At 67.2% G+C, this 47,566-nt stretch carries 45 protein-coding genes and 1 pseudogene (1 of these 46 only partly in view); 20 read left to right on the forward strand and 26 right to left on the reverse strand.

Annotation, left to right across the window (positions count from 1 at the left end; genetic code table 11):
- The 5 genes from U5809_RS18340 to U5809_RS18360 all read right to left on the reverse strand — a co-directional run.
- A protein-coding gene (locus U5809_RS18340) for an efflux RND transporter permease subunit (protein WP_322087590.1) crosses the window boundary here: on the reverse strand, positions 1–2,954 show its 5' portion. 253 nt of this gene lie to the left of the window's left edge; only the first 2,954 of its 3,207 coding nucleotides appear in the window; the start codon lies at positions 2,952–2,954; its stop codon lies off the left edge, out of view.
- Positions 2,951–4,447, reverse strand: coding sequence for an efflux RND transporter periplasmic adaptor subunit (locus tag U5809_RS18345; RefSeq protein ID WP_322087591.1), 1,497 nt, complete (start codon positions 4,445–4,447; stop codon positions 2,951–2,953). Before U5809_RS18345 ends, U5809_RS18340 begins: the two co-directional genes overlap by 4 nt.
- Positions 4,448–4,458: 11 nt before the next feature.
- Positions 4,459–5,751 carry a TolC family protein gene (locus U5809_RS18350; RefSeq protein ID WP_322087592.1) on the reverse strand — a complete coding sequence of 431 codons (1,293 nt, stop codon included), beginning with the start codon at positions 5,749–5,751 and terminating at the stop codon, positions 4,459–4,461.
- 91 nt (positions 5,752–5,842) lie between these two features.
- Positions 5,843–6,241, reverse strand: a complete 399-nt coding sequence (locus tag U5809_RS18355; protein WP_322087593.1) for a hypothetical protein — start codon at positions 6,239–6,241, stop codon at positions 5,843–5,845.
- 75 nt (positions 6,242–6,316) lie between these two features.
- Positions 6,317–6,949 (reverse strand): glutathione S-transferase C-terminal domain-containing protein, encoded by a 633-nt coding sequence (locus U5809_RS18360; RefSeq protein WP_322087594.1) that lies wholly within the window; start codon positions 6,947–6,949, stop codon positions 6,317–6,319.
- 135 nt (positions 6,950–7,084) lie between these two features.
- Here U5809_RS18360 and U5809_RS18365 point away from each other — a divergent pair, with 135 nt between their 5' ends.
- From U5809_RS18365 to U5809_RS18380, 4 genes are all read left to right on the forward strand, one after another.
- Positions 7,085–7,480, forward strand: a complete 396-nt coding sequence (locus U5809_RS18365) for a winged helix-turn-helix transcriptional regulator (protein WP_282507866.1) — start codon at positions 7,085–7,087, stop codon at positions 7,478–7,480.
- A 23-nt stretch (positions 7,481–7,503) separates the two neighbouring features.
- A complete protein-coding gene (locus U5809_RS18370; RefSeq protein ID WP_322087595.1) occupies positions 7,504–7,872 on the forward strand; it encodes a hypothetical protein in 369 nt (122 codons plus the stop codon).
- Positions 7,873–7,914: 42 nt separating this feature from the next.
- Positions 7,915–8,778, forward strand: a complete 864-nt coding sequence (locus U5809_RS18375) for an XAC2610-related protein (protein WP_322087596.1) — start codon at positions 7,915–7,917, stop codon at positions 8,776–8,778.
- A 182-nt stretch (positions 8,779–8,960) separates the two neighbouring features.
- The gene (locus tag U5809_RS18380; RefSeq protein ID WP_322087597.1) at positions 8,961–10,346 is read left to right on the forward strand and encodes an MFS transporter; all 1,386 of its coding nucleotides are present in this window, start codon (positions 8,961–8,963) and stop codon (positions 10,344–10,346) included.
- Positions 10,347–10,403: 57 nt separating this feature from the next.
- Here the strand turns inward: U5809_RS18380 and U5809_RS18385 are convergent, their stop codons facing one another.
- The 4 genes from U5809_RS18385 to U5809_RS18400 form a co-directional block, all read right to left on the reverse strand.
- Positions 10,404–11,480, reverse strand: coding sequence for a C45 family peptidase (locus tag U5809_RS18385; RefSeq protein WP_322087598.1), 1,077 nt, complete (start codon positions 11,478–11,480; stop codon positions 10,404–10,406).
- A gap of 84 nt (positions 11,481–11,564) precedes the next feature.
- On the reverse strand, positions 11,565–13,154 hold the full coding sequence (locus U5809_RS18390; protein ID WP_322087599.1) for a DUF3138 family protein: 1,590 nt from the start codon (positions 13,152–13,154) through the stop codon (positions 11,565–11,567).
- 97 nt (positions 13,155–13,251) lie between these two features.
- On the reverse strand, positions 13,252–14,367 hold the full coding sequence (locus U5809_RS18395; RefSeq protein ID WP_322087600.1) for a polyamine ABC transporter substrate-binding protein: 1,116 nt from the start codon (positions 14,365–14,367) through the stop codon (positions 13,252–13,254).
- Positions 14,368–14,577: 210 nt separating this feature from the next.
- A complete protein-coding gene (locus tag U5809_RS18400; protein ID WP_322087601.1) occupies positions 14,578–16,302 on the reverse strand; it encodes an amidohydrolase in 1,725 nt (574 codons plus the stop codon).
- Positions 16,303–16,540: 238 nt separating this feature from the next.
- On the opposite strand from U5809_RS18400, the gene U5809_RS18405 reads away from it, so the two are divergent.
- Positions 16,541–17,371, forward strand: coding sequence for a helix-turn-helix transcriptional regulator (locus U5809_RS18405; RefSeq protein WP_322087602.1), 831 nt, complete (start codon positions 16,541–16,543; stop codon positions 17,369–17,371).
- Between the two features lie 87 nt (positions 17,372–17,458).
- Here the strand turns inward: U5809_RS18405 and U5809_RS18410 are convergent, their stop codons facing one another.
- The 4 genes from U5809_RS18410 to U5809_RS18425 all read right to left on the reverse strand — a co-directional run bounded on the left by U5809_RS18410 (position 17,459) and on the right by U5809_RS18425 (position 21,681).
- The gene (locus U5809_RS18410) at positions 17,459–18,379 is read right to left on the reverse strand and encodes a LysR family transcriptional regulator (RefSeq protein WP_039320670.1); all 921 of its coding nucleotides are present in this window, start codon (positions 18,377–18,379) and stop codon (positions 17,459–17,461) included.
- 133 nt (positions 18,380–18,512) lie between these two features.
- Positions 18,513–19,703 carry an MFS transporter gene (locus U5809_RS18415; RefSeq protein WP_322087603.1) on the reverse strand — a complete coding sequence of 397 codons (1,191 nt, stop codon included), beginning with the start codon at positions 19,701–19,703 and terminating at the stop codon, positions 18,513–18,515.
- A gap of 87 nt (positions 19,704–19,790) precedes the next feature.
- On the reverse strand, positions 19,791–21,251 hold the full coding sequence (locus U5809_RS18420; protein ID WP_322087604.1) for an FAD-dependent oxidoreductase: 1,461 nt from the start codon (positions 21,249–21,251) through the stop codon (positions 19,791–19,793).
- Between the two features lie 85 nt (positions 21,252–21,336).
- Positions 21,337–21,681, reverse strand: coding sequence for a cupin domain-containing protein (locus U5809_RS18425; protein WP_011356376.1), 345 nt, complete (start codon positions 21,679–21,681; stop codon positions 21,337–21,339).
- A 198-nt stretch (positions 21,682–21,879) separates the two neighbouring features.
- On the opposite strand from U5809_RS18425, the gene U5809_RS18430 reads away from it, so the two are divergent.
- The 3 genes from U5809_RS18430 (at position 21,880) to U5809_RS18440 (ending at position 25,387) form a co-directional block, all read left to right on the forward strand.
- A complete protein-coding gene (locus U5809_RS18430) occupies positions 21,880–22,764 on the forward strand; it encodes a helix-turn-helix transcriptional regulator (RefSeq protein ID WP_322087605.1) in 885 nt (294 codons plus the stop codon).
- Positions 22,765–22,926: 162 nt separating this feature from the next.
- Positions 22,927–23,877, forward strand: coding sequence for an agmatinase (speB, locus tag U5809_RS18435; RefSeq protein ID WP_176051433.1), 951 nt, complete (start codon positions 22,927–22,929; stop codon positions 23,875–23,877).
- 28 nt (positions 23,878–23,905) lie between these two features.
- On the forward strand, positions 23,906–25,387 hold the full coding sequence (locus U5809_RS18440; protein WP_322087606.1) for an aldehyde dehydrogenase family protein: 1,482 nt from the start codon (positions 23,906–23,908) through the stop codon (positions 25,385–25,387).
- 149 nt (positions 25,388–25,536) lie between these two features.
- Here the strand turns inward: U5809_RS18440 and U5809_RS18445 are convergent, their stop codons facing one another.
- A complete protein-coding gene (locus tag U5809_RS18445; protein WP_322087607.1) occupies positions 25,537–26,421 on the reverse strand; it encodes a patatin-like phospholipase family protein in 885 nt (294 codons plus the stop codon).
- A gap of 157 nt (positions 26,422–26,578) precedes the next feature.
- Between U5809_RS18445 and U5809_RS18450 the strand changes: the two genes are divergently transcribed.
- From U5809_RS18450 to U5809_RS18470, 5 genes are all read left to right on the forward strand, one after another.
- Complete coding sequence (locus U5809_RS18450; RefSeq protein WP_322087608.1) at positions 26,579–26,866, forward strand: hypothetical protein; 288 nt, start codon at positions 26,579–26,581, stop codon at positions 26,864–26,866.
- A 74-nt stretch (positions 26,867–26,940) separates the two neighbouring features.
- The gene (motA, locus tag U5809_RS18455) at positions 26,941–27,810 is read left to right on the forward strand and encodes a flagellar motor stator protein MotA (protein WP_282507882.1); all 870 of its coding nucleotides are present in this window, start codon (positions 26,941–26,943) and stop codon (positions 27,808–27,810) included.
- Positions 27,811–27,837: 27 nt separating this feature from the next.
- On the forward strand, positions 27,838–28,809 hold the full coding sequence (gene motB / locus U5809_RS18460) for a flagellar motor protein MotB (RefSeq protein WP_322087609.1): 972 nt from the start codon (positions 27,838–27,840) through the stop codon (positions 28,807–28,809).
- Positions 28,810–28,926: 117 nt separating this feature from the next.
- Positions 28,927–29,466, forward strand: coding sequence for a hypothetical protein (locus U5809_RS18465; RefSeq protein ID WP_322087610.1), 540 nt, complete (start codon positions 28,927–28,929; stop codon positions 29,464–29,466).
- A gap of 120 nt (positions 29,467–29,586) precedes the next feature.
- Complete coding sequence (locus U5809_RS18470) at positions 29,587–30,933, forward strand: DUF2325 domain-containing protein (RefSeq protein ID WP_322087611.1); 1,347 nt, start codon at positions 29,587–29,589, stop codon at positions 30,931–30,933.
- Positions 30,934–30,957: 24 nt separating this feature from the next.
- Here U5809_RS18470 and U5809_RS18475 read toward each other — a convergent pair whose 3' ends face one another.
- From U5809_RS18475 to U5809_RS18490, 4 genes are all read right to left on the reverse strand, one after another.
- Entirely contained in the window at positions 30,958–31,281 is a 324-nt protein-coding gene (locus U5809_RS18475; RefSeq protein ID WP_322087630.1) for a winged helix-turn-helix domain-containing protein, read from the reverse strand.
- 105 nt (positions 31,282–31,386) lie between these two features.
- Positions 31,387–31,878 carry a molybdopterin-dependent oxidoreductase gene (locus U5809_RS18480; protein ID WP_282507886.1) on the reverse strand — a complete coding sequence of 164 codons (492 nt, stop codon included), beginning with the start codon at positions 31,876–31,878 and terminating at the stop codon, positions 31,387–31,389.
- A gap of 139 nt (positions 31,879–32,017) precedes the next feature.
- Positions 32,018–32,785: a DeoR/GlpR family DNA-binding transcription regulator gene (locus U5809_RS18485; protein ID WP_322087612.1), complete on the reverse strand. Its 768-nt coding sequence runs from the start codon at positions 32,783–32,785 to the stop codon at positions 32,018–32,020.
- 43 nt (positions 32,786–32,828) lie between these two features.
- Positions 32,829–33,509, reverse strand: a complete 681-nt coding sequence (locus tag U5809_RS18490) for an MgtC/SapB family protein (protein WP_322087613.1) — start codon at positions 33,507–33,509, stop codon at positions 32,829–32,831.
- 253 nt (positions 33,510–33,762) lie between these two features.
- Between U5809_RS18490 and U5809_RS18495 the strand changes: the two genes are divergently transcribed.
- The 4 genes from U5809_RS18495 to U5809_RS18510 are packed head-to-tail and all read left to right on the forward strand — an operon-like array spanning position 33,763 to position 38,206.
- Entirely contained in the window at positions 33,763–34,707 is a 945-nt protein-coding gene (locus U5809_RS18495; RefSeq protein ID WP_322087614.1) for a choline ABC transporter substrate-binding protein, read from the forward strand.
- 23 nt (positions 34,708–34,730) lie between these two features.
- Complete coding sequence (locus tag U5809_RS18500) at positions 34,731–35,411, forward strand: HAD family hydrolase (RefSeq protein ID WP_176051422.1); 681 nt, start codon at positions 34,731–34,733, stop codon at positions 35,409–35,411.
- A gap of 45 nt (positions 35,412–35,456) precedes the next feature.
- Positions 35,457–35,717 (forward strand): hypothetical protein, encoded by a 261-nt coding sequence (locus U5809_RS18505; RefSeq protein ID WP_322087615.1) that lies wholly within the window; start codon positions 35,457–35,459, stop codon positions 35,715–35,717.
- Positions 35,718–35,758: 41 nt separating this feature from the next.
- A complete protein-coding gene (locus U5809_RS18510) occupies positions 35,759–38,206 on the forward strand; it encodes a phosphocholine-specific phospholipase C (RefSeq protein ID WP_322087616.1) in 2,448 nt (815 codons plus the stop codon).
- A gap of 74 nt (positions 38,207–38,280) precedes the next feature.
- Here the strand turns inward: U5809_RS18510 and U5809_RS18515 are convergent, their stop codons facing one another.
- The gene (locus U5809_RS18515) at positions 38,281–38,940 is read right to left on the reverse strand and encodes a M24 family metallopeptidase (protein WP_322087617.1); all 660 of its coding nucleotides are present in this window, start codon (positions 38,938–38,940) and stop codon (positions 38,281–38,283) included.
- A 222-nt stretch (positions 38,941–39,162) separates the two neighbouring features.
- Complete coding sequence (locus tag U5809_RS18520; protein ID WP_322087618.1) at positions 39,163–40,326, reverse strand: porin; 1,164 nt, start codon at positions 40,324–40,326, stop codon at positions 39,163–39,165.
- Between the two features lie 758 nt (positions 40,327–41,084).
- Here U5809_RS18520 and U5809_RS18525 point away from each other — a divergent pair.
- Positions 41,085–41,675, forward strand: coding sequence for a GNAT family N-acetyltransferase (locus U5809_RS18525; protein WP_282507893.1), 591 nt, complete (start codon positions 41,085–41,087; stop codon positions 41,673–41,675).
- A gap of 30 nt (positions 41,676–41,705) precedes the next feature.
- On the opposite strand, the gene tam is transcribed toward U5809_RS18525, so the two are convergent.
- The gene (gene tam, locus U5809_RS18530; protein WP_322087619.1) at positions 41,706–42,491 is read right to left on the reverse strand and encodes a trans-aconitate 2-methyltransferase; all 786 of its coding nucleotides are present in this window, start codon (positions 42,489–42,491) and stop codon (positions 41,706–41,708) included.
- A gap of 129 nt (positions 42,492–42,620) precedes the next feature.
- Between tam and U5809_RS18535 the strand changes: the two genes are divergently transcribed.
- Positions 42,621–43,517, forward strand: coding sequence for a LysR family transcriptional regulator (locus U5809_RS18535; protein ID WP_322087620.1), 897 nt, complete (start codon positions 42,621–42,623; stop codon positions 43,515–43,517).
- Positions 43,518–43,533: 16 nt separating this feature from the next.
- Here U5809_RS18535 and U5809_RS18540 read toward each other — a convergent pair whose 3' ends face one another.
- Positions 43,534–44,292 (reverse strand): transporter substrate-binding domain-containing protein, encoded by a 759-nt coding sequence (locus U5809_RS18540; RefSeq protein WP_322087621.1) that lies wholly within the window; start codon positions 44,290–44,292, stop codon positions 43,534–43,536.
- A 40-nt stretch (positions 44,293–44,332) separates the two neighbouring features.
- Complete coding sequence (locus U5809_RS18545) at positions 44,333–45,523, reverse strand: amidohydrolase (protein WP_322087622.1); 1,191 nt, start codon at positions 45,521–45,523, stop codon at positions 44,333–44,335.
- A 106-nt stretch (positions 45,524–45,629) separates the two neighbouring features.
- Here U5809_RS18545 and U5809_RS18550 point away from each other — a divergent pair, with 106 nt between their 5' ends.
- On the forward strand, positions 45,630–46,541 hold the full coding sequence (locus tag U5809_RS18550; protein ID WP_322087623.1) for a LysR family transcriptional regulator: 912 nt from the start codon (positions 45,630–45,632) through the stop codon (positions 46,539–46,541).
- 30 nt (positions 46,542–46,571) lie between these two features.
- Here the strand turns inward: U5809_RS18550 and U5809_RS18555 are convergent, their stop codons facing one another.
- The 3 genes and pseudogenes from U5809_RS18555 to U5809_RS18565 all read right to left on the reverse strand — a co-directional run.
- Positions 46,572–47,006, reverse strand: coding sequence for a GNAT family N-acetyltransferase (locus U5809_RS18555; protein WP_322087624.1), 435 nt, complete (start codon positions 47,004–47,006; stop codon positions 46,572–46,574).
- Positions 47,007–47,068: 62 nt separating this feature from the next.
- Positions 47,069–47,314 (reverse strand): hypothetical protein, encoded by a 246-nt coding sequence (locus U5809_RS18560; RefSeq protein ID WP_322087625.1) that lies wholly within the window; start codon positions 47,312–47,314, stop codon positions 47,069–47,071.
- Between the two features lie 59 nt (positions 47,315–47,373).
- Positions 47,374–47,566 (reverse strand): annotated as a pseudogene (locus U5809_RS18565) (putrescine ABC transporter permease PotI); the annotation flags it as partial.

A 47,566-nucleotide genomic window follows, 5' to 3' on the forward strand; every position in this document is an offset into this window, starting at 1 on the left:
GTCATTGCCTTCGGCCGCACGCGCAGCACCGCGCCTTCGCGGATCGCGTCGAGCAGCACCGCATCGGTCAGCGGTTCACCGGCATCGAGCCGGCGCTGCAGCGCGCCCTTCAGGTACAGCAGCATCACGACGCCGAACTCGGCGGCCACGCCCGCGAGCGCGATGAAGCCGACCGACGTCGCGACCGACACCGCATGGCCGAGCGCCCACACGAGCCAGAAGCCGCCGACCAGCGCGAACGGCACCGTCGACATCAGCAGCAGCGCGTCGGCCGCCGAGTCGAACGTGAGGAACAGCAGCACGAAGATCACGACGAGCGTGACGGGCACGACGGTGCGCAACGTCGCCGCCGCGCGTTCGAGATACTCGAACTGCCCCGACCACGCGATCGAATAGCCGGGCGGCAACGCGACCTGTTGCGCGACGGCCTGCTGCATGGCACGGACCGCCGTGCTCAGGTCGACGCCGCGGAGATCGACGTACACATAGCCGGACAGCCGCGCGTTCTCGCTGCGAATCATCGGCGGCCCGTCGGCGATGTCGATGCGCGCGACGTCGCCGAGGCGGATCTGCGCGCCGCGCGCGGTGACAACCGGCAGTTGCCGCAGGTTCTCGAGCGAATCGCGGATCTCGCGCGGATAGCGGATGTTGATCGGAAAGCGCTCGCGCCCCGCGATCACTTCACCGACATCGTCGCCGCCGACCGCCGACGACACGACCGACTGGATATCGGCCACCGACAGCCCGTAGCGCGCGGCGGCGAGCCGGTCGATGTCGACGTCGATGTAGCGGCCGCCGTTCAGCCGCTCCGCGAGCGCGGAGGTGACACCCGGCACGGGCTTCACCGCGGCCTCGACCTGCTTCGCGATCGCGTCGATGCCGGCCAGGTCAGGCCCGGAAATCTTCACGCCGACCGGCGTCTTGATCCCGGTGGATAGCATGTCGAGCCGGTTGCGGATCGGCGGCACCCACACGTTCGACAGACCTGGCACCTTCACCGTCCGGTCGAGTTCGTCGACGAGCTTCTCCGGCGTCATGCCGGGCCGCCACGCGCTGCGCGGCTTGAAGCGAATCGTCGTCTCGAACATCTCGAGCGGCGCGGGATCGGTCGCGGTATCGGCGCGACCCGATTTGCCGAACACCGTGTCGACCTCGGGCACGGTCTTGATCAGCCGGTCGGTCTGCTGCAGCAGCTCGCTCGCCTTGTCCGCCGAAATGCCCGGCAGCGCGGTCGGCATGTACAGCAGGTCGCCTTCGTCGAGCGGCGGCATGAATTCGCCGCCGAGCCGCGACAACGGCATGGCCGTCAGCACGAGCGCGACGACCGCGACGCCGATCGCGAACCACGGGCGCCGCAGCGTCGCCTCGAGCAGTGGCCGGTACAGGCGGATCAGCACGCGGTTGATCGGGTTCGCGTGTTCGTGCGGAATGCGGCCGCGCACGAGATAGCCCATCAGCACCGGCACCAGCGTGACCGACAACCCGGCGGCCGCGGCGATCGTATAGGTCTTCGTGAACGCCAGCGGCGCGAACAGCTTGCCCTCCTGCCCTTCCAGCGAAAACACCGGAATGAACGACAGCGTGATGATCAGCAGCGAGAAGAACAGCGCGGGCCCGACTTCCGCCGCCGACGCCGCAACGAGCTCCCAGCGGCGCGCGACCGTGAGCGGCTCGCCCGGATGCGCGTGGTCGTACGCTTCCAGATGCTTGTGCGCGTTCTCGATCATCACGATCGCCGCGTCGATCATCGCGCCGATCGCGATCGCGATCCCGCCGAGCGACATCAGGTTCGCGTTCACGCCCTGGTAGCGCATCACGATGAACGCGGCCAGCACGCCGAGCGGCAGCGACAGGATCGCGACGAACGCGCTGCGCAGATGGAACAGGAACACCGCGCAGACGATCCCGACGATGACGAATTCCTCGATCAGCTTGTCCTTCAGGTTGCCGACGGCGCGCTCGATCAGTTGCGAACGATCATAGGTCGTGACGATCTCGACGCCGGGCGGCAGCGAACGCTTCAGGCCGGCGAGCTTCGCCTTCACCGCATCGATCGTCGTCAGTGCGTTCTTGCCCGAGCGCATCACGACGACGCCGCCCGCCACCTCGCCCTGCCCGTTCAACTCGGCGATCCCGCGTCGCATCGCCGGGCCGACCTGGATGCGCGCGACGTCGCCGAGCAGCACGGGCGTACCCGCGTCGTCGGTGCGCAGCACGACATGGCGGAAGTCATCGAGCGTGCGCAGGTAGCCGGACGAACGCACCATGTACTCCGACTCGGCCAGCTCGACGACCGACCCGCCGGATTCCTGGTTGGCCTGACGCAGCGCATCCGCGACCGCGCCCTGCGTGATGCCGTAGGCGCGCAGCTTGTCGGGATCGAGCACGACCTGGTACTGGCGCACCATGCCGCCGATGCTCGCGACTTCCGAGACGTCCGGCACCGCCTTCAGCTCGAACTTCAGGAACCAGTCGTTGAGCGCGCGCAGTTGCCCGAGATCGTGATGGCCGGTGCGATCGACGAGCGCGTACTCGTACACCCAGCCGACGCCGGTCGCATCGGGCCCGAGCGACACGGTCGCGCCGGCCGGCAGCCGGCTCTGCACCTGGCTCAGGTACTCGAGCACGCGCGAGCGCGCCCAGTACGGATCGGTGTGGTCGTCGAACAGCACGTAGACGAACGCGTCGCCGAACGACGAGTACGCGCGCACGGTTTTCGCGCCCGGTACGCCGAGCAGCGTCGTCGTCAACGGATAGGTGACCTGATCCTCGACGACCTGCGGCGCCTTGCCCGGATACGATGCCTTCACGATCACCTGCGTGTCCGACAGGTCGGGCAATGCGTCGAGCGGCGTCTGGCGCAGCGAATGAACGCCCCATGCCGCGATCAGTACGGTGGCCAGCAGCACGAGGAAGCGGTTCCGGACCGACCAGAGAATGATGCGCGCGATCATCGTCCGCCTCCCTGCGGCTCGACCTTCGTCAGCCGGTAGCCGTCGTCGGTCTGCGTGAACGCGAAACGCACGGTCTGGCCCGGCTTCACGTCCGGGAATGCCCGGGCCGTCGGCTTGCCGAACGCCATCGTCATCGCCCCCCAGCCGAGCGCCGGCACCGGTTGATGCGAGAACGTGATGTCATCGGCCGTGACCTTCTCGACCTTGCCGGTGGTTTCATAGACCGGCGCGGCGGCCGCCGTGGCGGATGCTGCCGCGCTTGCTCCCGCCGCGCGTTCCAGCCGCGGCAGCACGCTTTTCAGGCTGGCTTCCGAATCGATCAGGAACTGCCCCGACGCGACGACCGTGTCGCCTTCATGCAACCCGTCGAGCACTTCCGTATCGCCGCCGACGTCGTTGCCGACCGTGACCGATACCGGTTGAAGCCGGCCGTCGCCGTCCTTCACGATGACGATCGTGCGCTTGCCGGTCGCGATCACGGCCTCGGACGGCACGAGCAGGCGCGACACCGTGTCCTTCGCGGCGACGCGTACGCGCATCAGCATGCCGGGCGTGAGCTTCAGCGATGCGTTGTCGATCTCCACGCGCGCCTGCAGCGTACGGCTGCCGATGCTGATGCCGGGCAGCACCTCGCGGATCCGTCCGCTGAAGTGCCGCGCCGGATCGCCAGCGAACGTCGCGTCGACCGACATCCCCGGCTGCACGTTCAGCGCAAGCGCTTCCGGCACCTCGACGATCAGCCACAGCGTCGACAGCCCGGCGATCTTCGCGAGCGTCTGGCCGGGTGCGACCATCGCGCCGTCGCGCACGTTCAGCTCGCTCACGACGCCCGTTTCCGGCGCGGCGAGCACGACATGCGTCTGCGCGCGGCCGGTGCGATCGAGCGCCGCGATCATGCCGTCCGGAATCGACAGCGCCCGCATCCGTGCGCGTGCCGCATCGAGCAGGCTGCCGTCCATTCCGCCGCGCTTCAGCGCGAGATACTCTTCCTGCGGCGCGAGCCAGTCGGGCACGAACAGCGACGCGACCGGTGCGCCCTTCGCGATGCGCTGCATCGGCGCCCGCGCGTACAGACGGTCGATATAGCCCGTGACGCGCGACTGCACGACGTCCGCGCGCGATTCGTCGAACTGCGTGGTGCCCACCGCGTCGAAGCCTGCCGCCGCCTGCTGCCGGCGGACGGCCGCATAACGAATGCCGAGGTTCTGCTGCAGGCCCGGATCGATCCGGATGCCCGAGGCGTTGCCGCCTTCGTCCGCATAGACGGGCTGCAACTGCATGTCCATGAACGGCGATTTGCCCGGTTTATCGAAGTGCTGGTTCGGTACCATCGGGTCGTGCCAGTACAGCACCTTGCGTGCTGCTTGCGGATCGTGCGCGCTCGTCGCCGCGCCGCCCGCCGCATGGCGGACGCCCGCGAAATAGCCGGCGCCGGCGAGCGCCGCGCCGGCGAACGCCATCAGCGCCGCGCGCGCCAGTGATTGCTTGGTCATGGTGATCTCCTTCACTGCGCGGCGGCCATCGCCGACGGTACAACCTGATATTCGAGTTGCGCCCAGGTCTGCGACACGTCGCGCCTGAGATCGAGCACCTGCAACTGCGCGTCGAGTTGCGCGCGCCGCGCGGCGAACGTGTCGGCGAGCGCCCCGGTGCCGGCCCGGTACGCGGCCGTCGCGAGTTGCACGCGCTGATCGGCAGCAGGCAGCAGCGCGGTGCTCAGGTTCGCGATGCGTTCGCGGCCGCTTGCCAGCGTTTCGGATTGCGTACGGATATCGGCCTGCACCTGACGCAGCGTGTCCTCGTACATCAGGCGCGCCTTCGTCTCGAGCGCGGCCTTTTCGGCGACGTCGCGATTCTGGCGGTTCTTGCGATTGAGCGGCAGCGGGATCGAGACGCCGACCGACACCATGTTCGAATACGCGCCGCCGCGCTGCTGGTACGCGATCTCCCACGTCCAGTTCGAGCTGCGCTCGCTGTTCGCGACCGCCGTGTCGGCCTCGGCCACTGCGATGTCGTCCGCCGCGGCGACCAGCGCCGGCTGCGTCAGGCGCAGTTCGTCCGGCGGCAGCGACGACACGAAGGATTCGGGTGCGGGCGGCGCTCCCGTCACGTCGGCCACCGGAACGGCCGTCCAGCGGGCCAGCGCGATGAGCGCGGTGCGATACGCCTGCTGCGCCTTGAGCACCTGATCCTGCGTTTGCGCGAGCATCGCGCGCGCCTGCACGACGTCGCCCGCGCTCGCCTTCGCGCCGCGATACGACGCCTGCGTCGCCTCGAGTTCGTGATTCATGTGACCGAGCAACGCCTGCTGGAGCGCGAGTGCCTGCTTCGCGTAGACGGCATCGAGCCACGCCGTCGCGGTCTGCTGGCGCACGGCGGCGAGCTGCGCGAGATAGCCCGCGCGCTCGCGGCCGACCTGCTCGTTGGCGAGCGCCGTGCGTAGCCGCCGCTTGTCGCCGGACACCCACTCCTGCTCGATGCCGATACGGCGCATCGTCATGAAGTCCTGGCCGACGGTGAAGCGCTGCCCGCCGTTGATCGGCAGGTTATCGATGCCGGCCTTGAGCATCGGGTCCGGCAACTGGCCGGCCCGGACGGCCGCTTCGGAACGCGCGAGCACGGAAGCCTGCGCGGCCTGCATCGAAGCGGAATGATCGGTGGCGGACTGCAGCGCGGCGTCCAGCGTAAAGGGTGGCTGCTGCGCGTGAACCGCGCCCGCCACCAGCAGCGCCGCCCAAAGCATGGGCGCGCGCCGGCGCGCACGCCGCGTACGCGGCGTGCTGAAATCGAATGACATGGTGTAACCCCAAGTCGGAACCCAAAGGGATTCCACGTCCTGCGCACAGGACGAACCTCACCGCGTGGGCGGTGAACCGGTCAGATCGGGATCAGCTGATGCGTGGAGGGCGCCACAACCCGCTCGGGTCGCGGACCGGGACGGACTGCGTGTAGTGGAAGACGATCGTGCTGGCGAATGCAGCGGGACGGCTGACGTCGGTGCGCGCGGCCGGGTGATAGAGACTGCCGAACTGGCATTGGGCCGTCACCTTGCAGGCCATGCCCTTGGCCTTGGCCTTGGCTTTGGCCTTCGCGTGATCGGCGGATGACGGCTGCATCGAATCGCAGTCGCTCATGTCGGCGGACATGGCCATGTTCATGCCGGTGTCCGAATCCATCGACATCGTGTGCTGCATCGGACATTCACCGGTCAGGCCGCTGGCTGCCAGCCCACTGATGGGCAGCACCGCGCAGAGCAGCAGCAGGATGAAGGTCCGAAGCCATTTCATGGCCGCGATTATAGCGCGGCCGATTGCTGCGTGGCGGCGCGTCGATACGGCGGAATGACGCGCCGCCGCCGCGCATTACTTCAGCAGGTTGTCCGCCGCCAGCACGGCCTGCACGGCCGGCCGCGCGCGCACGCGCTCGTACCACGCGCGCAGATGCGCGTGCCGGCTCAGGTCGATATCCGCGTGGTACACCGAGCGCATCCAGTCGGCCTTGCCCCAGCCGGTGAGCGCGAACAGATAGGCATCGGCGACCGAGAACGTATCGCCCGTCAGGAACGTCCGGCCTTCGAGCTGGCGGTCGATCCATGCGAAGCGGCTGTCGAGCTTCTGCCGGACGGGCTCCACGTACTTCCCGGCCTGCACCGCATACAGCAGCGGAATGAACCCCTTGTGGATCTCGGTGCCGAGGAAGTTGAGCCATTCCATCAGCCGGTAGCGCGCGAGCGTGCCGTAAGCCGGTGCGAGCGCGGCTTCCGGGCGCTGGTCCGCGAGATACTGCGCGATCACCGGGCCTTCGCGCAACAGCGTGCCGTCGGCGAGTTCGAGCAGCGGCACGTAGCCGAGGTCGGTCACGTCGTAGTAGTTTCGGCCGTCTTCGACGACATGCTTGCGCGCGTCGACCTTGACGATCTCCGCGTCGATATTGCCTTCGCGCAGCACGATGCAGATCGCCTGCGAACAGCTGCCGGGAGCGTGATAGAGCTTCATGCGTTTCCTTCGTGGTTGTTCATGTATCGATTCGCCGCGACGCGGGCGCTAATATCTCGCATCGGCGCAGCGCTGAGAAGACGGCAGTCGTTTGTGCCGTAGTCACAAAAAATTTACCGACCAGGGTTCAGCACGATGAAAACGAGTGCGACAGGATGTTCCGTTGAAGAAGCGATGCGCCTGCTCGGCGGCCGCTGGCGGCTGTTGCTGGTGTCGTATCTGCTCGACGGGCCGAGGCGCTTCAGCGACCTGCGCCGCGACATGCCGGGCATCTCGCAACGCATGCTGACGCTCGACCTGCGCGCGCTGGAAGATGCAGGGCTCGTGCGACGGACCGTCTATCCGGAAGTGCCCGTGCGTGTCGAGTACGATCTGACCGCGGACGGTGACCGGCTGCGGCCCGTGGTCGACGTGATGCGCGAATTCGGGCTGTGGCTGAAAGCGCGCGATGTCGATGCGACGTGCGATACCGGCGCGACGCTCGAAGTGGCGATCGAAATGCAACCCGATTGCCCCGGCAACCCCAGATAACCCATACGCAGGAACCTACGTTCATGGAACTTCACGCTACCGTCGGCGCGGCGACATCCGACCTCGACGACGACGAAAGCTTCGCCAACATCTATTGTCACGATGCGGAGCAGGATTATTGCTTCGCGCTGTCGCGCTTTCCGGACGACGCGCTGATCGAAGTGATGGTGCGCGACCAGCTCAACTGGCGCGTCAAGGATCTGTCGGTGCGACTGACGGACGATACGATCGACGTCGAGATCGAACCGGGCATCGCCGCGCGTCTCGACGGTCAGACGCGTTACGTCATCCATCTCGCACCGGGCCAGTACGATCCGGTCACGCTGCGCGCCGCGCTGAAGGAGATCTTCGTCGGCAAGGACGGCTTTCAGGACGACAGCTCGCGCGGCTGACCGATTGGCCGCGCACTTCCCCGTTCACGCCGACAACCGCTCATGACGCGCACCTCGCCACTCCGACCGTTTCCGCGCGTTGCCGCGCTGCTGCTCGCCGCGTGCGCAACGCTGGCCTCCGCTGCGCATGCGGCCAAGCCGCTGCTCACGTTCAAGGTCGACGACACCGTCACGGCCCGCGTCGAACGGGCGGACAGCGAGCACGTCACCGTACGCTTCCTGCCGAGCGGCAAGACGCAAACGCTCGACGTGACCGCCGCCGACGAGGAAGGCCACTATCACCTCGCATCGGACGACTACAACTTCGACGGCCACCGCGATCTCGCGATGCACGCGACGCTCGGCATGGTCAACGACAGCTACGGCATCTACCTGTACGACGCCGCACGCCAGCAGTTCGAGCCGCTGCACATGCCGGCGAGCAACCTGCCGCACGGCAACTGCGACGACCTGGTCAACGTGGTGGCGAAACCAAAGGAACGCACGCTGTACAGTTCGTGCCGCGGCGGGCCGATCTGGTACACCGATGCGTATCGCTTCGATGCCGGCGGCAAGATGTACTTGTACCAGTCCAGCGAAGCGATACCGGACGACCTGCGCGACCTGCTCGACGCCGACAACGGCCCGTCGTCGATGCTGCTGACCTACGACGCGCAAGGCAAGCGCGTCTCGCGCCGCCCCGACGCCTATGGCGGCGGCGCCGTCACGTTCAAGGTGCGCCCGGCACGCCTGCCGCTGCACGACGCGATGACCGATGCGCCCACGCGCCGCTATGTCGTCGCAGGCGACACGGTGGAGGTGATCGACACGAGCGACGATTTTCAGTGGCTGAAGGTGCGGTATCGCAATCCGCACGTGGGTGCGGTGCAGGGTTGGGTCAGTGCGAAGGAGGCGATGGGCGGCTGATGCACGACGCGGCACGCGCATTGCCCTTTCCCACATATTGAACACCAAACATCCCATTAATAGGGATACCTGCCCAAATGTTGACGCGCTTCGCTCCACGGCTCTAACGTTCGCCCCAACGCCATTCGATTCGGCCGCCCCGTTCGCGGGCGCCGGCCGGGCACAGAACACAGGAGACAACCGTGGCCCAATCCGCGTCGCGCACCCACGCGAACCCGACGGATCAGTTGCACGCACACGCCGGCATTGCATCCGATTCCGCCGCCCGTGCGGCCGCGGCACAAGCCGCGCCACCCAGCCGTAAGCGCCTGCTGATCCTCGCGCTGCTGTTCATCACGGTCGTGATCAACTATCTCGACCGCAGCAACCTGTCGATCGCCGCGCCCGCCTTGTTCAAGGAACTGAACATCGATCCCGTCCGCGCGGGCCTCGTGTTTTCCGCGTTCGGCTGGACCTACGCATTGATGCAGATTCCGGGCGGCTGGCTCGTCGACAAGGTGTCGCCGCGCGTACTGTATGCGGGCGCGCTCGCGTTGTGGTCGGCCGCAACGCTGCTGCTCGGATTCGCGGGCTCGTTCGTCGGGCTGATCGTGCTGCGCCTCGCGGTCGGCGCACTGGAAGCGCCGGCCTACCCGATCAACAACCGCGTGGTCACGACGTGGTTCCCGACCCGCGAACGCGCCAGCGCGATCGGCGGCTACACGTCGGGCCAGTTCGTCGGCCTCGCGTTCCTGACGCCGGTGCTCGCGTGGCTGCAGGTGCATCTCGGCTGGCACATGGTGTTCGTCGCAACGGGCCTCGCCGGCATCGCGTGGGCCGCGGTCTGGTATGCGGTGTATCGCGAGCCGCGCACGTTTCGCGGCGTCAACGCGGCCGAGATCGCACTGATTCGCGATGGCGGCGGTCTCGTCGATCTCGAGGATCGTATCGCGGCGCGCAGCGAACGCGCGCCGTCGACGTGGCGCGACCTCGGCGTCGTGCTCGGCCGGCGCAAGCTGTGGGGCATCTACCTCGGCCAGTTCGCGCTGAACTCGACGCTGTGGTTCTTCCTCACGTGGTTCCCGACCTATCTCGTCAAGTATCGCGGGATGGATTTCATCAAGTCGGGTTTCCTTGCGTCGCTGCCGTTCCTCGCCGCATTCGTCGGCGTGCTGTGCTCGGGCGTGCTGTCGGACTGGCTGATGCGCCGCGGCGCATCGCAAGGCTTCGCGCGCAAACTGCCGATCATCTCGGGGCTGCTGATCTCGACCTGCATCATCGGCGCGAACTACGTCACGTCGACGGGCTGGGTGATCGCGTTCATGACGATCGCGTTCTTCGGCAACGGCTTCGCGTCGATCACGTGGTCGCTGGTGTCGGGGCTCGCGCCGGCGCGGCTGCTCGGCCTCACGGGCGGCGTGTTCAACCTGATCGGCAACCTGTCCGCGATCGCGACGCCGATCGTGATCGGGCTGCTGGTCGACGGTGCGGACTTCTCGCGCGCGATCACCTACATCGCCGCGATGGCGCTCGCGGGCAGCCTGTCGTACGGGTTGCTCGTCGGCAAGGTCGAGCGCATCGACGCTTGAGCGTCACGAGGGCGGCACGCGCGCGCCGCCCTGCCATATCGCTGCCCGCGTGCCGCGTCAGAACCGCATGAACCCGTCACACGCGAGGTCATGCGGATTGCCGGCCACGTAGTCGAGCGCGCACGCATCGGTGTCGATACCGACGGTCAGCAGCGTTTCCCAGCGCTCGGTGTCGGGCATCGACAGATCCGGGTGGAAACACACGACGGCCTGGTCGCCTGCCGCACCGCACATCGCCGCCGCGCGCTCGCGCACATCGGCGCTCGTCATCCCGGTCACGACCTCGTTCAGGTGCGCGAAGCGCTCGCGCGTGGTCGAGCTGTCGGGCATGCATTCGCCGCCGCTCAACGCGCGATCGAGGAAATGGTTCGTATGCAGCAGCCAGCCGTCCGGGCGCGGCACGACCACACCGACACCCGACGGGCTCAGCTCGATGCTCGCGGCGCGCGGGTTCGCGTCGTGCCGCGTGAACACGGTCAGCACCGTGGACGCGCTCACACGTGCGGTACGTGCGAGTTCGATCGCCTCCTGCACCGTCGTCGCATCCTCGAGCAGGCGCCGTGCGATGGCATGCACGGGCACGCCCGCGCTGTCGTTGTCGCTCGCGTGATGCAGGATGTTGAAATGCAGCCCGAGCCCCGCGCTGTTCACGCCGAGCTTCGCGAGCATCCCGAATTCGGTGAACAGCTTGACGGTGCGGCCCTGCGACGTCGCGAACTGCATCAGCAGCCCCTGCGGCGCGAGGCTGTCGTGCCAGTCCCACGTCTGCAGCGTGCGTGGCGCCTGCGGGCCGGCCGGCGCGTAGACGGTCGTCGAGCATTCGCCCTCGGCCGACGCGGGCGCGGTCGCGAGAATCTCGGTGCGCGCGTTCAGGCACGCGAGCTGCCAGCGCGGCAGCTCGACGCCGTCGGCGATCGCCTCGACTTCGGCGGCCAGGCGCGGGCACCATGCGTCGAGCGCGGCCAGGCTCGCTTCGCCGATCTCCCGCGCGCGCTGCGGATCGATGCCGAGCTTCGGGAAGAACGCGAGATAAAGCGCGACCGTCTCGCGGATCGCCGGCGCGAAACGCGCGCCGATCAGGCGGCCCCGCTCGCGCGGATCGGTGATGTCGGTCGCGAATGTGTGCAGCTTCAAGATCAAACCTCCTGTGTTGAATCAGGTCTGGGCCCGCAGCCCGGAACATATTTCGTTATACGAAAAAATCGGCACGCGCCAGCGTCAGAACGAGTAGATGAACTGCATCCCGGCCAGGTCGTTGCTGCGCGCGTACGTGCCGTTGCTCTTCAGGAACACCGGATGGTTCGCCGCGTCGTGGCGGTATTCGACCTTCACGGTAATCTGCTGCGTCGGATAGAACAACAGGTCGGCCGTGATCGCATAGCGTTGCGCGCCCTTGCATTCGGTGCCGTTCGTCGCCGAACCCTGGAAGCACGACGGATCGATGCCGAAGCCGCTCGTGCCGTTCACCGACGGGTTGCCGCCCGCGAGCCCGTACTGGATGTTCGTGCCGCCGCCGCCGTTCGACGTGTTGTTCAGGTAGTCGAAGCGCAGCGTCGCGCCCATGCGGCCGACCCACGCCTGTGTCCACTTCGTATGGCCCAGCAGCGACATCCCGTACCAGCGCGCGGTGCCGCCGTTCCATGCGCCCTTCTGCAGCTCGCCGTAGTCGACCTGCGCGTTGACCTGCGTCTTGTCGTGCGTATAGGTCATGTCGGCTTCCACGTACTTGTAGAGGCCGGTCGGCGACGAGCCGTTGCACTGGTACCCGTAGCCGCCCGCCACCGCGCACGGCGAGAACAGCGACTGCCGGCCGAGCATCCCGGAGATGCCGAAGTCGAAGGCCGTCGACGTCGCGTTGTCGAAGCGCGCGGTGATCGTCGGCGTCCAGTTGGTCTTCGTCGTGTTGTTCGCCGCGTTCGCGATCGCGCCGGCGGTGCGCAGCACCTCGTTGCCGATCACGACCTGCCAGAAGCGCGTCATCGCCGCGTTGGAACCCTTCAGCCCGATGCCGATCAGGTTGCCCGGCTCGCTGAAGTCGTACAGCATCCCGTGCGTGAGCGTGAGCATCTGGTTCGACGGCTGCACTTCGTAGCCCGCGAGGCTCGGCATCATCCCGATCTCGAAGGTGCGCGTCGTGCTGAGCGGCACGGTGACCACCGCCTGCGTGACGATGTTGTTGCCGACGCCGCCGTGCGAATTGCTGAACACGTTGCCGAAGCCGCGGTTCGGCTGGATCACGACCTCCGCTGCCGGCGCCATCGGGCCGACGCCAAAGGTCTTCTTGATGTCGAGATAGACATCGCCGATCGTGCTGTTGTAGTAGTCGTACGCACCCGGGTCGTGATTCAGGAACTGGAAGCCGGACGTGCGCTGCGCGCGGTTGAACAGATACACGGGATCGACGTAGCCGGTGATGCTCAGGCCCGCGAGCGGGCCGGTCGTCGCGGCTTCCTGCAGCGAGTCGACCTTCAGCGACGCGTTCGCGATCTGTTCGCGCATCTGCTGCAGGTCGTCGTTGGTGAACGCCGGTGCGGAATCGGCTGCCGGCGCGGCGGCCGCAGCCGCGGCCGTGTTGATCGTGCCGATCTTCGCGCTGCCCGATGCGGCAGTGGCGGTCGTTGCGGCGCCGGCCGGCTTCGCCGCCAGCATGCTCGCGCGCAGCTCGTTCACCTGCTGCTGCAGCGCGGTGACCTGCGCCTGCAGCGCCTTCATCTTGCCGGCATCGGTCGCTTGCGGTGATGTGTGTGCGATCGCCGAGGCCGCTTCGAATGCGAGCAGGCACAGCGCCGTCATGTGTTTGATTTTCATGTTCTGGGTGGTCGTCGGGACGAGCGCGCCCCCGCCCGCCGCGATGAGCGGCGGGGCGCGCGTAAGATATGCGGGAGTGCGGGGAACGGCGGCCGGCTTACTCGGTCTTCAGCTTCGTCCAGAGACGGTTCTGCAAGCGCATCAGCTCGGGCGGAACCGGCTTGCTGAGACTCAGCTTGCGGATCACGTCGGCGGGCGGGAACACGGCCGGATCGCTCGTCACTTCAGCGCGCACGAGATGCTTCGACGACGGCACGGCCGACGGGTACGACGTGTCGTTGGTCAGGTTCGCGCTCTCCTTCTCCGACAGCACGAAGTTGACGAACTTCAGCGCGGCGTCCGGGTGCGGCGCATCCTTCGGCACCGCCATCATGTCGAACCACAGCGCGCTACCCTCGGTCGGGATCACGTACTTGATGTGATACGGCTTCTTCGCGGAAGCGGCCGCGATCCGCGCGGAGTTCACGTCGCCCGACCAGCCGAGCGCGAGGCAGATGTCGCCGCCCGCGAGATCGTTGATGTAGCTGCTCGAATTGAACTGCGTGATGTACGGCCGCACCGACTTCAGCAGCTCGTACGCGGCCTGGTAGTCGGCCGGGTTCGTCGTGTTCGCATCCTTCTTCAGGTAGACCAGCGCCATCCCGAACGCATCGACCGGCGAATCGAGCACCGACACGCCGCAGTGCTTCAGCTTCTGCGCGTACTTCGGGTCGAACAGCAGCGCCCAGCTGTCGAGCGGCGCGTCGTTACCGAGCGCGGCCTTCACCTTCTCGACGTTCATCCCGAGGCCATCCGTGCCCCATGTCCACGGAATGCCGAACTGGTTGCCCGGATCGTCCTTCGACAGCACCTTCATGATTTCCGGATCGAGCAGCCCGTAGTTCGGCACCTGGCTCTTGTCGATCTTGCGGTAGATGCCGGCCTGCAGTTGCCGCGCCCAGAAGATGTCGGACGGCACGACGACGTCGTAGCCCGACGTGCCCGACAGCAGCTTCGCCTGCAGCGTCTCGTTCGAATCGAACTCCTGGTAGACGACCTTGATGCCGGTCGCCTTCTCGAAGTTCGCGATCGTCGCCTTGCCGATCGAGTTGCCCCAGTTGTACACGTTGACGACGTCCGCCGCGTGCGCGACGGGCGTGCCGGCCCACAGGACGCCGCCCAGCGCGAGCGCCGCGCATGCCGTTCCCAGATGTTTGCTCCAATCCCCTGCCATGGTTTCCTCCGTCGATATCATGATCCGTTCGCGATGAACGGGGTGTGCTTCGGTCCGGAAAAATGTAGCCAGAGGAAATTGGCCGGTCTGCCCTGCCAATAGGGGGACACGCCGCACAATCGGCGCATCCGGTTCCGGCCGGATGCGCCGACCCGCGAAAACGGAAGCCATCTGAAAGCTTCCGTCGCCGCTTCGTCAGCCGATGCCCGCTCAGGATGCCTGCATACCCGTGCGCGCGCCGAAATCGTCGCCCACGTGCGTGACGCGGCCGCCCATCATCGTCAGCCCGACGTCGATGCGGCCGATGTCGTACTGGCCGACCTCGAACAGGTCGTTCTCGAGCACGACGAGATCCGCGCGCTTGCCGGGCGTGAGCGACCCGACCTCGTGCTCCATCCCGAGCTGGTACGCGCCGTGGATCGTGTACGCGGCGATCAGCTGCGGAATGCTCAGGCGCTCGGCGATATCCGGGAACACCGCCGCATCGGGCTCGCCCGCGAGCTGGCGCGTATGGCCCGACTCGATGTGTTCGAGCGGCTTGTGCTGGCAGCGGCACTGGCATGCCAGGCCGTCCATGCCGATCGACACCGTCACGCCTTCGTCGAGGAACGTGCGGAACTTGTACATGTTGCTCCAGCGCTCGTGGCCGTAGTGGTCGCGCAGCTGCTCGGTGTACGCGTCGACCACGCCCCATTGCAGCTGCGTGTTCGCCATCACGCCCGCGCGACGGAAGCGCGGGATGTCGTCCGGATGCGTGAGGAACGCGTGCGTGATCACGTGGCGGCGGTCGCGCGGCGGGTTCGAGCGGTTCACCGCGTCGAAGCCGTCGAGCGCCATCCGCACGGCCGCGTCGCCGACGCAATGGACCATCACGTTCGCGTTCGCGCGATCGGCTTCGATCAGATAGCGGTTGAACGTGTCGGCCGGCATCGTCGGCGCGCCGCAGGTGTCGGGGCGGTCCGCGTACGGTTCGAGCAGGTAGGCGGTGTGGTTCGCCTCGGTGCCGTCGAGGAACAGCTTCAGCGCGCGCGCCTTCACGAGCGGCGAATCGTACTGCTCGCGGTATTTGACGAGCGTGCCGACCGGATCGTCGATCTCGCCGATCACCGCGACACTGCCGACCACCCGCAGCTTCAGGTCGCCCGCGCGCTCCAGCGTCTGCAGCGTCTCGTACAACAGCGACTGGTCGCCGCTCGGATCGAAGAAACCCGCGTCGAATACGGTCGTCACGCCGGCCGCGCACAGCTTCTTCTGCCATGGCGGAATCGACTTCAGGTACAGGTCGATGCCGGTCGGCAGCAGGCCGGCCGCGCTGATCCGCTGCATCAGCAGCGAATACGCGGCGCCGTCGACGATCAGGCCGGTCGGCTCGCCCGTCACCGCGTCCTTTTCGAACCAGCTCGCGCCTTCCTGAACGGGCGGCGTCGACGCGTCGATGCCGGCGATCTCCAGCGCCTTCGAGTTCACCCACATCGAATGGAAATCGGTCGACAGCAAGCACACGGGACGATCCGCGCAAATCGCGTCGAGCGTCTCCTTGCGCAACATCGCCGGCGGAATCGTCGCCTGCACCCAGCCCATCCCGGTGATCGCCGGCTCGTCCGGATGCGATTCGACATAGGCGCGCAGCGCGCCGAGCACCTTCTGCGGATCCTCGTAGTTCACGAACGCCTGGAACGCGAACGCGGTCGTCTCGAAGTGCCAGTGCGATTCGACGAAGCCCGGCAGCACGAGCCGGCCTGCTGCGTCGACGACCTTCGTCTGCGCGCCGACATACGCCTGCACGGCCGCCGTGTCACCGACGTGGATGATCCGGCCGTCGCGCACGGCGACAGCCTGTGCCCAAGGCTTGTGCGGATCGACGGTATAAACCTTCGCGTTGGTCAGAACGAAATCCGCCGGCGTCGTGGCGGCGGGCGTCGGTTGCATCTGCATGGCCTGTCCTTTCTGGTCGTCAGGTTTTCGAAGTGCTTTCACTATAGGCAGACGATTCGCGCCGGTATGCCCCCCCGCCGCCGGGGCTTGGGTGAATTCCGGCCGCCGCACGCATGGTCTTGTCATCGTTTTGGGGACAACGCACGAAATCCGTGGGGCCGATCCGGTGAATTCCCGGCTGACGCGTGCACGGCGTTCGCGTAACGTCGCGCTGTCCCTTGACCGCCTTCGCCCGACCATGCGACTTCTCCAGCCCGACCCTGCCGCACGCGGCCACTACCTGATCGGCGTGCGCCCCGATTCGCTCGGCGCGACGCTACGCGCGGTCGGCACGCCGGATTTCGTCGGCGCGGTGACGGAGTTCGTCAACGACAGCATCGACGCCGACGCCGTGCACCTCGAACGCTGGCGCGCGGACACGGGCAGCACGTCGGGCTTCGTGGTCGAATGGCTCGGCAGCGGCAGCCTGCGCTTCGCGGCCGATACGCTGCGCGTGATGGACGTCTACTACCAGGACTATTGCCAGGCCGACCCGCTGGTCGCGCCGCTGCGCGGCAAGGCCGGCACGCTGCTCGTGCAGCGCCATGTCGACGGCATCGCGCAAGGCGAGTTCCGCCGGCGGATCTTCGACGAACCCGGCATCGGGCAGGAATGCCTGCTCGTGCACGGCAACGCGCACCTGCAGTACGCACTCGGGCTCGCGCGCACCGTCGGGCGCGCCGCGTTCACGACGGACGAGCTGTTCCACTTCCGCCAGATGGTCGACCTGCTGTTCCCGATGTTCGAGCTGCATGCGCGCACCTGCGCGGCGCGGCGCGTGGCGGCGGTGTCGGTGAATGTCGAATCGCAGGCGAGCTTCGACGCGCGCCTCGAACGGCAGGACGTGCAGTTGTCGCGCCGCGAACACGAGATCTGCCGGTTGATGCTGTGCGGGCGCTCGGTGCCCGAGGCCGCGCAGCAGCTCGACGTGAAACTGTCGACGGCCGAGTCGTACGTGAAGCGCGCGTTCGCGAAGCTCGGCGTGCGCACGCGCCGCGAGCTGTTCGACTGGGCGCTGGTCGACTGCTGAGCGCGCCGCGCGTATAGGGCCTGTTCCCGCTAATAACGGGCTTGCGCTGGCCCCACTAATGTTTTTTTCAGATCAGGGGATCGTGCCCTATGCGGCCAGTGCGGCCGCCTTGATGTTGAAAGCGCGCAGCAAGTCCTCGCAGAACGCATCCACGATCGGCTTGTCGCTCGTGCTGCGCTTCATCGCGAGATGCAGCGGCACGTCGAAGCTGAACGTCGTGCGGCCGACGGCCTTCACGAGCCCGCGCTGCTCGAACGGCTCCGCGTAATGCGCGGGCAGGTAGCCGAGATGGCCGCCCGACAGGATCAGGATCGTCGCGGCCTCGATGCTGTCCGCGCTCGCGGTCACGCGCCGCTCCGGCAACGGATACTGCTCCTCCGGCACCGGATAGGTGCGCCATACCCAGTCGTGAAGCTGCAGGTCGTCCGCCGTCACGGGCCGCGACGCATGGAACAGCGGATGCCCGCGCCCGCAGTAGATCACCTGTTGCTCGGTGAAGAGCGGCGTGTAGAGCAGGCCTGGCACGCGATGCCAGAAATAGCCGATCGCGAGATCGAGCTGATTGTTGACGAGGCTTTCCTCGAGTTCCTGCGGCGACGCGACCTTCATCGAGAACGTGACGGCCTGGTCGCGCTTGCGGAACGCGCCGATCGCGTCGGCCACGCGCGCGTTCTCGACGAGCGGCGCCTGGCCGATCAACCCGATCGACAGCGTGCCGACCAGCTTGCGGTCGATGTCGCGCACGCGCGCGACGAATTCGGAGGTCGCCGCGACAAGCGTGCGCGCGGTGGCCGCGAAGCGTTCGCCCTTCGACGTCAGGCGAAAGCCGCCGCGCCCGCGATCGCACAGCTTGAAGCCGACGCGCGCTTCGAGCGCCGACAGCTGCGTGCTGATGGTCGACTGCCGCACGCCGAGCGACGCCTCGGCGGCCGTGATGCCGCGTGCGTCGACGACGGCCAGAAAGACCCGGATGAGCCGGAGATCGAGATCGGAGGTATTCGAGAACATGCTTCAAACCGCTGCGCGTGTGCGCGTTGCCCGGCCGGCCCGCACGACGCGCATCGCGCGCCACGCCGGCCGCCTTCGCCGATGAACCGAACCGGACGCGCGCCGCCATCGGCAACGGCGCGCGTCGCAACCGTCATTCAGGTGCCACCGCGAACGCGCGTTCCATGCCGAACACGGCCGGGCGAAGACGCCTGTAGCAAAGGAACGCCACCGCGCACAGCACGATCGCCGCGATCAGCGCCGACTGCGTGCCCGCGCTCTCGATCAGCGAGCCGCCCGCGACCGAACCGACGCCGTAGCCGAGCGCAACGCAACCCGGCGACAGTGCGGCCGACTTGCCGATCAGGTCGTACTGCGGAATCGTTGCATAGATCAGCAGCGCGCCGCCGGTCCAGCAGCCGATGAACACGATCGCGCCGAGCGTGAACGTCGCGACCGACGCCGGCATCGCGAGCAGCACGGCCGCGACCGCGCAGCCGCCGAGGTTCACGAGCGTCCAGCGGCGCAGGCCCTTGCCGGCGCCGAGTTTCGGCATCGCCGCGCAGATCACGAGGCTCGCGACGTTCGCGATGCCGAGTACGAGCGATACCGACTTGCCGCTCAGGCCCGCATCGGTGCCGATCTTCTCGAGGAAGGTCCACACGACGCCGACACCGCCATACAACGCAAGCTGCGCGCACAGTACGAGCATCGCACCCTTCCGGTCGATGCTGCCGGCGATGCCGGCCGGCGTCGGTACGGCCAGCGTCTCGCCGCGGCGAAACAGCGGCGCCGCGAGCACGAACACGCCGAGCACGCATGCGACGAAGCCGAACACGCCGTGCGCGCCCCATGTGTCGCTCAGCATCGGGAAAATGTAGGCAAGCAGCACCATGCTCCACGTCACCTGCCCCATCAGCATGATCCCGAGATTGCGTTCCGGCGCGCGCGAGTACGACAGATAACGCAGCGCGATGCCGTTCAGCCCGCCCGAGCCGACGCCAGCGATGAACTGCAACGCGGAATACGCGACGAGCCCGTGCGTCGCGAGCGTGCCGAGGTTCGCGCCGGCCGCGAGCGTCACGGCGCCCGCGAGCACCCAGCGCACCGGCTGGCGGCCGAGCACGAACGCGACGAGCAGCGTGCCCGTCGATTCGCCGAGCACCTCGACGAAGCTCGACAGCCCGAGCGCCGCTTCGCCGAAGCCCCAATGGCGTTCGACCTGCCCGACGATCGCGGGCAGGCCGAGAAAGACCGTCGGCCCGAGGATGCCGAGCAGCAACATCACGACGACGAACAGCGCGCTTTCCTGTCGCGCTTCATCCTGCAGGTTGACTACATTCATCTGGTGTCTCTCTCCGTGTCCGCGGCGCGGACCGTCTCCTCAGGGGAGTTTGGTATGGCGGCGGCCCGGCCCGGGCCGCCGTGTCGCTTACATCGGGAAGCCCATCGCCTTGAGGCCGCTGATCCACGCGCGCTTCCAGCCGCCTTCGGCGTCCGCGCCATCGAATGCGTGGAACGTGATTTTCGCGGCGACCCAGCGCATCGGCTCCGGCGGGATGTAGCTCGGGCTCTGGTTCGCGATGTCGAGCTTGCGCTCGGGGCTGTCGCGGTCGAACAGGATGTTCAGCCCCATGAACGCGCCGAACCGGCTCGCCGCGACGCCGAAGCCCGTATAGCCGGCGACGAACACGGCCTTGTCGCCGAGATAGCGCTTCGCGAATACCGAGCCGCGCGAGCAATAGTCGATCGGGCCGCCCCACGCGTGCGAGAAGCGCACGTCGCACAGTTGCGGGAAGGTGCGGTAGAACGCTTCCGCGAGCCGGTAGTAGGTCTCGCGCTGGCCGTCCTGATGCGGCTCCGGATCGCCGTCGAAGTGATAGCTGACGAGGCCGCCGAAGATGATGTTGTTGTTCTTCGTCAGCCGGAAATAGTTGAGCTGCGTGCGCGTGTCGTACACGCCCTGGCGATTCTTCCAGCCGATCCGCGCGAGTTGCTCGTCGGTCAGCGGCTCGGTCGCGAGCACGTGGTCGCGCACCTGCATCACGCGGCGGTTGATGTCGGGAATCCCGACTTTCGCGGTGCCACTGCCAAACACCACGCGCGGTGCACGCACGCTGCCCTTCGGCGTCGTCACGAGCACGGTGCTGCCTTCGTCGGTCACGGTCGTGAGCGGCGTGTGTTCGTACAGCTTCACGCCGAGCGACAGCGCCGCGCGCTTCAGCCCCCACGCGAGCTTTGCCGGATGCACGATGCCGCTGCGGTTGCGCGACCACAGCGCGCCGGCGAACATCGGCGAATTCAGTTGTTCGAGCGTTTCCTCGCGGTTCAGCAGCACGACGTTGTGGCCGTATTCGCGATGCAGGTCGTAATCGCCCTTCAGGTGCGCGATGTGCTCGGGATCGACCGCGACCGTCATCTCGCCGTTCCACTCGATATCGGCATCGATGTCGTAGCGCTTCAGCGTTTCCTCGAAGCCGTCGAGGTTGTGATGGCCGAACGTCTCGAGCTGCGCGATGTCGTTCGGGAACACGCGCACCGCGTTCGGCAGCCCGTGCATCACCGACGTCGAGATGATCCCGCCCGCGCGGCCCGATGCGCCGTGCGCGACCTTGCCGGCCTCGATCAGCACCACGTTCAGGTGCGGCATCTGTTCCTTCGCCTGCACGGCCGACCACAGCCCCGTGAAGCCGCCGCCGACGATCAGCAGGTCGGCGCTCACGTCGCCGACGAGTTCCGGCTCGGTGGCCGGCGCGGCCGGGTTGTCGAGCCAGTACGGGAACAGCTTCGTATTCGCGAGCGCCGCCTCGACGCCCAGCGCGACCGGCGCGCCACGCAGCGCGTGCGCCTGCACCGGCGCGGTCTGTTTTGCTTCGTTGACTTCCATTTCCATGATCCCAGCCATCACACGCGAAAAACGAAACCGCCGCCGGATTCGCGTCACACGGACGACGACACCACGGCGGCGGCTTCGGACATCACGACTTCTCGAGCAGCACGTAGAACTTCTTTGCGTCCTCGATCGTCTCCCAGCGGCCCGCGAAGCCGGCCGGCAGCAGGTAGCCCTGGCCCGGCGTGAATTCCTTGCGGTTGCCTTCGACGTCGGTCAGCGCGATCCGGCCCTCGACGAGCCACACCGCTTCGTCTGCGGCCGTTTCCGGAAACTCCACCGAGCCGACCTTGCCTTCCCACCAGCCGATGATGTAGTTGCCGCTCTTGCCTTCGGCCGCGCGCCAGTCGCTTTCGTCCATTCCGAAGTCGAGCTTCGTGAATTCGCCGATACCTGCGCCGAGCGGCAGGATGTCCTTGATCAGTTTGGTCATCAGAATCTTTCGTCTCTTGATTGAAAAAAGCAGAGACAAAGTTACTCATTTACACTGCCCCGGTATGCCCCCCTCCGGGGGGGACAAGCAGTGTTTTCCGGGGCCGGGCGAGTCGCAAGGACAACTGCCGGTATTTCCCCCTAATGACGTTTTTCGTTGCCGACGCTACAATCGCGCCGCTTTTCACCGGGGAACCGCATGCTGCTCAACGTGAACCCCTTCCACCGCGACAACGACCGCTTCAACGTGTCGTTCAAGGCGCTGGGCGAGCTGATCGAGACGGTCGGCACGCCGCACTTCGTGCCGCGCCTCACGCAACTGCTCAACGAAGTGGTGCCGCTCGACGTCGCGCACGTCGAACGCTCACGCGTCGACGGCTCGATGCCCACCGGCTACCGATGCGAATGGATCGGCAGCAGCGGCATCGGCACCGAATCCAACGAAATCTCAGACGTGATGACGCTCTACTACGAGCGCTTTCTCGACAGCGACCCGCTGTTCGCGGGGCTGCGCGGCAAGACGGGCACGATGCTCGTCGTGCGCGACATCGCGGCGATCCCGCCCGGCGAATTCCGCCAGCGGATATTCGACGACGTGCAGATCGGGCACGAATGCGTGCTCGCGCGCGGCACGCGCTATTCGCAACACTCGATCGCGCTGGAGCGCGGCCGCGACCGGCCGCCGTTCACGCTCGCCGAGATGAACCGCTTCCGCAGCATCAGCGACGTGCTGTTCCCGTTGCTCGAACTGCATGCATCGACCACGGCCGTGCGGCGCGTCGCGCATCCGACACCGGAAGTCCATCCGCTCGCGCAGTTCGACGCGCGCATCGCGGCCGACGGCGTGAAGCTGTCGAAGCGCGAATACGAAACCTGCAAGCACCTGATCTCCGGCAAGACCGTGCCCGAAACCGCCGAGATTCTCGGCGTGCGCGTCGCGTCGGCCGAGTCGTACGTGAAGCGCGCGTTCGCGAAGCTCGGCGTGCGGACGAAACGCGAACTTGCCGCGTGGGGTTCGGCAACCACCGCATTCCCTTCCGCCGGATCGCACGACGGCGCCACGCCGCCAGCCATCCCGGGTTGACCTGGCCCGGCCGCGCGACCGGCTCCGGTTGCACGGCGTCGATGCGGCGGCGCCACTCGCATCGAGACCTGTCGATGTAAACGTTGCGACTTCAAAATCTTCGCGCGGGCGTTCTCCTCTACCATCGGCCGATCGCTTTACCTCAGAAAAAGGAGACGGTCCATGCCCCGCGAACTGAATCAACCGATGGGCGGCAACGAAATGCCGCGCTTTGGCGGCATCGCCACGATGATGCGGCTGCCGCAGGCCGCGACGACCGACGGCCTCGACGTGTGCTTCGTCGGCGTGCCGCTCGACCTCGGCACGTCGAACCGCTCGGGCTCGCGCTTCGGCCCGCGCCAGATCCGCACCGAATCCGTGCTGCTGCGCCCGTACAACATGGCCACGCGCGCCGCGCCCTTCGATTCGCTGCAGGTGGCCGACATCGGCGACGTCGCGACCAACCCGTACGACCTGAAGGACTCGGTGCGCCGCATCGAAGAGGCTTACGACGAGATCGTCGCGAACGGCTGCCGACCGATCACGCTCGGCGGCGATCACACGATCGCGTGGCCGATCCTGCGCGCGCTGCACAAGAAGTACGGCAAGGTCGCCGTCGTCCACATCGACGCGCATGCCGACGTGAACGACACGATGTTCGGCGAGAAGATCGCGCACGGCACGCCGTTCCGTCGCGCGGTGGAAGACGGGCTGCTGCAATGCGACAAGGTCACGCAGATCGGCCTGCGCGGCACCGGCTACCACGCGGACGATTTCGACTGGTGCCGCCAGCAGGGCTTCACCGTCGTGCAAGCGGAGGAATGCTGGAACAAGTCGCTCGTGCCGCTGATGGCGCAGGTGCGCGAACGCGTCGGCGACACGCCGGTGTACCTGAGCTTCGACATCGACGGCCTCGACCCGTCGTTCGCGCCCGGCACCGGCACGCCGGAAATCGGCGGCCTCACCGTGCAGCAGGGCCTGGAAATCATCCGCGGGATGAAGGGCCTGAACATCGTCGGCGCGGACCTCGTCGAAGTGTCGCCGCCGTACGACCCGGCCGGCACCACCGCGCTCACGGGCGCGAACCTCGCGTTCGAGATGCTCTGCGTGATGCCGGGCGTCGCCTACCGCTAACCCGACCGATCTCGACAGGATGAACCTCATGTCTACCGCCGCGCTTTCCCCTTCCGCCGCGACGTTCGTGCTGCCCGCCGCGCACATCGCCGGCCAGCCCGTGCATACGCATTCCGACACGGCGGGCGCGCCGATCTTCGACGCGTCGACCGGCAACGCGATCGGCTGGCAGGAATTCGCGACGGCCGCGCACATCGACGCCGCGGTGCGCGCCGCGCGCGACGCATTCGCCGGCTGGCGCGACACGCCGCCGGCCGAACGTGGCCGCGTGCTCGCGAAGATCGCCGAGCGCGTCGAAGCATCGCGCGATCGCCTTGCGGCGCTGCAAATGCAAGTGAGCGGCAAGCCGCCGTTCGAGGCCGAGGCCGACGTCGGCGACGTCGCCGCCACGTTCGCGTACTACGCGAAGCTGTGCGAAGACCCGGCGCTGTTCGCGGCCGAACCGGTCGCGCTGCCGAGCGACGCCGTCACGGCCGAACGCTTTTACGACGCGGTCGGCGTCGCGGCGCTCGTCATGCCGTGGAACTTCCCGATGGTCACGACCGCGTGGAAGCTCGCGCCGGCGCTCGCGGCCGGCTGCGCGGTCGTGCTGAAGCCGTCCGAACTCACGTCGCCGACCGAGCACGCGCTGCTCGAGATCGTTGCCGAAGCCGGTGTGCCGGCCGGCGTCGTCAACGTCGTGAACGGCGGTGCCGAGATCGGCGCGGCGCTGACCGCGCATCCGCTGATCGACAAGATTTCGTTTACCGGCAGCACGGCGGCCGGCCGCAAGGTCATGCAGGCCGCTGCCGTCGACATGAAGCGCGTGACGCTCGAACTCGGCGGCAAGTCGTCACTGATCGTGCGCGACGACGCCGATCTCGACGTCGCGGTATCGCTCGCGGTCGCGGGCGCGTTCACGAATGCGGGCCAGATGTGCTCGGCCACCGCGCGCATCCTCGTGCACGACAGCGTGTACCGCAGCTTCATGGCCGCGTTCGAGACGGCCGTGCGTGCGCTCGTCGTCGCGCCGCCCGCTGCGGAACAGGTCGCGATGGGGCCGCTGATCTCGGCCGCGCAGCATACGCGTGTCGAAGCGATGCTCCAGCAGGGCATCGATGCGGGCGCACGCGTCGCCTTCAGTGGCCGGGTGACGGATGCCTGCGGTGCCGGCTTCTTCATGGCGCCCGTCGTGATCGCCGAGCCGGCGGCCGACAACCCGCTGTGGACCGACGAAGTGTTCGGCCCCGTTGCGTGCGTGAAGTCGTTCCGCACCGACGACGAAGCCATCGCGCTCGCGAACGACACGCGCTACGGGCTCGTCGCGACCGTCGTGACGCGCGATGCGGGTATCGCAAAGCAGTTCCAGCAGCGCGTGCGTGCGGGGCTCGTGTGGATCAATGCACCGCAGCTCATCTATCCGCACGTGTGCTGGGGCGGGTTCGGGCTCAGCGGGATCGGCCGCGAACTCGGCGTCACGGGGCTGCGCAGCTATCAGGAACTGCGCCACGCAATGCGCGCGATCGACTGACCAGTGCGGCCGTTCAGGCCGTTGGCGGCGCCGTGGCAGATGGCACGGCGCCGCTTTTTTGGGTGCTTCGCGGATTGCCGCGGAGAGCGCCCGGCAGCCCGGCAATCCACGTTCGTCGGCCGCGAGTTTCCACGATGCGCGAGCAACCATCAATGCGACAGCGCCGCGGCGTGATCGTGCTCGCGCAGCGGGCCGGGAATCTCGCACTGCGCGAGACCGCCCGCATCGATCCACGCACGTGTGCGTTCCGCGGCCTGGTCGATCAGGTGCGCGCACTGCGAGTAATCGTATGACGACACCTCGAGCGGACAGAGCGGCGGCACGACATGGATCTGCGCGTGCGCCCCGTACAACTCCAGATCGCGCACCAGCTGCCGCGCGATCACGAGCGTCAGCGCGTGCGTCGCGTGCGCGATCGCGCTGCGCGGCGGCACGCGCAACGCACAGGCGAACCCGGCCGGCAGCACGACGATCCGCTTGACGCCGAGCGCGATCGCCACGGAGATCGGCGTATTGTTCGCGACGCCGCCGTCGACGAGTTCCACGCCGCCGATGCTGACCGACGGAAACACGCCGGGAATCGCCGCGCTGGCCTGCACGGCATCCACGACCGGGCCGGCGGACAGCACGACCTCCCGGCCGCTCAGCACGTCGGTCGCGACGATGTGGAGCGGCAGCGCGGCCTGCTCGATCCGCTGGTACGGCAGGTTCTGTTCCAGCAGGAAGCGCAGCGCATCGGCCTCGACCAGATGCGGCCGGTTGCGCAGCAGCATCGCGACGATGCTGCGCATCGAGAACGGCATGACGTCCTGGCGGCGGATCCTGCACCACAGTGCGGCGAGCATCGCGACGCCGTCCGCGTCCGGCCGGCCGGCGAAATAGGCCGCATTGATCGCGCCCGCCGATGCGCCGACGACGCAATCGGGCCGTTCGCCGCTCGCGACCAGCTCGCGGAGCATGCCGACCTCGATCGCGCCGAGACTGCCGCCGCCGGCGAACACGAAAGCGGTCGAGGGAGTGGGATCGGAAGTCACGGGGCGCCCTCCTGCGGTTGGCTGCGACGGTGCTTTCGCCATGATGAATCGTGCCGCGCCCCGGATGTCCTGATGAAAACCCTGCCGGCGCGCGGCCCCAACCGTTCGGCGACGATGCACGCCGCGCCCCCCCCGGGAATCCCGCAATGAAGCGCTCATGGGGAGGGTGACGTCATTCGCCGCCCCGTTTCCGCGTCGCATCATTACGGAAATCCACGCGACGATCGCGCACTTTTTGACCTCGATCAAGAAAGTCGCGCGCATCGCCGCCCGCAAACGTGTGCCGAGGCGTGAATCGCGCGCGATACGTGGAATCACGGGTTCAGTCGTCCCGACGATCGCCGTTATTGCATCAACACCCGCCGACGGGCATCGCGTTGCGACGCATCGGGACGACCGCCCGGATCGCACCCGCTACGCAACGATCCGGCGCCGTCACGGGTAGTGAGCGAGACCGCCAGACGTCCCGCTCGCTTTTCTAAAACAGATGCAGCAGCGCAAGAGGCGGAAGAGGTAATCATGTTTGTAGCCATCGGGTGGATCGTCGTGATCGGATCGGTCATCGGCAGCTTTATCGGCGTGGGCGGCCATTTGCCGGCCTTGCTGCAACCGTTCGAACTGCTGTGCATTTTCGGCGCCGCGCTGGGTGCATTCGTCGTCAGCAATCCGGTCACGACGCTGAAGAAGACCATCAAGAGCCTGCCGACCTGCTTCAAGGGCGGCGGCTATACGAAGCAGCAATACGTCGAACTGATCGCGCTGCTGTACGAACTGCTGCAGAAGGCGCGCAAGGACGGCATGATGGCGCTCGAGGCCGACGTCGATGCACCCGAGCAAAGCCCGCTGTTCCAGAAGTATTCGCATGTGCTCGAAGACCATCACCTGCTCGACTTCATCGTCGATTACCTGCGGATGATGTCGAGCGGCAACGTGAACGTGCTGGAGATGCAGGACCTGATGGATGAGGAACTGCATACGCACCATGCGGAAGCGTCGGTCGCGGCCAATGCGATCCAGAAGATGGCCGACGGCCTGCCGGCGTTCGGCATCGTCGCCGCGGTGATGGGCGTCGTGCACACGATGGGCTCCGTCGGCGCGCCGCCCGCCGTGCTCGGCAAGATGATCGCCGGCGCGCTCGTCGGCACGTTCCTCGGCATCCTGCTCGCCTATGGCTTCGTCGGGCCGCTCGCGGATCTGCTCAACGCGAAGGGCCGCGCCGCGGCCAAGCCGTTCCAGTGCGTGAAGGCCGTGCTGCTCGCGTCGATGAGCGGCTACGCGCCATCGGTGGCGGTGGAGTTCGGCCGCAAGGTGCTGTTCACCGCCGATCGCCCGAGCTTCAAGGAACTCGACGACGCCGTCCGCGCGACGAAGTCGCCCAAGGCTGCGTAACGGATACGCGAGGAAACGGAACACGCCATGGCCGACCATCGCTCCAGTTCGTCGAAACCGTCCGCATCGGCACCGCTCGTCGTCGTGCGCCGCAAGAAAGGCGAGGACCACGACGCCCACCACGGCGGCGCATGGAAAATCGCCTACGCCGATTTCGTCACGGCGATGATGGCGTTCTTCCTGCTGATGTGGCTGCTCGGCTCGGTCTCCAAGTACGACAAGCAGGGGATCGAGGATTACTTCAACACGCCGCTGTCGACGCTCCTGTCCGGCGGGAAAGACGCACAGGCGCCGCGCCCGAGCGTCGTGCAGGGCGGCGGCCGCAACCTGTCGGACCCGGCGCCGGCAATCGACGCGAAAGCGCAACCGGTGCCGGCCAGCTCGCCCGCGGCGCTCGCGAGCATCGTCGATACGCAAAAGCTCGAACGCCTGAAGGCGAAGCTGACCGCGGCGATCGCACAGAGTCCGTCGTTGCGCGCCTACCAGGACCAGATCCGGATCGCGATCACCCACGAGGGCCTGCGCATCGAGATCGTCGATTCACTCAAGCGCCCGATGTTTGCATCAGGCAGTTCGCAACCGGAAAGCTATGCGACCGCGATTCTCACGCAGGTCGGCGCGGCGCTCGACGATGTCGAAAACCGCGTGTCGATCGCCGGGCATACCGATTCGACACCGTATCCCGACGGCCCGAACGGCTATTCGAACTGGGAGCTGTCCAGCGATCGCGCGAACGCCGCGCGGCGCGCGCTGGTCGCCGGCGGGTTGCGGGAAGCGAAGCTGCTGCAGGTGCGCGGGCTCGCGGATGTGCTGCCGCTCGACCGGAACGTGGCGGACGAGCCGACCAATCGCCGCATCAGCATCCTCGTCATGAACAATGCCGCCGAGCAGGCGTTCTTTCGCGACGGTGGGCGCACGACCGTCGACGAGACGCCCGGCATCCGGCCGGCCGTCACGCCGGTGACGCTCGAGCGGCAGCACCCGGCAACGATCAACTGACGAGCGCGGCCGTTCAGGCCGTTGACGACACCCTGCCGCGCGGCACGGTGTCGTCTTTTTTGCGCACTCGATATATTCCGTAGAATATATCGATACCTGCCCACCCGGAGAAACTGCATGGCCCGCACGTCGACGGATCGCGCCCCGCTGCGTACCGCTCGGGAACAGCCGATTGCGCACAAGATCCGCGCACTCAAGCCGCTGTCGAGCGACGCGCGGGCGCAGCAGGTCACGGATGTCGTCGATGCGTTCCGACGCCTGCGCGGCAGCATCGTGCGTTTCATCCGGATGCTCTCGTCCGCGCACGCCGACGCGATGCCGGACGAAGCGTTGTCGGCACTGGGCTTTCGGGAGCTGCTGGCGACGCTCGAACACGAAGCACGCGCCGCCCGCTTCACGCGCCTGCCCGACCTCGAACGCGCGATCGGTCAGGCGCGCGGCCTCGAACGCACGCGCGACGACGTGTTTTCCGATTCGTTCAGCAACGACCCTGCCGCCATGCGCGACGCGGTCGCTGCGCTGGAACGCGTCGACGTGCTGATCGTCGGGCTGTGCGTCGAATCCGTGATGGCGCGCCACGCGTCGCCATCGCTCCCCGTTTCGCCCGTGGCACCGGCCGCCCTGCCGCAAACCGACCGTTCGACGGCGCTCTGCTGACCGCGCCACCCGGCGCCATCCGGTGGTTTCCCCTGCATTTACCCCGTTATATTCCGTGGTATATTTCGCAAATCTTTCGCGCATCCGTCTCCGGTCCGATCGTGCCGGATAGAGGTCAACATGCACGCTCCGCCCTTTCGCCTTGCCCGCACGGCGAATCTCTCGTCGTCGGGCGGCCATCCGTCCGCGGCCACCGGCACGCGGGTCGACGCGTGCTGCGCACCGTCCCGCGCGCAACAGGTCGAGCTGAAGCGCCGCGCGCGCCTGTCCGAACTCGATGCGAACCTGCATTGCTCGATCATCGGCACCTGCCTGACCACGCACGAACTGCGCAAGCTCGTGCCGAAGTTCACCGACCTCGACCGGCAGCGTGCGACCGACCTCGAAATCCATCACGCGGCCGTCGAGCTCGCGATCGACGGCACGGCCGGCGCGAAGGCGTTGCACAAGGCGCTCGACGAACGCTATGCGGGCGCGATACGCGCGTTCGACCAGGCAAAGGACGCGGATGAACTGCTCACGCGCTGGCAGGAAGCGCTCAAGAGCGGCGACATTCCGCCCGCGTACTGGGCGCTGATGACGCATCCGCGCACGACGATGGGCGTGCGCCAGGCCGCGTTCGGCGACCTGCACATGCTGTCGCACCTGGTCGGCGCGGCCAATCGCGCCGATATCCGGCGGCTGGTCGCGCTGGAGGAAGAGAATGCGCAACTGCACGCGAAGGTCGAACGGCAGCAGGTGCGCCTGCACGAGATGAGCACGCAGCGAGACGCGGCGCTACAGGAACGGGATGCGCTCCTCGCGCGCCACAACGCGCAGCCGCTGGCCGCCGAAAGCGTGTTGCGCGACGAAGTGCATGAACTGCGCGAGGCGCTGGCCGCGCGCGACGAACGGCTCGCGCTGCACACGAGCCGCCGCGAAGCCGCCGAGCAGCGGATCGCCGCGGAACAGGCGAGCGCCCGTGCGATGCGCGCACGGCTCGACGACCTGATGGCGATGGTGAAGACGCTGCGCGCCGAAGCGAGTGCGATCGAACAGGCCGTGCAGGCGTCGGCCGACGATCCGGTCGGCCAGGCGGCGAATTCGCTGTCGATGCTGCAGGGCACGCGCGTTGTCTACGTCGGCGGGCGGCCCGGTTCGAACCGGGCGATCCGGCGGATCGTCGAGGCGTCAGGCGGCGAAGTGACGCTGCACGACGGTGGCATCGAGGATCGCAAGGGCCTGCTGGCCGCTGCGCTGCCGGGCGCGCAGATGGTTGTGTTCCCGGTCGACTGCATCGATCACGATTCGATGAACCTGCTCAAGCGCATCTGCGAACGCCACCACATCGCGTACTACCCGCTGCGGACCGCCAGTGTCGCGAGCTTCGTCGAACTGATCGGGCGGCTCGATGCGCAGGCGCGCGATGTCATCGCGCCGGATGGCGCCGCGGGCGACCCGTCACGCTTTTGCCTGCGGCACGGGTAGGCAGGCGCCGGCGCAACGCGCCTTTCAGCGACGCACCATTTTCGTGAGCGCGGCGATTTCGTCCGCGCAAGCTGCGTACGCGCGCTCCTCGATCCCGCGATAAAGACGGATGATCTCCTCGCCCGCCGGCGTCAGCACGCTGCCGCCGCCGCTCTGCCCGCCATGCTCGGACACCGTCGCAGGCGATTTCAGCGACCGGTTCAGTTCGTCCATCAGCAGCCACGCGCGCCGGTACGACATCTTCAGGCTGCGCGCCGCCGCCGAAATCGAGCCGTGCTCGCGCACCGCTTCGAGCAGCGCGACCTTGCCCGGGCCGAGCGCGATCGTGTCGGCCTGCTGGATACGCATCCTGAACCGCACCTCAGGCTTGGGGTGTGCCGAAGTCTTCATGTTGTCCGCCGAGTGATCGATGCGGGCAAGCATACACGATGGCCGGTACGGCGAACGCCGCGCTCAGACCTCCAGCACGCGCGCGACGATGCCGGCCAGCCGCTTCACGTGGCGCGGCGCGGGCAGCAGGTCGGCGCCCGAAAACAGCAGCGGCGCGCCGTCGTCGATCGACAGCGGTGCATCGCCGCATTCGAACGCGACGATCACGTGCTCGCCGACGGGCGTGTTGAACAGTTCATGCCATGAAAACGTCACCGCATAGCCGTCGTGCGCATGCGCGATGAACACCATCCGCTTGAAGTCGCCGGGTTCGTCGTTGCGCAGGCCGGCTGCGTCGAGCAGATCCTTCAGCCGTGCGCCCCGATACGGCGCGACCGAGCGGATGAACCGGTTCGTCGTGAAGCAGCGCAGGTCGAACGGCTCGGCCGTCGCGCTCGCGTGCCGGCGCAGTTCGTCGAGCGTCACCGTCATCGGCCGCACGAATGCACCGGTCAGCGCGATCGAGCCTGCCGCCGCTTGATGCGCCGAAGGCGCCGCCGTTCCTGCCATCTCCATCGCCCGCCTCCATGACGGCCCACCGGTGGGCGGGCCCGCGTTGTATCGGCGAATATATTACGCCGGGAACAGTCCGACCGGCAGAATGCGCGCCGCATGGGCGGTATACGGCAGCCGATCGTGCCCCTTCCTGCAAGCGCTAAGAAAGCACGACGTTCCCGACGGCCTTCCTGATGCTCTTGTAGCTGTCGACCGATTCCGCCTTCTGGTCGGTCACCAGCGTACCGATCCGCGCCGGCTCGCAGAAGCTGATCCGGCTGTTCGTGCCGAGCTTGCTGAAATCGGCCAGGATCACGACCTCCGCCGCGTTGCTCACCATCGCGCGCGCCACCTCGGTTTCCATCCGGTCGTAGTTCGTCGCACCGCGGACGGCATCGACGCCCACCGGCGACAGCAGCGCGAGATCGGCGCGGTAGCGGAAAATCTCGGCGACCGTGCCGTCGCCGACCGTCGCGGCCGCGCGGCTGCCGATCATCCCGCCGAGCAGGATCGTTTCGTTTTTCCCTTGCGCCGGGTCGCTCGAGCGCATCTTCAGCGCGACGTCGATCGAGTTCGTGACGATCGTGAGGCCCGACAGCTTCGCCAGTTCCTCGGCCAGCAGCGTGGTGGTCGTGCCGGCGTCGATGAACAGCGTCTGCGAGCCCGTGACCAGCCTGGCCGCCGCGCGCGCGATGGCCAGCTTCGCCTTCACATGCGTCTGCGCACGCTCGGCGATCGGCGCTTCGTCGCCGACCTGCACCGCGCCGCCGTGCACGCGCTTCAGTTCACCGAGCGCCTCGAGGTCGACGAGATCGCGGCGCACGGTTTCCCGCGACACGTTCAGGTCGGCCATGATCCGGTCGGTGGAAACGCGCTGCATCTTCGATAACAGAAGCCGGATCCTCTGGTATCGCTCTTCTTGCCACATGGAATGTCCTCGGAGTGAACGTCAATGTTATTCGAACGACGAACTACGCAGCGCTCTCCTCCATTTTTTTGATGCCGACGAGGGTCTGCAGGGATTGACGGACCACCTGGAATTCACGGCTCGTCATCTTCGAAAACACCACGTGGATGTGGTCGTCATCGGGTGTCGCGTCGTCCTGCTCGATGATGAACTGGACGATGCGCGCCTGGTCGATGCCAGGCATCGACTGCAGCGACGTCAGCTTCACGGCGCCGCGGCTCGCGAGGATGCGCACGCCCCGGCGCTGCCGCTCGGCGAAAAAGCGCTTCTCGATCGGCTTCAGGCCGGCCAGGATCGCGAGCACGATCGCCGTCGCGGCGATCGCGGCCACGTACATGCCGCCGCCCACGGCCAGTCCGACCGCCGCGACGACCCACAGGCTCGCCGCGGTCGTCAGCCCGCGGATGATCTCGCCACGCAGCATGATCGACCCCGCGCCGAGAAAGCCGATACCCGACACGACCTGCGCGGCGACCCGCGACGGGTCGAGCGACACGTTCTTCGCCTCCTGGATATCCGCGAAGCCGAACGCCGACACGATCATCACGAGCGCGGCGCCCACGGCCACCAGCATGTGCGTGCGCAGCCCCGCCGCCCATGACAGGCGCTCGCGCTCAATGCCGACGATGCTGCCGAGCAAGGCCGCCAGCAACAGGCGGGAAACAATATCCAGCTGACTGATCATTCGAGGTCTCCTTCCTTACGGATTCACTTGATGACGCACGGACCGTGCGGACCGCATCCCGTCTTTTCCCGCCTTCGCCCACCCGCGTTCTACCGGTTGTATTTCTGTGCAATCTTGCGATTTTGTGCGTTCTAATATACGGTACGCAAAACGACAAAGCCAGACCCAAGTTCGTTTGTTTCATCCGATCCGCGCGATCAATCGTCAGACCAATCAGGCAACACGATCCGAAACACTTGCTTAGGAGACCATCATGATCAAGAAGGCATGGATGCTGGCAGCCACGTTGATGGCGGCGCTGGCTACGGCCCCCGCTCACGCATCCGAAGGCGACGTCTGCAAGAAGGTGACGCTCGGCGATGTCGGCTGGAGCGACATCGCGGCCACCACCGGCGTCGCGATGATGCTGCTCGACGGGCTCGGCTACGAGGCGGCCAAGACGATCGCGTCGCCGCCGATCGTGCTGGCCGGCGTGAAGAAGGCGCAGATCGATGCGTTCCTCGGCTACTGGGATCCGAGCATGACGCCGACCGTGAAGCCGTTCGTCGATGCAGGCGCCGTGCACCTGCTGCCGCAACCGAACCTGGTCGGCGCGCGCTACACGCTGGCCGTGCCGCAATACGCGTCGGACAAGGGGCTCAAGAGCTTTGCCGATATCGCCAGATTCCGCGACCAGCTCGACGGCAAGATCTACGGGATCGGCGCCGGCAACAACGGCAACGCGCTGATCCAGCGGATGATCGACAAGAACGAATTCGGGCTCGGCGGCTTCAAGCTGGTCGAATCGAGCGAGGCCGGGATGCTCGTCCAGGTCACGCGCGCGGTGCAGGAGCACCGGATGATCGTCTTCCTGGCCTGGGAGCCGCATCCGATGAACCTCAACTACAAGATCGCGTATCTCGACGGCGGCGACACCGTGTTCGGCCCGAACTACGGCTCGGCGAAGGTCTACACGCTCGTCACGCCCGGCTATCTCGAGCGCTGCCCGAACGTCGGCCGGCTGCTGACCAACCTCAAATTCACGACCGACGAAGAAAACCAGCTGATGGTGCCGATCATGAATCACGCCGATCCGGTCGCGGTCGCGAAGGAATGGGCGAAGAAGAATCCCGGCGTGCTGTCGAAGTGGCTCGACGGCGTCACGACCATCGACGGGAAAAACGCCAGGGACGCGATCGAGAAGCTCATCGGCGCGTAAGCACGCAATCCAGGGAATGACCCATGCACAAGAATCTCGCGCTGTTCGACCTCGATCACACGCTACTGCCGCTCGACAGCGACCAGGCCTGGAGCCGCTTCATCACGCGGGTCGGCTGGCAGGAGGACGACGCGCATACGGCGCTGATCGACGAGCACTACGGCCACTATGCGGCCGGCACGCTCGACATGGACGCGTATCTCGCCGTGACGCTCGCGCCGCTCACGCGCTACTCGCGCGAGCAGCTCGCACGCTGGCATGCGCAGTTCATGGACGAGGTGATCCGGCCGGCGATTACACCGGAGGCCCGCGCGCTGGTCGACCGGCATCGCGAGAACGGCGATCTCTGCTGCATCGTGACGGCGACCAACGTCTTCGTCACGCGACCGATCGCGGCCGAGTTCGGGATCGAGCACCTGCTCGGCATCGAGCTCGATACCGACGACGGCACGCCGGCCGGGCAGTTCACCGGGCGCAGCATCGGCGTGCCGAGCTTCCGCGAAGGCAAGATCGTGCGCACGGCCGCATGGCTGAGATCGCTCGGCTACCTGCCGTCCGATTTCGAACGGACCTACTTCTACAGCGATTCGATCAACGACGTGCCGCTGCTCGACTACGTCACGCATCCGGTCGCGACCAATCCCGACTCGAAGCTTTCCCAGGTAGCCGGCAAACGCGGCTGGCCTGTCATGAAGTTGTTCTGATTCGAGCGATATTCTCTGCTGTCCATTTTCATGTCTGGAGGGGTAATGAAATACGGAGCATGCAGCAATCATCACGATCAATCAGGAATCCGATTTGAATCGGATCGAAAGCATGTCATGCCGCCCAGCCATGCGGAAAGCCGTATTCCGCACTGGCGCGGTGTTTTCATGATCGCGCTCCTGTGCACGCTGGCAGCGTGTGGCGACGGCGACTCGGGCGCGGCCGGCAAGGTCGCCGCGGCACGCGCATCGGCAGCGGGCCCGGCGTCCGCGCCGGTCCTGCACTGCGCAAGCGCGTGCCACTGACCGGGCCAGGCCCGACCCGCCACCCAGGACAGAGAGCGATCATGCAAAACAAACCCACGACACGACGCCAGTTCCTCGCCGATGCGCTGAAGCTCGCAGGCGCCACCGCAGTGACGGGCATGCTGCCCGAAAGTATCCTGCGCGCACAATCCATTCCGGCCGCCACCGTCACCGGCACCATCCAGGACGTCAAGCACGTCGTCATCCTGATGCAGGAAAACCGGTCGTTCGACCACTATCTCGGCACGCTCGCCGGCGCGCGCGGCTTCGGCGATCCGCGGCCGGTCGTGATTTCCAGCGGCTACCCGGTCTGGCGCCAGCCCTGGATGCTGTCCTACGTGTTCCCGTTCAACCCGACGCCACCGACGTCGGGCGTGGCGAACGGCGACACCTACTACGGCGACCTCGATCACTCGTGGAACGGCACGCACAGCGCGTGGAACAACGGCAAGTACGACAACTGGGCCGATGCGAAGGGCAGCGGCACGATGTACTACTTCACGCGGAACGACATCCCGTTCTATTACGCACTGGCGAGCGCATTCACGGTGTGCGACGACTACCACTGCTCGATGCTCGGCCCGACCGATCCGAACCGCCTGTATCTGTGGACCGGTTGCTGCGGCAACGTGCCGGGGTATTCGCCCTATACGACGAACACGATGACCGGCACCGGCTGGACGACCGTGCCGGAGCGCCTGAACGCGGCCGGCGTCACGTGGAAGTTCTACCAGGACAAGGGCAACGGGCTGGACGCCGCCCACGGCTATGGCGAGTACAACGGTTCCAGCAAGGATCTCTGGTGGAACGGCAACTACGGCGACAACGTCATCCTGAACTTCAGGCAGTACCAGAACCTCGGCGCCAACGATCCGCTCGCGCCGGCGCTCAACGGCACGCAGGTCGATCCGTCAGGCGGCGGCAATGAATACGACACGAACCTGTTCAGCCAGCTGCAGGCCGACGTCACGAACGATACGCTGCCGCAGGTGTCGTGGATCGCGGCGCCGTACGCGTATTGCGAGCATCCGTCGTGGGCCGCGAGCGGCGGCGAGTGGTACGTCAGCAATGTCCTGAACGTGCTGACGTCGAATCCGAAGGTGTGGGCCAGCACGGTCCTGCTGGTGATGTACGACGAGAACGACGGCCTGTTCGATCACGTCCCGCCCGCCGTTCCGTCGAGTTCCGCCGCGGGTACCGGGCGGTCGACCGTGTCGACGGCCGCGGAGTTCGTCGCGAGCGGCGGCGGCGCATCGGACGGCTCGGCGAGCGGCGACGTGCCGATCGGGCTCGGGCCGCGCGTGCCGATGTTCGTGATCTCGCCGTGGTCGAAGGGCGGCAAGGTCAATTCGCAGGTCTTCGATCACACGTCGGTCATCCGCTTCCTGGAGGCACGCTTCGGCTTCCAGGAAACCAACATCTCGCCGTGGCGGCGCGCCGTCTGCGGCGATCTGACGTCGGCATTCGATTTCTCCAGCCCCGACCAGACGATTCCGGCGATCCAGCCTCCCGCCAGCAACATGGACCCGAACGGTCCGGCGGTCCTGATCCCGTATCCGACCACCACCGCCGTGCCGGCCCAGGCGAGCGGCCGCAACACGGCGTCCCGGCTGCCGTACGAGTTCTTCGTCCAGGGCCGCGTCAACCGCTCCGGCAAGACGCTCGCGCTGACGATGACCAACACCGGCGCGGCCGGCGTGCACCTGCAGGCCTGGGTCGACGGCACGAGCACGACGCCGCGGCAATACACGATCGGCGGCGGCACGGGCGCGTGTCTCACGGATTCGCTTGCGCTGAATTCGGGCGGCGGCTACGACTACTCGATCTACGGCCCGAACGGCTTCCTGCAGACGTTGCGCGGCAGCATCGGTGCATCGGGGAACACGGGATCGACCGCCGAAGTGAGCCTTTGCTACGACGTGCAGAACGGCAACGTGCAGATCACGCTCGACAATTCGGCCGGCTCGAACGCGACGACCTTCCAGCTCGTCGACAACGCGTACGGGATGAACAGCGCGCAATCGGTCAGCGTGCCGGCCGGCGCGACGCAGGCCGTCACGTGGTACGGCGACGCCGGCTGGTACGACGCGAGCATCCGCGACGCGAGCGACCCGAATTTCCTGCGCCGTATCGCCGGTTGCGTGCAGACGCAATCGGGCACGTTGCTGACGGATTCGGCGATCGGCAATACGAACGGTAAATTCGTCGCGGCGCTGGCGTCGCAGGGGTCGTCATACGCGACGCTGCGGTTCGACTATGTCGTGCCGCCGTGGCGCCACAGCCCGAAGAACTGGGTGGCCATCTATCCGCGCGGCGCGCAGCCGACCAAGGGCGGCTACAAGTCGTGGGCGTACCTGCCCAAGAGCACCGGCTCGCTGCTGTTCTCGTCGAGCGCGAACAGCACGCTCGCGTCGGGACAGTACGATGCGTGGCTGCTGTTCGACGACGGCTATACGCCGCTCGCGGGCCCCATCGCGATCAGCATCTGAGATCGCGGTGCTTGCATCGTCTCTCGAGCGTCCCGGTGGTGCGCAGGCATAACGCGCGCCGCCGGGCGCCGGGCTCAGACGAGCAGGTCTTCGTGGAATGCACCGAACGGCCGCGTCGGGTGCGCGATCTGGATTTCGAGGATCCACAAGCCGGCGGCCGGCGCGGCATCGAAATCGCCGAGATTGCCGGCCTTGTAGATCGCGTGCGGGAAATCGCTGACGCGATGGCCCTTGATGTCGACGTTCAACCGGAAGCCGTATGAGTCGGCGCGTTGCGCGGCGAATTCGTACAGCGCGATGCCCGCGCAGCCAGTGGTGCGCCAGTGATGCTCGACTTCGTCGTAGATCACGCGCGCCGCGTGCGCACACGCATGCATGTCGGGATCGTCGCCGCACACGAACGTCGCGCCCGCGTCGCCCTCATGTTTCGCCCACACCGCGCCCAGGTCGATGAAGAAGATGTCGTCGTCGGCGAGCACCGGGTCCGCCACCGAGCGCTCCTTGAACGTGCGCAGCGTGTTTTCCCCGAAGCGGACGAGCACCGGATGCCAGATCCGGTCCATCCCGAGCGCTTTCAGCACGCTCAGCCCGAGTGCGTTGGCCTCCGATTCCCGCATGCCCGGCCGGATGCCGTCGGCGATGGCGTCGACGGCCTGCCAGGTCATGGTTCTTGCGTACTGCATCGCGTCGAGCGAAAAGGCTTCGCCGACGGCTTCGCGTTGCGTCGAGTTCAAGATGGGGCTCCCGTAAGGGTGAATGTGGGACGACACGATCGACCGCCGCCTCGGTATGCATGATGGAATATATCGCTTTCCGGGCCGACGCGTTGCCGGGTCATCGTGTCGCCCACGGCAAAACGGGCGCTCCGATGGGAGCGCCCGTTGTCGTGCCGGCTCAGGTTCCGGACATCGCGACGGGTGCCGCCGACATCGGCAACGTCCGCCTTCCTGCGTCGATCAGAACTTGTGACGCAGGCCGATCCGCGTGACGAGCTGCGTGTTCGCACCCGCGTTGCCGATGAACGACCCCGACGAACCGATCTCGGCCTGCACCGGCACCACGCGGCCACTGATCGTGTTGCTGCCCGACGCCTTCTGGTAGGCCGCGCTCACGTATACGTCCGTGCGCTTCGACAGCGCATAGTCGAGCGCCGCGTTGACCTGGTGCCACTTGCCGTCGAAGCGGCCGTCGAGCTTCGAGAAAGTATAGCCGAGGCCGCCGCTCAGGGCCGGCGTGAACGCATAGCGGCCGCCGACTTCGTAGTTGTTCAGCTTCGACGATTCGCCCGACAACGGCGTGAACTTCGTATGCGTCCAGTTCGCCCACACGAGCGCCGCCGCGATTGCATAGCGCGCGCCGACGCCGACCGTCTCGAGATCGCGCAGCCCCTGCGTGTTGATGTTCGCGATGCTCACGCCGAACGCGGGCGTCGCGCCGTTCGGGAAGCGGATGTTCGTGTACGCGGCGCCGATGCCGAACGGACCTTGCGCGTAGTTCGCACCAAAGCTGTACGCACTCGACGAGCCCTGCGAGCCGTTCGCGCCGGTCGTGGTCGGCGTGCCCGCGAACTGCGTCGAGTTCGAGAAGCCGTACATCGCGCCGAACGTGAGGCCCGCGAAGTTCGCGCTCTGGAACTTCACCGCGTTGTTGATGCGGCTCGAGGTCAGCTGGTCGAGATCGTTGATGTGATACGCGTAGTTGCCGGCCGGCGTCTGGCTGCCCATCGTGTAGTTCGCGCCGATGTAGTCGGTCGAGAACGAGTACTGGCGGCCGAACGTCAGCGAGCCGATCCCGTTCTTCGACAGCCCGACGAATGCCTGCCGGCCGAACAGCGCGCCGCCCTGGCCGATCGTGCCGTCGCCGCTGCTGAAGCCGTTCTCCAGCACGAACAGCGCCTTCAGCCCGCCGCCGAGATCCTCGGTGCCGCGGATGCCCCAGCGGCTGCCCGACGCCACGCCGTCGCCGTACTTGACGAGCTTGTCGTGCCCGCCCGCCGTCGCGACCTTGTTCGAATACGTGATACCCGCATCGATCAGCCCGTAGAGCGTGACGCTGCTTTGCGCGTGTGCGGCTGTGCCGAACATCCCGAGTGCGGCCGCGGCCACGATGGTCTTCTTCATGCTGCTTCCTCTTGTTGTTGACGCGCGCGCCTGCGTCGCAGCGAGACGCGCGGCGTATCGACGAAAAAATGGTTGACGGACGAGCGCAAGCCGCTGAACTGAACGAATGCCGGACACGCCAAACCCTCATGCGCGTGCACGATGTTCCGTTTCGATGCCAGTGTGGGCTTGCTGAAGCGGCATGCCGCAGGGGCGGCCGCTCGTGTTGCAGCGTCGGGAAGCGCGCGCACCGGTTGCGCATGCCATGACGACGCGTTGCTCCGGCGATGCAGGTCAGAATCTCTTCCGGCTTTCGTGGAGCAGGTGGACGACGTGACGCGTGACGGCGCCACGACCTTCGATATATTTTTCGGAATATATCGAGTTGTCACCAAACGGTAAACAATTATTCGGGTTCCTGTCGTCTTTCATCCACAGGCGAGCGACGGCCGGACCGGATCGGAGACACGACGCGCGGCTGCCCTCATCGCACCGGCAGCAGCACCGTGGCGGCGCCGAAATCCAGCATAATCAGGCGGTTGAACGAACGCATCGGCCAGTGCGCGCAGGCCGCAAACGTGTGCGGCGCCGCACGGCGCACGAGTGGCGCCTGGCCGGCAGCCGGACAAGCGGCCGGTCTGTGCCGGTTTCGCGCGCGGCGAATTGTGCAGATGCAGAAAACGAAGAACGGAAACGGGCGCGATTCGACGCACATCGGTGCGCCGGCGATCGCGTCACTGACGAGACCACACCCTCCGCCGAAGACAGGACACCGACATATGGACCGAGCCGAGCACATCAGCATCGAACCGGCGATCTCGCTTGCCGCCGACGAACTGGACCAATGCGACTTCTCGTTCGACATCGCATGGGAGCTGAATGCGCCGTATCAGGATTTGCTCGACCTTCGCGCACTGCCCGCGCGCCGCAAGGACTACGGGTTCGATCCGGCCGGCTGGGCCGACGAAGCATCGGGCAAGACTGCGCTCTTTCGCGCGACCGCCGGCGGGCAGTTCGCCGGGTTCGTGGCGGTCAGCCAGAGCTGGAACGGCATGGCCGAAATCGCCGAACTGGCCGTCGACCGGGAACATCGACGCCTCGGTATCGGGCAATTCCTGCTGGCGGCAGCGGAAGCCTGGGCGCGCAATCACGGGTTCGGCTTCATGCGGCTGGAAACGCAGGCGAACAATGTCGCGGCCTGCTCCACCTATGCGCGCGCGGGCTTCGCGCTCGGCGGCCACGACCGCTTCCTGTACGCGGACGGCGAGAACGCCGGCGAGGTCGCGCTGTTCTGGTACAAGGACTTGCGCGACGGACAGACTGCGCGAATCCGCACGGTCGACCCGGAATCGATGCGGCCGGTGCGCTGACGCCCCGCCGCCCGGCGCGTCATTGCCGCCTCACTTGCGCGTCGCGACGATGAACAGGCGCGGGAACGGCAGCAGCACGGTGCCGTCGTCGAGTGCCGGGTAACCGTGCGGCCCGGCGATCGCGTCGCGATAACGCGCGAGGAAGGCGCGCTGTTCGGCGTCGTCGAGCGCCGCAAGGAACGGCCGCAGCGCACTGCCCTTGAACCATTCGACGACCGCGTCCGCGCCGCCGCGCAGCGGGTGGTAGTAGGTCGTGCGCCACACGTCCACGCGCGAACAAAGCGGCGACAGCAACGCGTAGTAGTACCGCGCATCGAACCGCTCGGTGCGCGCCGCGTCTTTCAGCTTGCCGGCCCACGGCCCGCCCGCGGCGACGTCGCGCATCAGCCGGTGCGCGGGCTCGTCGAGATTGTCCGGCATCTGCACCGCGAGATGGCCGCCCGGCGCGAGCCGGCCGACGAGCATCGGGAACAGCGTGTCGTGCGCGGGCACCCATTGCAGCACCGCGTTCGACAGGATCAGGTCATAGCCGCCCGGATCGTCCCACGTGGCGACATCGGCGAGATCGAAACGCAGCGCCGGCAGCCGCTTGCGCGCGGCCGCGATCATGTCCGCCGACGCGTCGATCCCGTGGATCGTCGAGTCCGGCGCGCGTGCAATCAGCGCCTCGGTCGAATTGCCGGGCCCGCAGCCGATGTCGATCGCGGTATGGATGGGCGTCTTCGGCACGGCGGCCAGGAGGTCGCGCACCGGCCGCGTGCGTTCGTCCTCGAACTGCACGTACTGGTTCGCGTATTGATCGAGTGGGGTCGTCACGAGGGTTCTCCTTGTCGGCACGGACGGCATGCGCACCGGGATCCGCGCAGCCGTCGATGCAGCGCATTCTGCGACCGCACGCGACCTTCAGTAAAATGAATTTAATATCGTGATTGATTCAAAATTCTGATGAAGATCGATACGCTCGGTGTCCAGGCTTTCGTCGCAATCGCCGACGGCGGCAGCTTCCGGCAGGCAGCCGATACGCTGCACGTCACGCAGACGGCCATCACGCAGCGGCTGCGCAAGCTCGAATCCTATCTCGGCGTCGCGCTGGTTGAGCGCACGACACGCCGCACCACGCTGACCGAGATCGGCCGGCGCTTCCTGCCACAAGCACGCCGGCTGCTGAACGAATTGTCCGACGCGCTGACCGAGATCCGCGAGACGGGCCTGAGCCAGCGCGGCGACGTCACGATCGCGTGCGTGCCGACGGTCGGCGTGCAATACCTGCCCCGCATCCTGCGCGCATTCTCCGCGCACCGGCCGCACGACCGCGTGAAGATCCTCGATCACGCGTCGGCGTCGGTGCTGCAGGCCGTGCTGCATCGCGAGGCCGAGTTCGGCATCGGCATCGCCGGCGACCAGCATCCCGAACTGGTCAACGTCCCGCTGACGAGCGATCCGTACGTGCTGGTGTGCCGCGACGATCATCCGCTCGCGAGGCGGCGGCGCATTCGCTGGGCGGCGCTGCAGCCGCATCCGCTGATCTTCGCGGGCGAAGTGAGCGGCAATCGCGGGCTGCTCGACGGCGCGCTGAAGACGAGCGGCGTGTCGCTGCATTCGTTCTACGAGGTGCAGCGCAGCTCCACGGCGCTCGGGCTCGTTGCGGAAGGACTCGGCGCGGCCGTCGTGCCGAAGCTCGCGATCCAGAAGAACGCGTATCCGATGATCCGCACGATCGAACTCGTCGAGCCGTCGGTGACGCGCACGCTCGTCCTCGTCACGCGTAAAAGCGCGCAACTGTCGCCAGCCGCGCGTGCGCTTTACGACATGATCGTCGAGCGCGCGGCGCCGGCGCGGTAACGGCAGGCCATGGCCTTTACTCGGCGCCGCCGCCCGCGCCGAGATGCTGCCGCTCGAGGCGTGCGATCGTGCCGTCCGCCTTCAACCGCGCCAGCGCCGCGTCGAGCAGCCGCAGCGTTTGCGCGTCGCCCTTGCGCACGCCGATCACGCTCGCGGCGCCGGCGATCGCGGGATCGTCGATGCGCGGCCCCGACAACATGAAGCGCGCGCCTTGCGGCTTGTCGAGGAAGCCGAGCCGCGCGGCCGTGCCGAGCACCAGCGTGCCGTCGAGACGGCCGTTCGCGAGATCCGCATAGATACTGTTCTGGTCCGCGTATTCGTGCATGACGACGCCGCGCGGCTCCCAGTTCGCCTTCACGAACGCGGCCTGCGTCGAACCCTGCAGCACGCCGATCCGCTTGCCGGCCAGCGATGCCGGCTCGGGCATCAGCCGGCGGTCGCGCGCGGCCACGAGCCGGATGTCGGCCGCGTAGAGCGGCTGCGTGAAATCCATCACGCGCCGCCGTGCGGCAGTCGGCGCCATCGACGCGTCGATCGCATCGAACTTGCGCGCGGCGAGCCCCGCGACGAGGCCGTCGAAACTGCTCTCGACCCACACGCAACGCACCTGCGCCGCCGCACACACCGCGTTGCCGATATCGATGTCGAGGCCCGCGAGCCGGCCGTCAGGCGTCTTGTATTCGTAGGGCGGATAGGTCGGGTCGGTGCCGAAACGCAGCGTCGCGCCGGCGGCCGCCGCCTCGCCCGAGGCCGCCGATGCGGCGATGGCCAGCATCGCTGCCAGCGCGCGGACGACTCCGCGGTACCGTCGTGCTTCACAGGTCATTGCAATCGCCTCCCGAACCCTCCTGCCGACGCGCAAGCCGCGCATGCGCGAGCGTCACGAAATAGCGCACGCCGAGCGGCAGCACGTCGTCGTTGAAATCGAACTCGGGGTGGTGGCAGTACACGCCGCCCTGCCCGATCAATGCGTACGCGCCCGGCCGGCGCAGCAGGAATTCGGAGAAATCCTCCGAGCCGTTGAGCGGCACGAAATCGCGCAGCACGTTCTGCGTGCCGAACACGTCGGCGGCGGCCGCGGCGGCCGCCTCCGCCTGCTCGCGATGATTGACCGTCGCCGGCGAGCTGTTCGCGAAGTCGACCGAGATCGCGCACTCGCTCGCCAGTGCGATGCCCTCGCAGATGCCGCGAATCCGCGCCTTTGACAGCGTACGCACGCGCTCGTCGAACGTGCGCAGCGTGCCGGTCAACGCCGCGTGACTGGGGATCACGTTCGGCGCGCTGCCCGCATGGATGCTGCCGATGCTCACCACGGCCGCGGCATTCGGCTCGACCGTGCGGCTCACGACGGTCTGCAACGCGCAGATCAACTGCGCGGCGGCCATCACCGGGTCCTTGGTCTTCTCCGGCGCCGACCCGTGGCCGCCGACGCCCACGATCGAGATCACGATCTCGTCGCACGACGCCAGCATCGCACCGTCGCGCACGCCGAACGTGCCGGGCTCGAAATGGGGCGCGTTGTGCAGCGCGTAGATCTCGTCGTAGCCGAAGCGCTCCTCGAGGCCGTCCGCGAGCATCGCATTCGCACCGCCGCCCGTCTCTTCGGCCGGCTGAAATACCAGCACGATCGTGCCGGCGAAATCGCGATGCTTGCCGAAGTGGCAGGCCGCGCCCAGCAGCATCGCCGTGTGCCCGTCATGCCCGCAGCCATGAAACACGCCGTTGCGCAGCGACCGGTGCAGCGGCCGACCTTCCTCTTCCATAGGCAGCGCGTCCATGTCGGCGCGCAGCGCGATCGTGCGGCCCGCGCCGCGCTGCCCGCGCACGACGCCGACAACGCCCGTTCCGCCGATCCCCGTATGTGTTTCGATGTCCCACGCGCGCAGCTTCGCGGCGACCAGTTCACTGGTGCGATGCTCGTCGAACGCGGTTTCGGGGTTGGCATGGATGTCGCGGCGCAATGCGACGAGCTCGTCGAGATCGACGTCGATACCGTTCGTTGTCAAACCTGCCTCCTTGTATACTCGTGCCGTCTTGCCGGCCGGTGCCCACAAGATAAGCGCGCCGGGCGGCCGGCCGATTTCCAATTTCTCATGCGTATAGCGAACGCTTATGGAACGCGGCACCCTGAAGACAGCACAGTTGCAGATGCTCGTCGCGATCGCCGAGCACGGCACGCTGATGGCCGCGGCCGACGCGCTGAGCGTGTCGCAGCCGGCCGTCACGAAAAGCATCAAGGAACTCGAAGCGCGCGTCGGCGTGCAGTTGCTCGAACGCAGCGGCGCCGGCGTGCGGCTCACGCGCTACGGCGAGGCGCTGCTGCGCCATGCGCGCACGGTGGTCGCCGAAATCGCACTCGCCGAACGCGAGCTGGAAGCGATGCGCTCCGGGGCCGGGCGCATGCTGTCGGTGGGGGTGTCGCTGCTGGCCGCGTCGATCGTCGTGCCCGACGCGTTGCGCGCGTTCCGCGCCGCGCGCCCCGACGTGTTGCTGAACGTCTACGAATGCGCGCCGACGCAGATCATCGACGGGCTGCGCGACGGTTCGTTCGACCTGTGCGTCGCATTCGTCGCCGACAGCGACCGAACGGCCGAATACCGCGTCGTGCCGCTCGGCACGTCCGCGCAATCGCTTGGCGTGGTGCACGGCGATCCGCTCGCCGGCGAAACGCGCCTCGACAGGCTCGCCGGCGCACACTGGCTCTACAATCACACTCGCGACAGCTGGCCCGCATTCTGGCGCGCGCTCTGCGGCGACGGCGTGCATGCGCCGACGCCGCGCGTGACGGTCTGCACGTCACAACGGCTCTACGGCGAGCTGGCACGGGAGCCAGGCGTCGTCAGCGTATGGCCGGACTTCCTGCTCGACGACCCGGCGTGCGGCGGCCGGCTGGTGCGGCTGCAGACGGATGCGAACCTGTCGCCGCTGACGCTCGGGCTGATGCACCGCAAGGATCTCGTGCCGGGCGCAAGCATGACGGCGTTCATCGAATGCCTGCAACGCGCGGCGCATCAGGCGCCGTGAACCGGATCACGGAGTCGGCTCGGCTCCGGATCAAAGCACCTTCACCATGAACACGCGCGCGGTCCCTTCCGGCTCGCACGGCACTTCGCCGAACGTCTCGTAACCCTGCTTCCGGTAGAAATCCGGCGCCTGGAACGAGATCGTGTAGAGCACCGCACGCGCACATCCGCGGCGCTTCGCTTCCGCTTCGGCCTCGCGCAGGAGCCGGCTGCCGAAGCCGCCGCCGCGCAGCGATTCGGGCAGGTAGAACAGATCGATGAAGAACAGGCCGAGCGACGTGCGCCCCGTCAGGCCGCCCAGAATCTCTCCGGTGGTCGGGTCGGTCACGTAGACGTCGAGCGCGGCCGCATCCGAACGCCCCGTCATCGCATGGTTGAATTCGCCGAGCTTGCGGCTGATGAAGTCTCGTGCGGCCGGCTGCTCGGTGTCGGTCAGTCGCAGGGTAACGTCGGGAAGGGCTGTCATCGGAAGAACACGTGCGTGAGAGGGCCGTCGGGTGTGCCGCACCGTCAGCGGGCATCGCACGACTATAGCGTGTCGCCCGCGGCGTGGCGAGCGCGCAACTCGCGTGCGATCTTGCGTGCCATGTGGAATTCCCACGCGTTGCCCGGCCACATCGGGAACCCGAAGCCCGGCACCGAAGGCGCCGTCGCGAATCGGGCCGGCTGCGCCGCCTTGCAAGTGGCACCGTCGCCGTAGCCGACCAGCTCGGTCACGCGCACGCGCACAGCATACGACCGCCCCGTTACCTGCCCTGCAAGCAAGCGACCCATGCAAACGGCGGGCCCGTTATGCGCCCGCCGTCGCTGTCGTCATGCCGTCACACCCACGCTCACGCCATCGCGAACGCCGCCTTCAGGTCGGCCATCCGGCGCCGCTCGCGCGCGATCATCATCCGGTTCACGACGATCACGCCGATCGTCACGGCCGTGATGAACAGCGTCGCCAGTGCGTTCATCTCCGGGTTCAGCCCCAGCCGCACGCGCGAGAACACCACCAGCGGCAGCGTCGTCGACCCCGGCCCC

Source organism: Burkholderia sp. BCC1999 (genome assembly GCF_905339975.1).
Classification (GTDB): Bacteria; Pseudomonadota; Gammaproteobacteria; order Burkholderiales; family Burkholderiaceae; genus Burkholderia.

What these genes read in the sequence shown, in the direction of transcription:
- U5809_RS18495 (WP_322087614.1), top strand. Translation starts at nt 33,763, where the DNA reads ATGATCAAGAAGGCATGGATGCTGGCAGCCACGTTGATGGCGGCGCTG.
- U5809_RS18505 (WP_322087615.1), top strand. Translation starts at nt 35,457, where the DNA reads ATGAAATACGGAGCATGCAGCAATCATCACGATCAATCAGGAATCCGA.
- U5809_RS18485 (WP_322087612.1), bottom strand. Translation starts at nt 32,785, where the DNA reads ATGTGGCAAGAAGAGCGATACCAGAGGATCCGGCTTCTGTTATCGAAG.
- U5809_RS18415 (WP_322087603.1), bottom strand. Translation starts at nt 19,703, where the DNA reads ATGAATGTAGTCAACCTGCAGGATGAAGCGCGACAGGAAAGCGCGCTG.
- U5809_RS18490 (WP_322087613.1), bottom strand. Translation starts at nt 33,509, where the DNA reads ATGATCAGTCAGCTGGATATTGTTTCCCGCCTGTTGCTGGCGGCCTTG.
- U5809_RS18475 (WP_322087630.1), bottom strand. Translation starts at nt 31,281, where the DNA reads ATGCGTATCCAGCAGGCCGACACGATCGCGCTCGGCCCGGGCAAGGTC.
- U5809_RS18390 (WP_322087599.1), bottom strand. Translation starts at nt 13,154, where the DNA reads ATGAAAATCAAACACATGACGGCGCTGTGCCTGCTCGCATTCGAAGCG.
- U5809_RS18405 (WP_322087602.1), top strand. Translation starts at nt 16,541, where the DNA reads ATGCGACTTCTCCAGCCCGACCCTGCCGCACGCGGCCACTACCTGATC.
- U5809_RS18375 (WP_322087596.1), top strand. Translation starts at nt 7,915, where the DNA reads ATGACGCGCACCTCGCCACTCCGACCGTTTCCGCGCGTTGCCGCGCTG.
- U5809_RS18395 (WP_322087600.1), bottom strand. Translation starts at nt 14,367, where the DNA reads ATGGCAGGGGATTGGAGCAAACATCTGGGAACGGCATGCGCGGCGCTC.
- U5809_RS18360 (WP_322087594.1), bottom strand. Translation starts at nt 6,949, where the DNA reads ATGAAGCTCTATCACGCTCCCGGCAGCTGTTCGCAGGCGATCTGCATC.
- U5809_RS18440 (WP_322087606.1), top strand. Translation starts at nt 23,906, where the DNA reads ATGTCTACCGCCGCGCTTTCCCCTTCCGCCGCGACGTTCGTGCTGCCC.
- U5809_RS18470 (WP_322087611.1), top strand. Translation starts at nt 29,587, where the DNA reads ATGCACGCTCCGCCCTTTCGCCTTGCCCGCACGGCGAATCTCTCGTCG.
- U5809_RS18520 (WP_322087618.1), bottom strand. Translation starts at nt 40,326, where the DNA reads ATGAAGAAGACCATCGTGGCCGCGGCCGCACTCGGGATGTTCGGCACA.
- U5809_RS18430 (WP_322087605.1), top strand. Translation starts at nt 21,880, where the DNA reads ATGCTGCTCAACGTGAACCCCTTCCACCGCGACAACGACCGCTTCAAC.
- U5809_RS18425 (WP_011356376.1), bottom strand. Translation starts at nt 21,681, where the DNA reads ATGACCAAACTGATCAAGGACATCCTGCCGCTCGGCGCAGGTATCGGC.
- U5809_RS18410 (WP_039320670.1), bottom strand. Translation starts at nt 18,379, where the DNA reads ATGTTCTCGAATACCTCCGATCTCGATCTCCGGCTCATCCGGGTCTTT.
- U5809_RS18560 (WP_322087625.1), bottom strand. Translation starts at nt 47,314, where the DNA reads ATGGGTCGCTTGCTTGCAGGGCAGGTAACGGGGCGGTCGTATGCTGTG.
- U5809_RS18525 (WP_282507893.1), top strand. Translation starts at nt 41,085, where the DNA reads ATGGACCGAGCCGAGCACATCAGCATCGAACCGGCGATCTCGCTTGCC.
- U5809_RS18400 (WP_322087601.1), bottom strand. Translation starts at nt 16,302, where the DNA reads ATGCAGATGCAACCGACGCCCGCCGCCACGACGCCGGCGGATTTCGTT.
- U5809_RS18535 (WP_322087620.1), top strand. Translation starts at nt 42,621, where the DNA reads ATGAAGATCGATACGCTCGGTGTCCAGGCTTTCGTCGCAATCGCCGAC.
- speB (WP_176051433.1), top strand. Translation starts at nt 22,927, where the DNA reads ATGCCCCGCGAACTGAATCAACCGATGGGCGGCAACGAAATGCCGCGC.
- motB (WP_322087609.1), top strand. Translation starts at nt 27,838, where the DNA reads ATGGCCGACCATCGCTCCAGTTCGTCGAAACCGTCCGCATCGGCACCG.
- U5809_RS18370 (WP_322087595.1), top strand. Translation starts at nt 7,504, where the DNA reads ATGGAACTTCACGCTACCGTCGGCGCGGCGACATCCGACCTCGACGAC.
- U5809_RS18480 (WP_282507886.1), bottom strand. Translation starts at nt 31,878, where the DNA reads ATGGAGATGGCAGGAACGGCGGCGCCTTCGGCGCATCAAGCGGCGGCA.
- U5809_RS18465 (WP_322087610.1), top strand. Translation starts at nt 28,927, where the DNA reads ATGGCCCGCACGTCGACGGATCGCGCCCCGCTGCGTACCGCTCGGGAA.
- motA (WP_282507882.1), top strand. Translation starts at nt 26,941, where the DNA reads ATGTTTGTAGCCATCGGGTGGATCGTCGTGATCGGATCGGTCATCGGC.
- U5809_RS18540 (WP_322087621.1), bottom strand. Translation starts at nt 44,292, where the DNA reads ATGCTGGCCATCGCCGCATCGGCGGCCTCGGGCGAGGCGGCGGCCGCC.
- U5809_RS18345 (WP_322087591.1), bottom strand. Translation starts at nt 4,447, where the DNA reads ATGACCAAGCAATCACTGGCGCGCGCGGCGCTGATGGCGTTCGCCGGC.
- U5809_RS18450 (WP_322087608.1), top strand. Translation starts at nt 26,579, where the DNA reads ATGGGGAGGGTGACGTCATTCGCCGCCCCGTTTCCGCGTCGCATCATT.
- U5809_RS18350 (WP_322087592.1), bottom strand. Translation starts at nt 5,751, where the DNA reads ATGTCATTCGATTTCAGCACGCCGCGTACGCGGCGTGCGCGCCGGCGC.
- U5809_RS18555 (WP_322087624.1), bottom strand. Translation starts at nt 47,006, where the DNA reads ATGACAGCCCTTCCCGACGTTACCCTGCGACTGACCGACACCGAGCAG.
- U5809_RS18420 (WP_322087604.1), bottom strand. Translation starts at nt 21,251, where the DNA reads ATGGAAATGGAAGTCAACGAAGCAAAACAGACCGCGCCGGTGCAGGCG.
- U5809_RS18500 (WP_176051422.1), top strand. Translation starts at nt 34,731, where the DNA reads ATGCACAAGAATCTCGCGCTGTTCGACCTCGATCACACGCTACTGCCG.
- U5809_RS18355 (WP_322087593.1), bottom strand. Translation starts at nt 6,241, where the DNA reads ATGAAATGGCTTCGGACCTTCATCCTGCTGCTGCTCTGCGCGGTGCTG.
- U5809_RS18510 (WP_322087616.1), top strand. Translation starts at nt 35,759, where the DNA reads ATGCAAAACAAACCCACGACACGACGCCAGTTCCTCGCCGATGCGCTG.
- U5809_RS18365 (WP_282507866.1), top strand. Translation starts at nt 7,085, where the DNA reads ATGAAAACGAGTGCGACAGGATGTTCCGTTGAAGAAGCGATGCGCCTG.
- U5809_RS18550 (WP_322087623.1), top strand. Translation starts at nt 45,630, where the DNA reads ATGGAACGCGGCACCCTGAAGACAGCACAGTTGCAGATGCTCGTCGCG.